43 protein-coding genes and 1 pseudogene (2 of these 44 cut by a window edge) are annotated in these 57,671 nt (G+C 61.0%); 31 read left to right on the top strand and 13 right to left on the bottom strand.

Annotation, left to right across the window (positions count from 1 at the left end):
• The 4 genes from ACT6Q8_RS16060 to ACT6Q8_RS16045 form a co-directional block, all read left to right on the top strand.
• On the top strand, positions 1-2,751 hold the 3' portion of the coding sequence (locus ACT6Q8_RS16060) for an nSTAND1 domain-containing NTPase (protein WP_444732973.1). The gene continues 534 nt to the left of window position 1, outside the view; only the last 2,751 of its 3,285 coding nucleotides appear in the window; its start codon lies off the left edge, out of view; the stop codon is at positions 2,749-2,751.
• On the top strand, positions 2,748-3,194 hold the full coding sequence (locus ACT6Q8_RS16055) for a hypothetical protein (protein ID WP_444732972.1): 447 nt from the start codon (positions 2,748-2,750) through the stop codon (positions 3,192-3,194). The genes ACT6Q8_RS16060 and ACT6Q8_RS16055 overlap by 4 nt, the downstream gene beginning before the upstream one ends.
• Before the next feature lie 216 nt (positions 3,195-3,410).
• Positions 3,411-3,842: a response regulator transcription factor gene (locus tag ACT6Q8_RS16050; RefSeq protein WP_444732971.1), complete on the top strand. Its 432-nt coding sequence runs from the start codon at positions 3,411-3,413 to the stop codon at positions 3,840-3,842.
• A gap of 104 nt (positions 3,843-3,946) precedes the next feature.
• Positions 3,947-5,368: a helix-turn-helix domain-containing protein gene (locus tag ACT6Q8_RS16045; RefSeq protein WP_054169910.1), complete on the top strand. Its 1,422-nt coding sequence runs from the start codon at positions 3,947-3,949 to the stop codon at positions 5,366-5,368.
• 12 nt (positions 5,369-5,380) lie between these two features.
• Here ACT6Q8_RS16045 and ACT6Q8_RS16040 read toward each other — a convergent pair whose 3' ends face one another.
• From ACT6Q8_RS16040 to ACT6Q8_RS16030, 3 genes are read right to left on the bottom strand one after another with little or no spacing between them, the layout of a single operon-like run.
• Positions 5,381-5,818: a YbjN domain-containing protein gene (locus ACT6Q8_RS16040; RefSeq protein WP_444732970.1), complete on the bottom strand. Its 438-nt coding sequence runs from the start codon at positions 5,816-5,818 to the stop codon at positions 5,381-5,383.
• A 60-nt stretch (positions 5,819-5,878) separates the two neighbouring features.
• Entirely contained in the window at positions 5,879-6,712 is an 834-nt protein-coding gene (locus ACT6Q8_RS16035) for a bestrophin-like domain (RefSeq protein ID WP_444732969.1), read from the bottom strand.
• Between the two features lie 26 nt (positions 6,713-6,738).
• Positions 6,739-7,452, bottom strand: a complete 714-nt coding sequence (locus ACT6Q8_RS16030) for a hypothetical protein (RefSeq protein ID WP_444732968.1) — start codon at positions 7,450-7,452, stop codon at positions 6,739-6,741.
• Between the two features lie 484 nt (positions 7,453-7,936).
• On the opposite strand from ACT6Q8_RS16030, the gene ACT6Q8_RS16025 reads away from it, so the two are divergent.
• Together ACT6Q8_RS16025 and ACT6Q8_RS16020 are read left to right on the top strand one after the other, a co-directional pair.
• Complete coding sequence (locus ACT6Q8_RS16025; protein WP_444739399.1) at positions 7,937-8,953, top strand: SH3 domain-containing protein; 1,017 nt, start codon at positions 7,937-7,939, stop codon at positions 8,951-8,953.
• 384 nt (positions 8,954-9,337) lie between these two features.
• Positions 9,338-11,485, top strand: coding sequence for a TonB-dependent receptor (locus ACT6Q8_RS16020; RefSeq protein ID WP_444732966.1), 2,148 nt, complete (start codon positions 9,338-9,340; stop codon positions 11,483-11,485).
• A 30-nt stretch (positions 11,486-11,515) separates the two neighbouring features.
• On the opposite strand, the gene ACT6Q8_RS16015 is transcribed toward ACT6Q8_RS16020, so the two are convergent.
• Complete coding sequence (locus ACT6Q8_RS16015; RefSeq protein ID WP_054170281.1) at positions 11,516-12,286, bottom strand: helix-turn-helix transcriptional regulator; 771 nt, start codon at positions 12,284-12,286, stop codon at positions 11,516-11,518.
• A gap of 323 nt (positions 12,287-12,609) precedes the next feature.
• Here ACT6Q8_RS16015 and ACT6Q8_RS16010 point away from each other — a divergent pair, with 323 nt between their 5' ends.
• From ACT6Q8_RS16010 to ACT6Q8_RS15995, 4 genes are all read left to right on the top strand, one after another.
• Positions 12,610-12,999 (top strand): hypothetical protein, encoded by a 390-nt coding sequence (locus ACT6Q8_RS16010; RefSeq protein ID WP_156344872.1) that lies wholly within the window; start codon positions 12,610-12,612, stop codon positions 12,997-12,999.
• 559 nt (positions 13,000-13,558) lie between these two features.
• Positions 13,559-14,344 (top strand): hypothetical protein, encoded by a 786-nt coding sequence (locus ACT6Q8_RS16005; protein ID WP_444732965.1) that lies wholly within the window; start codon positions 13,559-13,561, stop codon positions 14,342-14,344.
• Between the two features lie 5 nt (positions 14,345-14,349).
• On the top strand, positions 14,350-16,110 hold the full coding sequence (locus ACT6Q8_RS16000; RefSeq protein WP_444732964.1) for a hypothetical protein: 1,761 nt from the start codon (positions 14,350-14,352) through the stop codon (positions 16,108-16,110).
• The gene (locus tag ACT6Q8_RS15995; RefSeq protein WP_082372697.1) at positions 16,107-17,081 is read left to right on the top strand and encodes a glycerophosphodiester phosphodiesterase family protein; all 975 of its coding nucleotides are present in this window, start codon (positions 16,107-16,109) and stop codon (positions 17,079-17,081) included. The genes ACT6Q8_RS16000 and ACT6Q8_RS15995 overlap by 4 nt, the downstream gene beginning before the upstream one ends.
• Before the next feature lie 21 nt (positions 17,082-17,102).
• On the opposite strand, the pseudogene ACT6Q8_RS15990 reads toward ACT6Q8_RS15995, so the two are convergent.
• Positions 17,103-17,554: pseudogene (locus ACT6Q8_RS15990) on the bottom strand (IS5 family transposase); the annotation flags it as partial.
• 197 nt (positions 17,555-17,751) lie between these two features.
• Between ACT6Q8_RS15990 and ACT6Q8_RS15985 the strand changes: the two are divergent.
• The 4 genes from ACT6Q8_RS15985 to ACT6Q8_RS15970 all read left to right on the top strand — a co-directional run bounded on the left by ACT6Q8_RS15985 (position 17,752) and on the right by ACT6Q8_RS15970 (position 21,105).
• Complete coding sequence (locus ACT6Q8_RS15985) at positions 17,752-18,477, top strand: hypothetical protein (protein WP_156344874.1); 726 nt, start codon at positions 17,752-17,754, stop codon at positions 18,475-18,477.
• Between the two features lie 5 nt (positions 18,478-18,482).
• Positions 18,483-19,232, top strand: a complete 750-nt coding sequence (locus ACT6Q8_RS15980; protein ID WP_444732963.1) for a hypothetical protein — start codon at positions 18,483-18,485, stop codon at positions 19,230-19,232.
• A 268-nt stretch (positions 19,233-19,500) separates the two neighbouring features.
• Positions 19,501-19,785 (top strand): transposase, encoded by a 285-nt coding sequence (locus ACT6Q8_RS15975; RefSeq protein WP_444732962.1) that lies wholly within the window; start codon positions 19,501-19,503, stop codon positions 19,783-19,785.
• 405 nt (positions 19,786-20,190) lie between these two features.
• A complete protein-coding gene (locus ACT6Q8_RS15970; protein WP_054170288.1) occupies positions 20,191-21,105 on the top strand; it encodes a LysR family transcriptional regulator in 915 nt (304 codons plus the stop codon).
• A 64-nt stretch (positions 21,106-21,169) separates the two neighbouring features.
• Here the strand turns inward: ACT6Q8_RS15970 and ACT6Q8_RS15965 are convergent, their stop codons facing one another.
• Positions 21,170-21,739, bottom strand: a complete 570-nt coding sequence (locus tag ACT6Q8_RS15965) for a DUF3237 domain-containing protein (protein WP_444732961.1) — start codon at positions 21,737-21,739, stop codon at positions 21,170-21,172.
• Positions 21,740-22,179: 440 nt separating this feature from the next.
• On the opposite strand from ACT6Q8_RS15965, the gene ACT6Q8_RS15960 reads away from it, so the two are divergent.
• From ACT6Q8_RS15960 to ACT6Q8_RS15950, 3 genes are all read left to right on the top strand, one after another.
• Positions 22,180-22,944 (top strand): alpha/beta hydrolase, encoded by a 765-nt coding sequence (locus ACT6Q8_RS15960; protein ID WP_444732960.1) that lies wholly within the window; start codon positions 22,180-22,182, stop codon positions 22,942-22,944.
• A 381-nt stretch (positions 22,945-23,325) separates the two neighbouring features.
• Complete coding sequence (locus tag ACT6Q8_RS15955; protein ID WP_444732959.1) at positions 23,326-25,656, top strand: TonB-dependent receptor; 2,331 nt, start codon at positions 23,326-23,328, stop codon at positions 25,654-25,656.
• Between the two features lie 104 nt (positions 25,657-25,760).
• On the top strand, positions 25,761-27,167 hold the full coding sequence (locus tag ACT6Q8_RS15950; RefSeq protein WP_444732958.1) for a hypothetical protein: 1,407 nt from the start codon (positions 25,761-25,763) through the stop codon (positions 27,165-27,167).
• Positions 27,168-27,281: 114 nt separating this feature from the next.
• Here the strand turns inward: ACT6Q8_RS15950 and ACT6Q8_RS15945 are convergent, their stop codons facing one another.
• Positions 27,282-27,944, bottom strand: a complete 663-nt coding sequence (locus tag ACT6Q8_RS15945) for a TetR/AcrR family transcriptional regulator (RefSeq protein WP_054170292.1) — start codon at positions 27,942-27,944, stop codon at positions 27,282-27,284.
• 217 nt (positions 27,945-28,161) lie between these two features.
• Between ACT6Q8_RS15945 and ACT6Q8_RS15940 the strand changes: the two genes are divergently transcribed.
• The 7 genes from ACT6Q8_RS15940 (at position 28,162) to ACT6Q8_RS15910 (ending at position 40,782) form a co-directional block, all read left to right on the top strand.
• Positions 28,162-29,157, top strand: a complete 996-nt coding sequence (locus ACT6Q8_RS15940; RefSeq protein ID WP_444732957.1) for a poly(ethylene terephthalate) hydrolase family protein — start codon at positions 28,162-28,164, stop codon at positions 29,155-29,157.
• A 71-nt stretch (positions 29,158-29,228) separates the two neighbouring features.
• Positions 29,229-31,169 (top strand): glycoside hydrolase family 3 N-terminal domain-containing protein, encoded by a 1,941-nt coding sequence (locus ACT6Q8_RS15935; protein ID WP_444732956.1) that lies wholly within the window; start codon positions 29,229-29,231, stop codon positions 31,167-31,169.
• Between the two features lie 193 nt (positions 31,170-31,362).
• Entirely contained in the window at positions 31,363-33,198 is a 1,836-nt protein-coding gene (locus ACT6Q8_RS15930) for a hypothetical protein (protein WP_444732955.1), read from the top strand.
• A gap of 663 nt (positions 33,199-33,861) precedes the next feature.
• Complete coding sequence (locus ACT6Q8_RS15925) at positions 33,862-34,530, top strand: hypothetical protein (RefSeq protein ID WP_444732954.1); 669 nt, start codon at positions 33,862-33,864, stop codon at positions 34,528-34,530.
• Between the two features lie 557 nt (positions 34,531-35,087).
• Entirely contained in the window at positions 35,088-38,195 is a 3,108-nt protein-coding gene (locus ACT6Q8_RS15920; RefSeq protein ID WP_054169902.1) for an efflux RND transporter permease subunit, read from the top strand.
• Between the two features lie 196 nt (positions 38,196-38,391).
• On the top strand, positions 38,392-39,477 hold the full coding sequence (locus tag ACT6Q8_RS15915) for an efflux RND transporter periplasmic adaptor subunit (protein ID WP_054169757.1): 1,086 nt from the start codon (positions 38,392-38,394) through the stop codon (positions 39,475-39,477).
• 93 nt (positions 39,478-39,570) lie between these two features.
• On the top strand, positions 39,571-40,782 hold the full coding sequence (locus ACT6Q8_RS15910) for a DUF3667 domain-containing protein (RefSeq protein ID WP_444732953.1): 1,212 nt from the start codon (positions 39,571-39,573) through the stop codon (positions 40,780-40,782).
• Positions 40,783-41,102: 320 nt separating this feature from the next.
• On the opposite strand, the gene ACT6Q8_RS15905 is transcribed toward ACT6Q8_RS15910, so the two are convergent.
• The 3 genes from ACT6Q8_RS15905 to ACT6Q8_RS15895 form a co-directional block, all read right to left on the bottom strand.
• Entirely contained in the window at positions 41,103-42,074 is a 972-nt protein-coding gene (locus ACT6Q8_RS15905; protein WP_054169755.1) for a glucokinase, read from the bottom strand.
• A 45-nt stretch (positions 42,075-42,119) separates the two neighbouring features.
• The gene (locus ACT6Q8_RS15900) at positions 42,120-43,199 is read right to left on the bottom strand and encodes a LacI family DNA-binding transcriptional regulator (protein WP_054169754.1); all 1,080 of its coding nucleotides are present in this window, start codon (positions 43,197-43,199) and stop codon (positions 42,120-42,122) included.
• Between the two features lie 125 nt (positions 43,200-43,324).
• Positions 43,325-44,539 (bottom strand): sugar MFS transporter, encoded by a 1,215-nt coding sequence (locus ACT6Q8_RS15895; protein ID WP_054169753.1) that lies wholly within the window; start codon positions 44,537-44,539, stop codon positions 43,325-43,327.
• Between the two features lie 314 nt (positions 44,540-44,853).
• On the opposite strand from ACT6Q8_RS15895, the gene ACT6Q8_RS15890 reads away from it, so the two are divergent.
• The 6 genes from ACT6Q8_RS15890 to ACT6Q8_RS15865 all read left to right on the top strand — a co-directional run bounded on the left by ACT6Q8_RS15890 (position 44,854) and on the right by ACT6Q8_RS15865 (position 52,470).
• Positions 44,854-46,206 (top strand): MFS transporter, encoded by a 1,353-nt coding sequence (locus ACT6Q8_RS15890; protein ID WP_082372586.1) that lies wholly within the window; start codon positions 44,854-44,856, stop codon positions 46,204-46,206.
• Positions 46,207-46,487: 281 nt separating this feature from the next.
• On the top strand, positions 46,488-47,606 hold the full coding sequence (locus ACT6Q8_RS15885; protein ID WP_054169751.1) for a hypothetical protein: 1,119 nt from the start codon (positions 46,488-46,490) through the stop codon (positions 47,604-47,606).
• 170 nt (positions 47,607-47,776) lie between these two features.
• Positions 47,777-50,173: a glucan 1,4-alpha-glucosidase gene (locus ACT6Q8_RS15880; RefSeq protein ID WP_054169750.1), complete on the top strand. Its 2,397-nt coding sequence runs from the start codon at positions 47,777-47,779 to the stop codon at positions 50,171-50,173.
• A gap of 203 nt (positions 50,174-50,376) precedes the next feature.
• Positions 50,377-51,210 (top strand): tryptophan 2,3-dioxygenase, encoded by an 834-nt coding sequence (kynA, locus tag ACT6Q8_RS15875; RefSeq protein WP_054169749.1) that lies wholly within the window; start codon positions 50,377-50,379, stop codon positions 51,208-51,210.
• Positions 51,207-51,833 carry an arylformamidase gene (gene kynB, locus ACT6Q8_RS15870; protein WP_444732952.1) on the top strand — a complete coding sequence of 209 codons (627 nt, stop codon included), beginning with the start codon at positions 51,207-51,209 and terminating at the stop codon, positions 51,831-51,833. Before kynA ends, kynB begins: the two co-directional genes overlap by 4 nt.
• Before the next feature lie 7 nt (positions 51,834-51,840).
• On the top strand, positions 51,841-52,470 hold the full coding sequence (locus ACT6Q8_RS15865; protein WP_156344805.1) for a hypothetical protein: 630 nt from the start codon (positions 51,841-51,843) through the stop codon (positions 52,468-52,470).
• Here the strand turns inward: ACT6Q8_RS15865 and ACT6Q8_RS15860 are convergent.
• The 3 genes from ACT6Q8_RS15860 to ACT6Q8_RS15850 all read right to left on the bottom strand — a co-directional run bounded on the left by ACT6Q8_RS15860 (position 52,467) and on the right by ACT6Q8_RS15850 (position 56,536).
• Positions 52,467-53,924, bottom strand: a complete 1,458-nt coding sequence (locus tag ACT6Q8_RS15860; protein WP_444732951.1) for an NCS1 family nucleobase:cation symporter-1 — start codon at positions 53,922-53,924, stop codon at positions 52,467-52,469. The two genes, ACT6Q8_RS15865 and ACT6Q8_RS15860, sit on opposite strands and share 4 nt — an antisense overlap.
• A 94-nt stretch (positions 53,925-54,018) precedes the next feature.
• Positions 54,019-55,101, bottom strand: coding sequence for an exostosin domain-containing protein (locus ACT6Q8_RS15855; protein ID WP_444732950.1), 1,083 nt, complete (start codon positions 55,099-55,101; stop codon positions 54,019-54,021).
• Positions 55,102-55,207: 106 nt separating this feature from the next.
• Complete coding sequence (locus tag ACT6Q8_RS15850; protein ID WP_444732949.1) at positions 55,208-56,536, bottom strand: aspartate aminotransferase family protein; 1,329 nt, start codon at positions 56,534-56,536, stop codon at positions 55,208-55,210.
• 132 nt (positions 56,537-56,668) lie between these two features.
• Here ACT6Q8_RS15850 and mprF point away from each other — a divergent pair, with 132 nt between their 5' ends.
• Positions 56,669-57,671, top strand: the beginning of a protein-coding gene (gene mprF / locus ACT6Q8_RS15845; protein WP_444732948.1) for a bifunctional lysylphosphatidylglycerol flippase/synthetase MprF. The gene runs 1,574 nt beyond the window's last position; only the first 1,003 of its 2,577 coding nucleotides appear in the window; its start codon is at positions 56,669-56,671; the stop codon falls past the right edge of the window.

The following is a 57,671-nucleotide window of genomic DNA, read 5'->3' as shown; positions in this document are numbered from 1 at the left end:
ATCCAGGCGGGGCTGCTGCCGGCCCTGATCGCCGGAAGCGGTGGATTCCGGGTGGAGGGCATTGCCAGCCTGGATCTGGGCGATGTCGCCAATCTGCCGCTGCCCACGGCGCTGGGGGGCGCGCTGCTTGACCTGGAGCGCGATGGCGAGCCGCTATTTGCGGGCCACAGCGCCGAGAGCGTCGGTACCGCCCTGACTGGCGAGGGGGAAAGCCTGCCGCCCGGTGCCCGGCATCCCAACGAGCCGGGCCGTAATCCCGCGCGCTTCATCCTGTTCATCGACCGGATGGAGGCCCTGTTCAACACGCCCATGGCGGGCATTCTGCAGCGCTCACAATTCCTGACAGCCTTGGACCGGCTGGCCCGGCTGGGGCCGTTTGCCGTGATCGGCGCCTGTCGCAACGATTTCTACCCCGATCTGGCGCGCGAGCCGCTGTTGATGGCCGGCAAGGAAACGGGCGCGCATTTCGATCTGGAACCGCCGACCCGCGCCGAGATTGCCCAGATGATCCGCCGGCCGGCGGAGATGGCCGGCCTCAGTTTCGGTATCGATCTGAACAGCAACGAACATCTGGATGATCTTCTGTGCGAGGGGGTTGCCAACAACACCGATGCATTGCCGCTTCTGCAATATACGCTGCAACAGCTCTACCTTCAGCGCAGCCCGACGCGCGAGCTGACCATTGAGGCGTACCGCAAGCTGGGCGGCATTGACGGGGCCATCGGAAGGCGGGCGGAAGCCATCCTGGAAGGGTTGCCGCCACAGGCCCAGGCGGCCCTTCCCCGCATCTTCTCCCTGATCGTGGCGGCGGGCGGGGCCGATGGCAATGCCCGCAGCCTGCGTGCGCCCTGGTCCGTTCTGGCCACGGCGGAAGAACGGCAACTGGTCACGAATTTTGTCGATCAGCGGCTGTTCGTCAGCCTTTCGCATGGGCGGGAGCCTGTGTTCGGGGTCGCGCATGAGGCATTGCTGCGGCAATGGCCGCGCGCCGTCGCCTGGATCGCCGAACACCGCCAGGCCCTGCGCATCCGGGCGCGGTTGGAGGCCGAAGCGCAGCAATGGATCGCGGATGGGCGCCGGACCGACCGCCTGCTGCGACAGGGCCGGCCATTGGAAGAGGCCCGCGAGCTGCTGAAAACCCGTGCGGTACCGCTGTCACCCGATATATCGGCGCTGATCACGGCATCGGCCCGGCAGGCGCGGCGGGCCGACCGCCTGCGCCTGGGCGCGGTGGTCGGCTTTGCCGTGATCGCCATGGTGGCGGTTGTGCAGGGCTATCAGGCCCGTCAGGCCGAGGCGTTGGCCGCGCAACGCCGACAGGAGGCGGAGGGGCTGGTCGATTTCATGCTGGGCGACCTGACCCAGAAATTGCAGCCGCTGGCCCGTCTCGACCTGCTGGGCGGGGTGGCGGAAAAGGCGCTCGCCTATCTGACGGAGGAGGATGCCGGGCGGGTGCCGGGGCCGCTGCGTCTGCGCCAAGCCAAGGCGCTTTTGACGCTGGCGGATGTGAACCGGTCACGCGGCAATGTCGATGCCGCCCTGACCGCCCTGGGCCGGGCGGAAACATTGCTGCGGGTCAATCTGGCCGAGGGGCCGGTGGATGGGGCATTGCTGAAAACGGCGGGGGCCGTTGCCTTCTGGTTCGGGCAGATCGCGCTGGATCGCCGCAATCTGGATGAGGCCGAACGGCATTTCATCCGCTATCGCGATCTGGCCCAGAGCATGGTGGCGCTGAACGCCGCGGACGAGGATGCGAGCCTGGAGCTGTCCTATGCCCTGGCCAGCCTGGGCAGTTTGCGGTTGCGCCGGGATCAGGTCAGCGAGGCCGCCCAGGATTTTGAGGAATCCAACCGGCTGAAGCGCGCGGTCATGGCCAAGCGCCCGGATGACCGCGCCCTGGCCGTCAGCATGGCCAATGGCCTGTCCTGGCTGGCCAATGCCCGCGCGCAGGACGGCCGCCTGGACGATGCCGTCACGCTGTATGGCCAGCAGAAGGACATGCTGGAAGGGCTGCGCAAGGCCGAGCCGGACGCGCTTGAATGGTCCAACCGGCTGGCCCTGGCCTATAAGCTGGAAGCCATCCTGCTGGCGGCGCGCGGCAGGACCGAGGCGGCCCTGGCCTCCTTGCAGATGTCATCCGACCTGATCGGCTATCTGCTGGACAAGGAGCCGGAAAACAGCCTGTGGCAGCGGCAGAAGACAGAGAATGACGTGCTGGGCGCGCGGTTCCATCTGTTTGCAAATGACCTGACGGGGGCGTCGTCCCGATTGTCCGGCTCGCTGGTCTGGCTTGAGCAGGCATTGGCCGCAAAGCCGGGCGACGGCTATGTCCGCCGCCTGTTGGGGCAGGCCCTGGCCAACCGCGCGGAATTGCTGCTGCTGACCGGCGATGTGAAGGGGGCGGGCGCCAGTGCCGCCAAAGCCGAAGCGATTGTTCGCGAGGGTCCGCAGGATGCCAGCCGTACGGTTCTGACCGCCAATATCCTGCTGGTTCAGGCCGCCGTCGAACGGGCGCGGCGCAACGTGGACGCCGCCGCCGCCTTCTGCGGAGAGGCGGTCCGGCTGCTGGGTCCCATCGCGGCAACCACCCATGACTACAAGATCCTCGATCCCTGGGTCCGGGCCAATATCTGCGCCGGCACCCTTTCCGCTGCCGTGGGAGGCATGAGCAGGTTGGAGAAAATCGGCTACGCCGATGTCCAATACCAACGCTTGATCAGTTCAACCCTCAAACAAGGAGACGTAAAATGAGCAGCCAGGACGTCGTCAATCATGTTCTGACCATTCCGGTGACGTGTAAAATGCAGGGAACGAGCGGTGGGTTGCCGCAGCCGACCCTTTTCTATGAGAAGAATGTCTCTACCAATGATGTGATCACGGCGAATGCGAATATCAGCCAGATTGTTTTCACGAAAGATCCGACCACCCAGATCGATTTCATCTTCACCGGCGTGAATGTGACGCCGGCGGTTGATGGGTCGAAGATACTCAAAGACCTCAAGATCGTGAGTGTCAGCGAAACGGAGGTCAAGATATCCGACGGCCAGGAGAATCAGAACAAGCAGGCGGTCGGCAATATAACCCTGTTCTTCCTGGTCGAAGACCCCGAGACGCAGGCATCCCTGATTTCGGCGGGCAGTAAGGTGGTTTACAGCTCCGACCCGGAAGTGGTGAATGATGGCAGCATTGTTTGACGGGTTGCTGTAACCGCGCTCCCGATTCCAAGGGGCGGACTGGTGGCCGGATCAGGCCCCGGTCCGCCCCTTTTCCATTCCGGCTTCCTTCCTGTTTTCTTCCGATTAAAACTCAATAAAATCAATGCATTGATTTTCGGAAGGATAACAGAAGAGAGAATTCTTCCGATCCCTGGCAGGGTCTGGTCATCGCCAACCAGCCAGGGATTTTCCGCCATGTCGCCGATGCTGACCCCCCGAGAACGCCAGGTTCTGACGCTGACCGGGCGTGGGCTGAAGAATGGCGAGATCGCCGCACAGCTGGGTGTTTCCGAACTGACCATCCGCAAGCATCGCTCCTCCATCATGCAGAAGGCGGGGCTGCGGTCCACGGCACAGCTGATCGCCTTTGCCGGGGGCAGCACCCCGTCGTTGGCCGACGAGCAGGCACCGGTGGAGCCAGCGCCCCTGTCCTGGGACCAGCTGCGCCCGCGCGAGGCGGAAGTGGTGCGGCATATCGTGTCGGGCTGTACCAGCAAGGAGATCGCCCGGCTGTTGAAGATCAGCCCCCTGACGGTGCAAAAACACCGCGAGCGGGCGCGGGAAAAGCTGGGCGTGCATACGGTGGGGGAGATGATCACGCGGGGGCGTGTGGCGCTGCCTGCGTGAAACGCTGTCGCCCTGTCCGCGTGAAACCCTATGGCGCTGTGCCCGAGACCGGGTAACATCCCCGCCCGAGAGGGAAGCGTACGGGGAACGGAGAGCGCCGCAGCATGACCGCCAAAATCTATGCCGGTGAACGCATCCGCCGCCTGCGGGAAACACGCGGCATCAGTCAGGCGCAACTGGCGACCGAGGTGGGGCTGTCCACGTCGTACCTGAACCAGATCGAGAATAACCAGCGGCCCCTGTCCGCCGCCGCTGTCATCCGCCTGTCCACCTTCTTCCAGGTGGAGCCCAGCCATTTTGCCGATGACAGCGACACAAGGCTGGCGTCCGAACTGCGCGAGGTGCTGGGCGATCCGCTGTTTGGTGACGCGTCGGTGACGTTTGCCGGCATCCGCGATGCGGTGCGGGCCGCCCCCGCCATAATGGGATCGCTGCTGAAGCTGTATCGCGCCTATCAGGGCCTGGACGAGGAATATAAGGCGCTGGTCGACAAGGTGGGGGGCGGGGATGCCGTGGCGGGGCCGGCTGCCTTCCCCTATGACGAGGTCCGCGATTACGTGCAGGCGCAGCGCAACCATTTCGAGACGCTGGACCGTTCGGCCGAGGATCTGTTTGAGGGCGGGCATTTCTCCAAGGATCGGCTGCTGGAACATCTGGCCCAGCATCTGGCCGACCGGCATGGGGTGACCATCCGGGTGTCACCGATGCTGGCCCGCCATGACGTGCTGTGGCGGTACGATCCGGACGACAAGGAACTGCTGGTTTCGGAAGGCACGCCGCGCGAAAGCCGCACCTTCTTTGCTGCGCACCAGATCGCGCTGCTGGATTTCGGGGTGGAGATCGAGCGGCTGGTGGCCGATGCCGGACTTTCCAGCATCGAGGCGCGGTCGATCCTGCGTGTGGGGCTGGCGAACTATTTCGCGGGCGCCCTGATCCTGCCCTATAAGCGCTTCCTGACCGAGGCGCAACGGATGCGGTACGACATTGACCGGCTGTCGGCACATTTTAACGTCAGCTTCGAACAGGTCTGCCACCGCCTGTCCACCATGCAGCGGCCCGGCATGCCGGGCGTGCCCTTTTATTTCGTGAAGGTGGACATGGCCGGCAATATCGCCAAACGGTCCAGCGCCACACGGTTCCAGTTCGCGCGGTTCGGGGGGGCCTGCCCGCTCTGGAATGTGCATCAGGCCTTTGCCCAGCCGGGGCGCATCCTGGTGCAGCAGGCGCGCATGCCGGATGGGGCCACCTATCTGTGCATCGCGCGGACCGTGGTGGCGAAGGGGAACTCCTATCTGTCCAGGCCGCGCGAGGCGGCGGTGGGGCTGGGCTGTGAGATCGCCTATGCCGACCAGCTGGTTTATTCCGCCGGGCTGGATTTGCGCAATGTCGATGCCGCGGTGCCCATCGGGTCCAACTGCAAGGTCTGCGACCGCGAGGATTGCCGCCACCGCGCCTTCCCACCCATCGGCAAGGCATTGCGCGTGGATGCGCATGAGCGGCGGGTGGTGCCGTATTCGGTCAGTTGAGGGTGTAACCGGTTACGAATGACCGGCTTCGGCCCCATGGGCGGTGCGCAGGAAGGTCAGTGCTTCCACCACCAGCCGGCCCCAGAGTTCGAGGCTGGCCAATATCTGATCACCGGTGATGCCGACAGCCAGATTGTCCATTTCCAGGACCAGGAAATCATCGCGCAGGGAGAAGCGGGCAAAGCGCTTGTGCCGGTTCCATTGGTTCAGGATGGCGGCGTCGAAACTGTCCTGCACCTGGAACATCAGGTTGAAGTTGTAATCGCCGAAGCGGGCGGCCTCGGGGGCCAGCTGCGCGCCAGGGCGGATATTGAAGGTCAGGCCGCCAATGGCGGAACGCAGGACGGGGGCGCCGCTGGGCGTCAGATCCTGGGTGGCGGGCAGGCCCAGCTGTTCCAGGGCCGCTTCCAGATCCGTCAGCGTCACGCCGCGCAACAGCTTGTCCAACATCGCATCCTTCCCAAATCGTCGTCGCGGGCGACCATGCATGAGGGGCGGGGTGGGTGGCAATCATTTCAACGCTGCGTCGATGCTGTCCTTCAAGGTCAGCATGGGGGTGGGATCGACCGTAATGAAACCGCGACGCGGGCGGTCGACATCAATGATTATCATGGCCACCAGCACGATCAGCAGGCCGAACATGTGCGCCACGGTCGAAGGGCGGTGGCCATTCAGGCCACAGGTGTAGCCGGTCACGGCACCGGTGAGCAGGATGGTGCCATAAAGCAGCAGCAGCACGAGCTCCGGCACATGCCGGGCCAGCAGCGCATCACGCGCGCCGAAGGCATCGATCATGCCGTTCAGGGCCTGGATGTAAAGCCCGCTGGTCACGGGGCTTTTGTCCAGTTCCGCGGCTTGTCGGGCCTGTTGCCAGAGCTGATCCTGCACCGCGATGGCACGTGCGTTGACGGCGGCGCGGTCGCCGGCCTGGTCCAGGCTGATGGAACCCGCCTCCACCCGCAGATGGGTATAATCGCGTAGCAGCGCCTTGGTTTGCGCGGCCAAAGGTTCGGGGAGAAGCCCGGCGCGCAGCCAGGTGGTGCCGATGGCGTTCGCCTCCTCCACCAGTGCCTGCGACCGCGCGTCATAGCGCTGCAACGACATGGAGAAGGTGAAACCCATCAGCAGGGCCAGCAGACCCAGCAGGGAGCCCTGCGCAGCCGACACATGGGCACGATAAGCCTCGGTCCCCGTGCCGGCCCGCCGCCGGCCCAGGCGCAACCCGCCCCAGGTGATGCCGGCCAGCGAGACCAGCAGAAGCAGGGCGATCAGCGGGGCGGGCAGTGCATAGAGCAATTCACGCATGATGGGCCTGTCGCAACCGGGGATGGCTGATTTCACCATGGGTTGCGGGCCGGCGCCAGCCCTGATCAGAAGCTGGTGCGGATGCCGACAAAGCCCGTCAAGGTGAGGCCGGGGCGGCCCGGCTGTCCCGTGAAGCCCGCCACCTGCGTATAGAAACGCAGCACGCGCCGCCAGCGGGGGCCTTTGGTGCGCCAGGGTTGATAGGTTGCCTCCACCCAGGGGTTCAGTCCTGAAAAACTGTCAGCGGCGGGACCGTCGCCTTTGCGCGTCCAATAGGCCATGGCGACGACATCGATGACCAGCCGGCCTTCATCCAGGCGCAGCTTCTGTTCGGCTGCGATGTGCAGGCTGTCATAGGCGCGGGTGAAACCCTTGAAGAAGCGCACCCCCTCATAGCCCGCGAAGAAGCGCAGGTCGTCGGACGCGTAATGGATGAAGTCATGGTAGAGGGCGGCGGCCGGGTGCCCATCCTCGATCCGGAAGCCGTAATCGGTGAAGGCGGCGATGTCGTCGGAGAGGCGGTAGAAAGTGCCGGCGGTCAGGTTGATCACCCGCCCCGCCGCCTCGTCCGGCTTTGACCGGTCCAGGGAATGGAAGATGCCCAGATGCAGGCGGCCCAGGTCGGGGACATGCTGACTGTAGACGCCGCCGCAGACGGGGGACGCGGTCAGGATGATGCCGGGACGATAGAGATCGGGGCCGCAGCGCAGGTCGGTGGTTTGCGCGGCGGCGGGGAGGGGGAGGAGGGCCAGGAGCAGGAACAGGAGCAGGGTGCGCAAGGGCTGGGTCCCGATGGGGGCGGACCGTGGGATATTCGCATGGGATGGGGGAAAGGTTACGGGGGATTTGAGGGATGATGGCGAACGGCTGGTTTGCGCCCCGTTGTGGTCGTTCAATGGAGCGGTAACAGTTCCTCAAAGCAGACGTTTCCCAATGCAGGTCACCGCCGATCATGGAAATGCCCGCTTCCATTGTGCTCCATCCGAAGCGGCATCTTTCAGAAAAAGGTGGTGCTGATCGTCAGTATCTTTTCAGGATGATTATATCCGTAAAAATACGGATTGAAGCCAAACGGACAAACGCTTCAAATTGAGCGAAACAACGGCTGGCGTCAGTGCGCCATAAAGAGGAATAAATCATTACTCAGGCTAAATAACCTGGGCATTGATTGAATGCCTCCTGTTCAAATTACGGCGCTGATCATGGCGTCTTTCGAGAGGGATGCTGATAATGCGGGATTTATTGGTAAAATTTGGAGCCCTTATGATGGCTGCCAGCGCCCTGTCGGGTTGCGTGTCATCTGGTACCAAACTTGGTTCCGGTGGTTCGATGGTGTCAGGCGCCGGCGGAGCGGCAGGTAATTCACAGGCAGCTGCCCAACTGACAAAGTGCGACCGTCCGTTGGGTACCGCTGCCTTGGTGGAGGAGGATATTCCAGGCTTGGCGCAGGCTGGGCTGACCTCACCTGTGCCTTTGCTGCGCTTGATGATGACACAGTCCGGCTGCTTCCGGGTGGTTGACCGGGGCCAGGCCATGCAGCGCATGCAGCAGGAGCGCGCCTTGGCGGCGGGCGGCACCTTGCAGGGCGGGTCGAATATCGGCGGCGGGCAGATGGTGGCCGCCGACTTTATGATTACACCCAATGTCATCTTCCAGGACACCAATGCGGGGGGGGGCGGCGCTGGTCTGGGTGCATTTTTACCCGGCATTGCCGGGGTGGTGGCCGGCGCTATCAAGACCACCAACCTGCAGGCGCAGACAATGCTGACCCTGACCGATGTCCGCACGGGTGTGCAAGAGGCGGTCGCCGAGGGGTCGGCACAGCATAAAGATGTTGGTTTTGCCTTTGGCGCAGGCGGACTAGGCGCGCTGCCCATTGGCGGCGTCGGCGGTTCTTACGCTTCCACCGATATCGGTAAGGTGGTTGCCGCTGCCTTCATGGACGCCCATAACAAATTGGTGGATCAGGTCCGCGCCATGCCAGCCATCCAGGCTAAACTGGCAGCCCCTCCGGCCACCCAGACCGCAGCGTCGCCGTCCAGTTCCGCTCCCCCCATTCCCGCGACGGCGCCGTCACTGGTGGCCGGCAGCAGCTACAAGACGGTGACAAACCTGAATCTGCGAGGCGGTCCGTCTACCAACGACCCTGTCATTGGTAAGCTGGCTGCTGGTGAGACTGTCACGGCCGTAGGCGAACAGAATGCCGGTTGGTGGAAAGTGACCAATAGCGCTGGCCAACAGGGCTGGGTGTCTGCCCGTAATCTTCGGCAAGGCGGCTGAACTCGCACAGTGAAAAAATTGGAAGCAGCGGTGTGATGCCGCTGCTTCTACACATTTAACCTCTGCAATCTGTGCGACCCGGTTAGCCGCCACATCAATCGGTGGGTGAACGGAAGTGTGACAGATATTCAGCATCCAAAGCGTTATCCAGCCCTTATCTCGGCATATGGTCGGTGTGAACCTGGTCGTTTTCTGTTCCAGAGGTGATGGACCCCACTGGCCAGCAAGCTTCCACCTCATACTCTCTGGCGGGTAGCATGGCATGCAGCCTAAAAACCGCCTTGGAAGAGGACCCCGGATATGCGACATCACCGCCGCGCCAATATCCTGGCAAACCCAGGGGGCACCCTGACTTCTATGGGTATGCGTAATTGGGACCTGACAATGCGCAATAAAATCAGTTTCGCTGGCATGGCTTTCCTACTTTGTGCTGCGGTTATTCAGGATGCGGCGGCAGAAGGGACGATGCTGGATGAGATCATTGTCACGGCACGCAAAATTCCCGAGAACCTGCTGCGCGCGCCGGTGTCTGTATCGGTCTTGACCGAACGGGACCTGTCGGGTGCTGGCGTACGTTCGATTTTTGATGGCCTGCCTCTTTTGCCCAATCTGTCGGTACCCGGAGGGATTGCACAATCGCTCCAGGGACAGATCGGCATCCGGGGAATATCCACGCTTCAGCGCAATATCGGGGTTGAGTCCGGGATTGGCATCTTTATTGACGGTGTCTATCAGGGGCGCTCTGACACCTATCTCCAGCCGTTCCTAGATGTGTCGTCGCTGGAGGTTATCAGGGGTCCTCAGGGGACGATGTTCGGTAAGAACACCATCGCAGGGGCAGTGAACATCACCACGCTGATGCCTGAGGATAGGCCGCAGCGCCAGGTCCTTGCCGAGGTTGGAAATTATGGCTTGGCCCGTGTGCAGGCCTCTGCCAGGGGACCACTGACCACCGATATCGGCGCAAAACTATCGGTCGGTTACGTGGGGCGGGGCGGGACCTACAGCCATCTGTCGGGCGGACCGGATGGGGATAAGATTGACCTGCTGTCGGCCCGGACCGCCTTTGTCTATGACGGCGGCTCCGGAACCAGGGTCGTTCTGGCTGGTGATGCCTTGAGGGATCGGGGTCGCCCCGCCTATTTCCAGTCTGTCGAGGTCGCTGGTTACGCCAACAACCCGATGGCATCGCGACCCCATGTCATCGACCCCGACGGCGACAATTATCTTCACCGCGACAATCACGGCCTGTCTCTGACCGTCAGTCACGAGATGGACAAGGCTGCTCTTGTCGCGATCACGGCCTATCGACGGGCAGAATATCAGGCATCGCTGGATGACGATCAGTCACCGCGCCGTTTCCTGTCAAAGGATGCCTGGTCGGACAGGACCGATTTCATCACGCAGGAACTCCGGGTCGATGGGACGATCGGCACCCGTTTCACTTATATCGGTGGGCTTTTTTACCTGAACCAGAGCGTGGACACCGATCGGGTTTTGGCTCTGGGACCGGATTTTGGTCTGCCCGTCCTGCCGGCCCTGAAAACCGTTGGCGGGATGGACACGCAGACTGTCGCCATGTTTGGCAATGCGGACTACGCGTTGACCGACCGCATCATGCTTTCCCTGGGCGTCCGGTACGACTGGGAGCGCAAGAATGTGGATTTTGACCAGATCGACGAGAGCGGTATCCTTGCCGCCATTGGTTTTCCCTCGCTGTCTTATGGCAACAGGGTCAATGACCGAAGCCTGTCGCCCACGATCGCCGCCCGCTACGATATCGACCAGGATATTCACGCCTATGGCCGCATTGCCCGTGGGTTCAAAGGATCGGCTTTCAATGTCGATCTGGCGTCCAAGGGTGCCGATCTTGCCGCCGGGCCTGAGCGGGCTACAACCTATGAAGCCGGGCTGAAGGCGCTGTGGCTCGACCAGAGGGTGCGGGTGAGTGCTGCGCTGTTTCAGACCGACTATGATGATATCCAGGTATCGCAGCTGCTGGGCTCCGGGCCGTCGCTGGATAATGCCGCCAAGGCAGCCATCCGCGGTGCTGAACTGGAGTTAACCGCGCGGATCACGACCGGATTGACGGCCAGCGCATCGCTTGGGCTGTTGGACCCGACCTATGACCGGTACACAAACTGTTCTGTTCCCCTGTCGCTGGGAGGTGGCAGCGCCGAATGTTCGGGAAACCGGATCGTTGCCGCACCAACATCAAACTACGCGGCGATAGTTGATTATGTCTATCCGGTGAACGGGTATACGGTAACCACACGTGCCCAATATATGGGCGCGTCGGGTGCCTATATGGACGCAACAAATGCGGCCCGGTTCAAAACAACCGGGTATGATGTCGTTAATGCCAGCCTGTCGCTTTCCCGTGATGACTGGGAAATCCGTCTATGGGCGAAGAACATTTTCGATCAGGTCTACACCACCTATCATGACGACCGCTCCACAGTGGGGGTTGGCAAGACCACAGCCTATGGTGACCCGCGCACCTATGGCTTGACCCTGTCAACGCGGCTGTGAAGCCGGTGACAGAACCGCGCCTGAACAGGATCAGACGTAAATGACACCCAGCAGGATTGCCTTGGCCACGGCCTGTACGCGGTTGGCTGCATTCAACTTGGTGACCACACTTTGGCAATAATGCTCCGCTGTGCGTTCACTGATATTCATCAGGGTCGCAAGATCGGACGCATTCTTGCCCATGGCCAGCCAGACCAAGCACTGTTTCTCCCGGTCCGTCAGGGGTACCGTCGCCACGGTGCGAAAACTGATCCCGCTTAGGGAAATATACTTTTCGTGGAAGAGTTGCACCAGATAGCGAAACCATAGTGGTGATTCCAGGACTGGCCGGATAATCCGCCCCTCCGGCCAGAAGAACGTCACAAAACCTGGCACCGTCAAACCATCGACGATTGTACTGCAGGGGACCACATGGCCCTCCTGATATCCAAAATCAGAGGCGTGATCCAGGACGGTCAGCGCCCTTGGGCGGCGACCGCGGCGCGGCTTGTCGAAGCCGGTGAATTCCGGGCAATCCATCCAGCTGAACGGGAGCGGGCTGCGAACGGCGCGCGCCACCACCGGGTCGCAGGTAATAAAATCCTCCTGCTTGTAGGTCTCGATAAAGCTGGTCGGGGATGAACTATCGAACAGGATGGCGCCCGGCTGGCCCTGAAGCGGAGGGCGCATCGCCGCATAGCTCACAGCGGCGAAGCCCGCATCCTTTGCATGCTGATCCAATTCCTTGAACAGTTCGATACAGGTTGACGCTGACAGTATGTCGGTTGTGTCAGAAAAGAAGTCCCGATAACGCCCAGTCAATTCCCCACTCCGCACATGATCCAACTGCAAGGCTGCCAAATTGATGGCTTTTTATTAAAATTGCACCGCCGGTTGTGCCCCCACCCGACATGACCCCATCTGTATAACCCGGTACTTCCCCCAATTGAAAGCGGTCCGATCACGTGGGATGCCTACAGGCGGCGCACACATGAATAACAGCCGTGGGGCGCCACAGCACCGGAAAGCAGAGAATTGAAAGAGGAGTGGTGAAATGGCAAGACGGAAAAGCCTAGTTCTCGGCGGTAGCGCTGTTTTATCGACTGCAGAAAATTAATAATCACCAACTTAGATGGAAATAAAAAATGATTGTCACAGGAAAAATTACGCTTATTGGTGCGGGCAGCTGGAAGAACGGCGAAAACACCGCATCAATAATTGAAATTGGTGGTAAGAAATTTCGCGGAATAAAATATGGTGACGAAATGTCAACATATTTAAATAAGGCGTATTCTAATGGATCTGAAGCTACACTTATTATTGTTGGTGTATATCTTACATATCTTTATGCTGACGGAGATGAGTGTGACGCCACGGGAAGTTCTATAATTTACTGGTTTTTAATATTAATTGGCCTACCCCTATTATTCGTCGTTTTCATTGGTAGCTTCCCTATTGCATATGGTATTATTGGGCTAAAATCTCGATCTGATTATAAAAAGGTAAAGGCTATGATTGCAGAAAGAGGTAAATAAAATTTCTTATACACATCAAAGTAGCCTTAGTCGTCTAAATATGCCGATAGCATTTGAGGCCGTCGTGAGCCGTGTCGGATTTTTCGGTGTCACAAGCTTGTACCGGTGAGCCTCGGCAAGTTGGATGCGGGTATCCGCATGTTAACGTTCAAGGCGATGGTGCAAATTCACTGATCGGACTTTGGTGGGGCGCGCCCGCCAAAGTCCGGCGGGTGCTGTAAGGGGTGGTCCTTGGCCGTCTCGGCTAGAGGGGAGTTGCGACACATTATCTCGCATGCGTGTGCAGCCTCATAGGATCGGACGGATTTGTGTTGGCCACTGAATCTTAACCCCAATCATTGGCATGTTCTACAACAGCCTATCAGAGTTGCCACCGCGGCGCTCAATCCGGACTAGAAAAATCCTCAAATGAAAACCAGCTTGTCATCTACTAATCTTTTTTGCCTGACCACCTTCATATTCTTAAAAATGTTTTAAATAATATAGGTGATAGCCAATTGTAGTGATACAATAATATCTCTAAGAAGACAAGATTGATAAATAATCAGAGGGGTGAGTTATGGGAAAATTTAACTTATTATTGACATGTATTTGCAGCATTATTCTGTCAGGCTGCGTCAGTACGCAAGTGGTGGGTAATAATCCCGTATCGCAGATCGTTGATAATCTTCTGAGTGTTTATGAACCTGTCGCCAGAGTTGAAACACATCTGGGGGACGGCAGAGGGCTGATCCGACGTGTTTATGGGTTGGGCTCCAAAAAAGGATTCGATCTCGCGCCAGCGACGGGTTGGCGCGGCAGTACGATTCCCGACCTAACTGAGATTACTGGTGTTCAGCATTCACGTGTGGGGAAGACTACGGCGATTTTGATAACAGGCGTGTCGCCGAACTGCGCTGTTGATAATATCCTGTTATTCATCGAAGACTTGAGTGCCAGTACCTTCAATGTGGGCGATTGCACGCGTCCGGTCGAGATTGAATACAGGAAAAATCACAAAGACTTCTTTTTGAACGAAACCGGCACTGACGACCCCAGACTGTGGACCTTCTCGGCAGCCCAGGGCCTGCTGGGCGGCAAACGCTTCAGCGAATTGCAGGCCATGCAGGAGGCCGAACGCGCCCAGGCCCGTGAACGCGAACGTCAGAAAGTGGAACAGGCCAACCAGTCCGCCGGCAAACGCGCGCCGACCGTATCGGGCGCAGCCTCCGGCGCCACCCGCCCGGCCCAGCCAAAGCCGAAGCCCGTATTCACCGACATGCAGATTCCCTCCACGATCAAGACACCTGACGCAAAGCCCGTGGGTGTCGAAAATCTTTCCACCGAACCGTCGCAGCGGAACTAACAGCCATGAACACGCATGCCATTGCCTCCGCCACTGGGCGGATGCGATCCCTGCTTGTGTCACCCCTGCTCTGGTTGACGCTGGCGTATCTATTGTTCGAGCTGTCCTTCTCCGCCCGACTGCTGGATGCTGCGGGCGGCACAGCGACCATCCAGGAGATCCACTCCCTGGAGAATTTTGGGCGTGTCCTTTCGGGTGTCGCGCTGGGGCTGGTTGGCGCCGGCTTCCTGCTGCGGCGGCGGCCGCTGACGGGCGGCGGCCGCGTGTTCATCGGGGCCAGCCTGATCCTCATGATTGCAGGGCTGCTACTGGACCTGAACAGCGATCCTTTACATGCGGGGTTGAGCGTAGCCGGCGTTATCGCCGGGCTTTGCGCGTTGCTTCTCCTGCGCCACGTTGGGGATTGGGTTGTTCTGCGCAGCGTTTTGGCCACAGGACTTTTCATACTGACCAGCGTCGCTACCATGTTCGTCGCCCAGACCCGTCTGGTGAACAACATGGTCGCCCGCCTTGACGATACGGACCGGCGCAATGCCGTCATCCTTGCCGACGCGGCGGCAAGGTTATCCGGCTGTCGTCTGCGCGTCGACGATATCTTCCTCTGCGATGGTGAACAGTCACCGTCGGGTAAGGCCTTTACGGCGGTGTTCCCGATGTTGGCGCTGGGCCTGCCCGATCTGGAAAGCAAAGGTCTCGCGGTGATCCGCCGTCAGGCGGCCAACCGTTTCACCGTGGAATGTGACGCGGGCACCGAAGGCTGCATCGGCACGCTTAATCATTTTTCCAATAATGTCTGGCTGCCCATCATGAAGGAGGTCAGAGACAGTTGGGAACAATACAAGAGCGGTATCAAGAAACACCATAACACGGTGGAGGGTGTCGCCACCGAACAGGAGCGCGCATGGAGCAACTATGTCAGCGACCTGAAAAAGCGTAATTGGACACCGGAAACGGTGCCGGAGCGCTGGCATGACGATGTTCGCAAGAAGCTCGGTCAGAAGGGTTTGATCCTTCATGACACATGGCAGTTGGACGACCGCGAATCCTTCTATCGTGCTGTCGAACTGAAGGTTTTGCGAGAGGCGGATAGTCGCCTGAGCAAGGAACTGAAGCGCTTCGACATGGATGCTACTATCGACAGTTTCCAGAAATTCTTCGCGCAAAGACATGTCCAGCAGAAGATCCGCGCGACGCTTGGATTCAATGGAGAAAGCCGAACCTTCCCGCCCACGATCGACGCGGCACAGATCGAGACGGCGGTTTACCGTCCGTTGGTGATGCAGGCTGTGAACCGCTACTTGGAACAGATCGGTGCTCCTGCCAGCACCTTTGGTCCCGGAGGCACAAGCGAACAACTGGGCAGTGATGCTGCCCAACGCCTGATCGTGCCGCCAATCGCTCTGTTCTTCTCCCTGGTCGGCGGTGCTGGCCATCTTCTGAAACTGTTGATCTTGCTGACTGGCATCCTGACGACCAACTGGCCGTTTCGTGCCACCATCAGCATCGGCGTTGTCGCCTATCTTATTTATATGCCTATGACCGCGCCGAATACCGTCACGCAAAGTCAGGCCTATGCCAACCTAGACCGCTATGTCGCCGCCCATGTGGGGGCACGGCTTGGCAAGTTTGCCGGCGGCCTGACGGCGGGCCTGCTGGAATGGACCATCCGGGCCCAGCAATATGCCTATCCAATCAACGAGAAAATCCGAACCTCCATCATGGGTAGTGTTGAGTTCGGCTATACCGACCGCCGGAGAGTGTCATGAGACGTAAATGGTGTGTACTCGTCGCCACCTTGCTGGCCAGCACGGTCAGTCCCGCCGCCGATCTGCCGATGGGAAGTGTGGCTTGTGGCGGCCTCTCGGTACAGGCGCACCGCGGGGGGGATGACCATGCGGAGAACAGTCTTGCCGCCATCCGGCAAGCCGCCGCACAAGGCGTTGGGGCGGCTGAAATTGATATCCAGCAATTGAGCGACGGCGAATGGGTCCTCCATCATGATGCCGTTACCGGTCGCGTGGTGAAGACGCGGGGCCGTGTGCCGGTAGGAAACCTGACCGCGCAGGATTGGCGCGCCGCGACGATCGTCGGCGCCGACGGCAAGGTAGAGGGTTCACCCTCCTTTCTCGCCGATGCCCTGTTCATCGCAAAGGTTGAGCGAATCGCACTGAATATCGAGATTAAGCAGCCTGTGGGCGGGTGTGCCAGCCTGACGCCCGCTTTGTCCATGGCCGCATCATCTGGCGCCACGGTAATCTGGTCGACGGTGTTCAACAGTGTGGCCCAGTGCCTGGCCGAGGCCGGTGCGGACTATGTCGGCATCGTCGTCGGTCCACCATCGGGAAAGGTGGTTCCTTCCGGTGGAACGGCTTCCCGGCTTCTGTCCGGTCTGCCCGCCAACATGCGGGCCAAGGTCGAGGATCGGCTGCAAAGCGGCTACGATGACCAGGCAAACCGGGCTCTCCTGACGGAAGTGGGAATATCCGGCGCCGCCCGCCGCCTTGTTGGAGCAGGCAGTTTGGGTCTGCATGTGGCCGCCGCCGACTTCATGAACGATCCGCAGCTGCTCCGCCACGCGTCCAACCATGGCTTCTCCGTCGGTGTCTATACGGAGGAGGACCCGACATCGTTCGCACGCTGGCTGTCTCGTCAGCCCCGTGCCGCCTGGCCCGCCAGCGTCATTATCGACGGGTCGCCACAATTATTCTGCTCAATAGTTCAGTCACATATAAAATAACTATCCAATTTTTCGCAAAGATCAGCTTATTGGTCGTTTGTCACATCGGGTGGCGGTACCTCTGAACTGTTTGATTTTGTTGAAGAACATTTCGACAAGGTTCCGCTGCCGATAGACCCAGGACGAGAAGACGAAGCTGCCCTTGCGGTTGGCCTTGGGTGGAATGTTGGCCCAGGCCTTCCGCTCGGCAGCTTTGGCGCGGATAGCCTTGCTGTCATAGCCCTTGTCGGCCAGCAGAATGGCACCCTCGCCAAGGTCCTCTGTCAGTGCGTCAGCCTCGGTGCAGTCGGCAACCCGCCTGGCCGTTAAGCGGAGATGGACGGGGCGACCTTCGGCATCGACGAGTGCGTGGATCTTGCTGGTGAGGCCCCCACGGGAACGTCCCATGCCGCCATCGTCTCCAGCCCCTTTTTTCCCGTGGCCGCCTGCTGGTTCACACGAACACAGGTGCTGTCAATCATCACGATGTCGCCGCCCTAAGCGGCGGATACCGCCTCCAGAAGCCAAAAGCTAAAAACCCCGTATTTCCCTCAATTGAATGCGGTTAGCGGGCAAGGCATGAATTCCAAAATAAACTAGAAAAGAGGATACGATGGTAAGGAGTAGAGTTCTCCGAGATACAAATGCCGGTCCCGGCATTGTTTCTGTAAACGGATTACAGAAGGCATTTATGCTGGAGCAACATTGGCGCTCTAGCACACCTCCAAAGGTCGGTGGCATTGTTGATGTGGAGTTGAACGAGCTTGGCGAGATCGTAAGTGTTACAGCTGTGGACGATGCTGCCCTTGCCAAGGAACAGGCACAAAAGGCTCTCGATACAGCAAGCACGGAAGGGCGCAAATATGCCGGCATGCTGATCAGCAAGGTCGGCGTTCCCACCTTGGTTGCCGTCGCCCTGATGGCGCTCGGCTGGCTGATCCTACCCACTTTCTCGATCCAGGTGTCATCGGCCTATCGGGAAAGCATCAGTTTCTACGAGGTCCTCAAGGTCATCAACAATTCGGCAGGCTTGGATTCCCTGGGTAATCTCGATGCCTTGTCAGCGGGAGTGTGGGGCTGGTTGATGTTTGCTGCCCTGCTGGCACCGCTGCTGCCGCATTTCCATTCAAACAAGTATCTGCCGCTTGGCTATGCCGCGCCGCTGATGCTGATCCTGGTCGTGGTCCTTCAGACCTATATCTCCATCCGCGACAGCGTCTCCCAGGCCCGGGACTTGGCGGGCGGATTTGGCGGCGCGAAGGGCGCGGCCATGGCCGAAAGAATGATGTCGGAAATGATGAATATGGCTCTCAAGGCCGTCACGCTTGGAGCGGGCTTTTATATCGCCGCCGCGGTCTCGCTCTACCTGGCCTTCCTAGGCATCCGCAAATTCCTCGCCTCTAGCGCAAAGGTCTGACCAGAATGATCAAGATGAAAAAAGCCGCCATTCTTTTGATGTGCGCAGCCACCATCCTGCCGGGATGTTCGAAGACGGAAGAAAAGACCCCGCAAGCGCAGGAGGACTCGCCAGTCAGTCTTTCGGACGCAACATCGACCAGCAAAGCGAAGGAAGCGATTGAAGAAAAACAAGCCGCAGCCGTGCCGATGGCTGACAAGTCTGTTCCCCTGAGCAGCTATAAAGCAATGGAAAGCGGTCGAGCGTTAATGTTCGCCCATCTGGCGGCCGATACGCTACCATTGGATTATGAAAAAATTGCTGCCCGTATCTCTGATGACTACCGAAGCGAAGAGGATGTATTTAAGAAAAATGATCTGCTTCAGGCGCTTAAACCCGCCATTGATGCCGAGGTAACAAAGTCAAAATCCAATATGTATTATTACATGATGGATGATGATGGGGTAAGCAGTTATGATTTTGCAACGAAATCATTTCAAATACCCAGATTGTCCACAAGTGGAAATTATACCTATTTCTACGACAATTCTTCATTTAAGCTGGAGTACTCGAATCCAGTTGAATTCAGCCGGGTCGAAGTGACTGACGAGACCCGGGCGCGGCTGATCGAGAAGCTGCGCTCGCAGGCCAGGGGCCTGATGACGAAAGTCTATTTCTTCGCCTCCAGCACTGAACTGGGCAGCCCCATAGTCAAGGCTGAAATTACCAAGGTTCAAATTCTTGACCGCCAGGGGAATGTTCTGGCTGAAAGATAGCGAATGGCACCTGGATTCCTCCGGAAACCGCCAATTTCTGCAATGATATAGCATACAGCCTTTAGCTAGGTTGGTCATGTTGGGACAGGGCGGTTTCTGGGATTTTGAGGATAGTCTGCGTGAGTTGTCGGCAGGGGGTGATCCGCTGGAGCGGCTGTCGGCGACGGTTGATTTTGAGTAGTTCCGGTCGGTTCTGGCCAGGGCCCTGCGCCGCAGCAACCCGTGCAAGGGCGGGCATCCACCCTTTGATGCGGTTCTGAGATTCAAGATGCTGGTGTTGCAGGCGCTGCACGGGCTGTCGCTGCAACAGACCTTGTATCTGGTGCGTGACCGGCTGAGCTGGATGCGGTTCTGCGGGTTGGGTCCGGGAGACGGGACGCCGGATGCGAATATGCTGTGGGATTTCGGCGAGGCGTTGATCGCCGCCCGGGCGCCGGACGCGCTGTTCACGCGACTGGCCCCGTGCGATCGTTGCGGCGGGTTACCTGCCGATGTCGGGCCAGATCGTGGATGCCACGCTGGTGCTGGAACGGCGTGGTGGGTCGCTGACTGATTGTGTCTTTCCCAGCCGGTCGATCATGCAAAACCCATCAGCACCCGCCAGTATGCGCGCCTCGTCGAGGAATGGGTGATCGGGGTCGGCCTGCGCCGGGAGGATTATGGAACCCACTCCCTTCGGCGAACCAAGGCCGCCCTTATTTACAAACAGACCGGCAACGTAAACAGGTGACAAGCGCAAAGTGCGCAGCGTAGATACAAGAACGAAAGATGCGATTCCGTTAACCGACCTTTACCCGCGTCCGGGACCAAATTCGCCTGCAAATAAGTAGCGTAACTCGCAACCCGCAGGTTTTGTGTTTTTATTGGTAAAGTGGAACATTTTCGGGAAACGCAGGCCGGTCCAAATCAGTTTCGTTGTCTTATGCGCCATGCATTGGCGCGCTGTGGGAGAGCGCGAGTGCGGTATAAAGGGCTTGATCTCAATTTACTGCATGCTCTCGACGTGTTGTTGGAGGAGCGCAATGTGAGCCGTGCCGCCGACCGGTTGGGACTAAGCCAATCCGCATTGAGCGCGGCGCTGTCGAGGATGCGCGACTTTTTCGGGGACGAACTGCTAATGCTTGAGGGGCGGCGGATGCATCCCACCGCGTTCGCTGAACAACTCGCGAGCCAGTTGCGCGTCGCCCTCGCCGGCATCGACACATTGCTCCTGACTTCACGCAACTTTACGCCCGAAACGGCCGAGCGGACATTCAGGGTGATTGCCTCGGACTATATCGTAACCGCGATCCTCAGCAGACTGGCGGAGCGCTTCACGGTTACGGCACCGGGCATTCGCCTCAACTATATCGCACTGGACGAAGCCGCTCTGGATCGCCTGATGCAAGGCGATATGGACATCATGATAGCACCTCGGGAATATTTGTCCCCGGCCCTGCCGGTCGAAGAGCTGTATAAGGAGCGCTTCGTCGTCGCGGGCTGGAGCGAGAATCCGTTGTTTCGCCGCACGATAACGACGGAAGATATCCTCGCCTCAGGCCATATTTCCGTTGAGATCGGCAGTCGTCGCTCCAGCACATTCGCCGACTATCACATGCGATTACTGTTTGGTGAGAGGCGCATTGAGGCGACGGTTTCGTCATTTGCCGTCGTGCCTTGGATGCTGCGCGGCACGAACCGCCTCACCCTGATGCACGAACGCTTGGCCCGAGTGCTGGCGACTGAACTCCCTCTCGCCTTCGCACCCTTGCCGTTCGAGTTTCCCGAGATGCAGGAGATGGTCCAGTATCACCGCACCAAGTCCGGCGATGCCGGTGTGCGCTGGCTGATCGAACAGATCCGGGTGGCCGCCGAAGGAGCGTCTTTCAGTTAGACCATCGCGTACCCGGTCCACCTGCCGTCAACCGGCAACCGGCTTCATCGCATCGTGCTCAAGGTCATCGTATCTCGTAGGTTCGGATGATAGCGCGGCCCGGTTTGCGGGCACCCACGCACAGGAACATCGTCTCATTCAACCAACTATGCGATGCCTCGCCCGTTTCGAAGAAGGGGACGGTGCGGAAATAATACTCGGACGGCAATACGTCCTCACCATCCAAAAGCCGCCGCATGACCTCGGCCGGGGCCCGACGCAGTCCAGAATTCTCGACTCCGATGACCGTACCGTCCTCCACCTTGATCCAGTATCGGGCGTGGACCCGTGTCAGACCGTCGCCTGGGCGCACGCCTTGCCAATCGGCCCCTCCCGGCATCACTAAGCCGCGCAACTTGGGCCCATGGACCTTGCCTCCGACAATCGGGATGATCCTGCGGCGCATACCGTCGATCTCGCCAAGCTCCTGGATTGGACCTAGATCGACATCGAGCTGAAATGCGAATTGCAGTTTGGGCTCAGGGTAGCCGCCTTCGTTCGCGTCCACACGCGCCGCCGCCGCCACCGTAGCCGCCGAGCCCGCAACGAGAAGGCTGCGCCGGTTCAGCAGGGCATGTCTGTCGTATCGCTCCATCTCGCTCTCCATTCGTGAGTCGCGCATACAGGGTACCTGGATAGCTCAAGGCGCGCGCCACGTGAAATCCATTGGCTGAGTTGGAAACGATCGAATTCGGTGATGCATTATGGCAGCCCGGTCGTCGACCGCGTGTCCGATGTATCTACTGGATCGATCATATTTAATCTAATAAATCGATTTCTCGGATGGCCGCAGGTAATTTACATTCTCTGGTGAATGTAAATTAAGAAACGGGGGGAACTATGCGGCTGCCACGCTTACTATGTGCGGGATTGATCGGCTTGACTGGTGTCTGGGCCGCGACCGCTCAAGAGGGGGCCTTTCGTCTTCCACCGATCGTTCCGGTTGAGGCACCCGCTCAGACCGGCGCATTGCCACTCTATCCTGCTGGAGCACCGACTATTCCGGGCGCTGCGGCCGCGGAGCGGTGGGGCAAAATGCTGGACGAGATGATCGTCCGCAACGTGACGCAGCCAACCATCACCCCCTATTTGCCCGACCCTGCAAAGGCGAACGGGGCTGCCGTCATTGTGGCGCCCGGTGGTGGCTTCATGCAGTTGTCAATGCGCTACGAAGGGGCCAAGGTCGCGGAATTCCTGGCCAGCCAGGGCGTCGCCGCGTTCGTTCTGAAATACCGGCTTGAGCCGACGCCGCCGGAAGAGGCTGCCTATGTGCGCCTGATGGGTGACCGAATGGCGGCGGCTGCACGGTCCGACGTGGATCGCGGGCCTCCGCCTTCATTCAAGCCGGCCATTGACGATGGGATAGCCGCGATGCGGTTCGTTCGGGAGCGTGCGGCACAATTCAAGGTCGATCCCAAGCGGGTCGGAATGATCGGGTTCTCTGCCGGTGCTATGACCGCGCTGGGCGTCACCCTGGCCAATCAGCCGGAATCGCGCCCTGACTTTGTCGGGCTGATCTACGGGCCTATGAATGCCGTCGAAGTGCCTGCCGAGGCGCCCCCGATGTTCGCTGCCATCGCCGCTGACGATCCGCTGTTCGGAAAGGCCGGCTTCGCCATCGTAGAGTCGTGGCGCAGCGCGCGCAAACCGGTAGAGCTGCACGTCTATCAAACCGGCGGGCACGGCTTTGGCATCCACAACACCCACACAAGTACGGTCCTGTGGCCCGGCCAACTTGTCGAGTGGATGCGGACCAATCGCCTGTTGGGAGGAGAGGCGCCCAAGGCATGGGATCAGTGAGACAGGACGCGTTCGCTGGCGCTCGCGGCATGTTGAGGAAATGTTGAATGGGCGCCGTAAGTGCGCCACCGAGATTTGGCTGAACGATGCGCGGTGCGTGTGGATCGCCCCTGGTCGTACTGGCAATCCCGGTCCGTAGACCCTGCCCAAAACGGCTGGCCTTCAGCGCCGCGTAGCCGACAACGATGATCCGCGATATCCGCCCGCGCGCAGCCATCAGAGATAAATCCGAACTACTCGATCTGCTCGCAAGGCCGCAGTGAAGAAAAGCAGTCTTCGACCGACCGGAGCCGCCGCACTCCGATCTGAAATTCAACCAGCGACTGCGGGAAACGCCGCATCAATCTCAACTCAAGAAAGCAACCCGGGGGAGGAAACAGGATGACGAATTTTCGTACCATGCTGCTGATGGCATCGGTCAGTACTGCCGCGCTCGCATTGCCGGCAATGGCAATTGAGGCTGCATCGGCAGCGCCGCAGGCTGGCGATCTGGTGCTTGAGGAGATTATCGTCACGGCGCAGCGCCGTGAGGAAAGCATTCAGGATGTGCCTGTGGCGGTGACGGTGATCACCGCCGACGCGCTTGCCAGCCGGCAGATCGACAGCGCGGCAGAAATCTATCTTGCTGCACCCAGTGTCCAGTTTGGCGGCGAGGGCGATTTTTCGATCCGCGGTGTAGGCACTCTGTCTTTCGCGCCGTCACTGGAATCCAGCGTCGCGATCGCGGTCGACGACGTTAACCTCGGCCGACCCGGACTGGGCGTCGGCACCTTCGATGACGTCGCCCGCATCGAAGCGTTGAGTGGCCCGCAGGGCCTACTATTCGGTAAGAACGCCTCGTCCGGCCTGATCAATATTGTCACGCAGCGACCGGAACTCGGCACGTTCGGCGGGTCGCTCGACCTCGAAACGACGGTGCGTGACACGACACCCGGTAACGGCACAGGCGTTGTTGCCCGCGGCACGCTGAATATCCCGGTTGGCGAAAACTCGGCGCTACGCGTCAATACACGCTACTCCTACCAGAACCCGATCGCCAAGAATATCGGACCGGGTCCCGTTGACGAGAATACCCGCGACAAGGGCGTTCGCTTCAAGTTCCTCAGCCAGCCGGCGGACAGTCTCGAAATCTACCTGATCGGCGAATATGGTGAACGCACGGGCCGTCCGGGACAAGCCTTCCGCGAAGTCAGGTCGAACAGTGAACTTTATGGTGCGATCATCGCCGACGGCATCACGCCCGGTCCCGACAATCTCTATTATTCCAGCGACGGTCGCACCTTCTCCGACGGGGAACAGGGCGGCCTTCAGGGCACGATCGCCTACTGGTTCGAAAACGACTGGCAGCTGAGTAACATTGCCGCCTGGAAATACTCGAAACTGAACTCCAATCTGGACACCGACTATGTGAGCCGGGATTTCCTGAACACCAACCACGCCAGCGGTGTCTATTCGCAGTTCTCGAACGAGTTGCGCCTCTCGATTCCTGCGAGTAGCCGGATCAATGGCCAAGTCGGACTCTATTACTTCCAGATCAAGGACCAGGCTGCACAGCAACTCGGCGGTATGCTCGGCCTCCCGCCGTTCGTACTCGCCGGGTTCCCCTTCTGCGTCAACCCGCCCGCGACCGTACCTGGACCGCCGCCCAACTGTCCGGTCGACAACGACTTCGCGCTCGGTCGCGATTCTTCGGTCGATTTGAACTCGAAGAGCTACGCTGCGTTCGGCCAGCTCAACTTCGAAGTCACGGACCAGCTGACGCTCCTGGGGGGCGCCCGCGTCACCCGCGACGAGGTGCGCCAGACAGTCGCACAGATGCAGCTCGGTAGTTACGGCATCGCACTCGGCGCGCCGGGCACATTCCGTGGGGAAGTGGGAAACACCAACTTCACCTGGAAGCTGGGTGGCCAGTACGACGTCACGTCGGAGGTGATGCTCTACGGCTTCTACGCGCGCGGCTACAAGGGGCCGGCGCTCGCGGACGTCGCATCGGCGCCCGGCGGTTCGTTGCGGGTGGTCGAACCGGAGACGAACAACAATGTGGAGGCTGGCATGAAAGCCACCTTCCTCGACCGCAAGCTGATGCTCAACCTTGCAGCTTTCCAGTCGAACTACAGTAATTACCAGTCCCAAACCTTCAATCTGGAACTGCAGACCTTCGTTCTGCAGAATGCAGGTTCGCTGCGCTCAAGGGGGCTTGAGGCCCAGTTGATTGCGCGTCCGGTTCGGGGACTGACGCTCAACGCGGGCGCGACGGTCGTTGATGCAATCTTCCGTGACTTCCCCGGTGCTGAATGCTACCCCGGACAGCCCGACTGCCCGACCGGCAGCTTCAATGCGGCCGGCCAGCGGCTACCTGCGTCGGCGAAGTTTACGTCCACCGTTCAGGGCATGTATGAATTCCCGGTAAGCAACGGGTATGACATGTTCCTGGAAGCAAACTGGTATCACCGGTCGTCGATCAACTTCACAGTGAACGGTGCGCCCTCGGCTTTGATCGGACCGGCGGACTTCTTCGGCGCAAGCGTCGGCTTCAACACTGACAACATCCGCGTCTCGCTTTTCTGCAAGAACTGCTTCGATGAGCGCGTTCCCACCGGCCTCATCCTCTGGGCAGGCGACGCTGCGAATACTGGTTTGCAAACAACATCACAGGCTTTCGGCGAAAGCTCGGTGCGCAACATCGGCCTGTCTATCAGCTACCGCTTCTAAGTGACAGCCGTGGCCGGGCGACTGGCGCCCGGCCTATGAGCACGGTGAGAGGCGGCGCCGTCGTTGCGCCGCCACGATACATCGGACTTGAGAGGAACGAAGAGATGAGTCAGCGTTTCATCGTTGCGGCCACGCTTGCCAGCGCGGCGGTCCTATGGCCGACGGGGTACGCCGCGTCCGCGACGCCGGACGAGAAGCCTGGGTTGACGGTCGGCGTGGGGAAGTCCGACATTACCCCGCCCAAGGCCGAACTGCCGCCCGGGATGATGATCCGCGATCCGCTCGGCGCACGAGCTATCCTGGTGCGCAGCGGCATGACCTGCGCGGTGCTGGTGGGGGTCGATCAAGGTGGCACTACCAATGCGGTCATGGACCTGGCCCTGCCGGAGGTTCGCAAGATCACCGGATGTCCAGAAAGCAGCATCATTGTGTCCGCCACCCACACGCACAGCGGCAGCGCGATGGGGCCAGACGGTGACCCCAAGCGCGTCGCGACAGGAATTATCGCAGCTGTAACTCAGGCGGCTGCCAGCCAGCAGCCTGTCCGGATTGGGTTTGGCAAGGTTGACGTCGACCTCAACTCGAACCGCGACTTCTACGACCATAAACAACGTTGGGTGCAAGCCAACAACCCGGAAGGGCCATCGGACAAGGAAATGTCGGTTGTTGGCTTCATTGCGTCCGATGGACGTCCCATCGCGCTCTACCTCAACTACGCAATGCACCCGGTGAACTTTTTCATGAGCGGCGTCATCAGTGCCGATTTTGCGGGCGGCGCTTCGCGCTTCCTTGAGGGTCGCTACGGCGCGGACACCGTGGCGATCTTTGCCGAAGGTGCGGCGGGTGACCAGAACCCCCGGCTTCTGGGCCTGCCCAATCAACTGATAATGGCGGCCCTCAACGCCCCGCCGATCGACGAGCGTGTCGGGGCGCCGCCGCCCTGGGAAAGCGGTCCTGGGAGCGGCGCGCCGCCTCAGCCCGGAACCCGAGACCCTCAGCGCTACAACGCCGCCTATGCCGAGGTCAGCGCCGGGGTCGATGCGATGTCGTGGGTGATCGGACAGTCGGCAGCGCGATTGCTGAGCAGCCCGGAGTTCCAGCTCATGGAATCCGCTGATATCCACAGCGTACAGACGCGCATCACCTGCCCTGGGCGCGTCCCGAAAGGCCACCCCATCATGCCGGGCGGGATCAATGAGACCCCGGAATATGCCGATGCTGACCCAATCGAGATCAAGCTGGGCATGTTGCGGATCGGCGACGTGCATTTCGGAAGCGTGAATGCCGAAGTCTACAATGAGATCGGAATGCGGCTCAAGCGACAGGCACCGGTGTCGAAGCTGATGATAGTGACCTTGGCCAACGGCCTTGCCGCATCCGGCTATATCTACTCGGATGCGGCATCGGAGCGGCGAACTTTTCAGGTGCTTTCCTCGCGGCTCAAGCCTGGGTGCGCCGAGGACAAGATCGTCGAGGCGAACCTGAAGATGATTTCAGACATCCAGCGTTGATTGCGGATGTTGGGGCCAAAGAAGACTGTCGTCAGCTTTTGGGCCGGCGACAGTCTCTGCCGTGACCCAAATCCCGATCAGCCGAACTCATCGAAATTTGGTGCCAGTCGATGGTCAGTCGATGACAGGAGTCGGATTAATGGAAAACCGGTCGAGCGTATCCGCCAGTTCAACCAAATTGCCACCAGGTGCGGCGTGGCGCAGCAGTGCTGACAGGCAGTCAATCGCACCGTCGCTTGCACGGCGGTTCGGAAGGAATTTCTCGGCGATTGAAAGCCCACGGACAGCCCAGACCATCAACCGCATGACCGCCAGGGCGGACTCCTCGTTGCCGCCAAAAGCGCGCTGCATCGCTGCCAGCGCGTTGCGTTCGACCTCTACCTGCATTGGCACCACGACCGCCGCCAGTTCAGCATCGCTGCTCGTCGCCTGCAATATCTCCAGGACCGCTAGGCCGGAGGGTTTGCCGAGCACCGCCCACAACAATTTGGGCCAGTCGTGCAGATTCAGACCCAGGCCGGTATCTCTGCGCGCCTGCTCATATTCGTGCATTTCACGCTCAAACACATGGCGTACAACCTCGGCCATCAGCGCGGCGCGGGTGCCGAAATGGTGGAGCAGCGGACCGCGCGTCACGCCGGCACGCTCGGCGATCAGCGCCGTGGTGGCACCGCCATAACCTGTGGCGCTGATCGTCGCGATGGTCGCCTCGATCAGCGCTAGGCGTGTTTGCGTCGATCGCTCTTCTTGGGTCCGACGGACCCGTACACCGCGCATATCGCCACCCTGAACTTACTTCTGCTCAACATCGTCAAGAACCCGGCTTCTTCGCATTGACTCCACTACAGATCAAGGAAATTCACATACATTCAAGAATGATTGTATGTGGCGACTGGTGATCGGGCCATGAACGGTTGGACACATGGTCGCGTATCAGAATCCCCGATGTCATCAGCGGCAGGAGAGAAATATGCCTCTTAGGAAGATGATGTGCATGGTACTCGCCCTGTCGACGGCGACGGCGGTGTTGGCGCAACAGGGATCGTCGTCGAGTCCGATCCCCGGCTCCCGCCCGAATATTCCGCCCGAAATCCTCGCTCAAATGCAGCGTGAGGAGGCCGCCTATCAGGCGATGCCGGACACGCCTGGGTCTGGACCCTATCCGGCGCTGAAAGAAGAAGACCGATCGCTGCCAGAGCATACGGTCTATCGGCCGGCGGACGTCGCCAGTCTCGGCAAGGTACGACTGCCGATCGTGGTCTGGGGCAATGGCGGGTGCGCTGGCGACGGCGCCGGCCAGCGTCTCCATCTGGCTGAGATAGCTTCGCACGGCTATCTTGTGATCGCGAATGGCGGGATAAAGAGCGGCCCCGGCACAACCCCGATACCGCGTCCTCGAACGCCGCCGCCGGAGCAGGCCGCCGGGTTCGTGCCACCACCGCCGGAGAGCAGCGCCGAGCAACTTACGCAGGCGATCAACTGGGCGATTGCCGAGAATGCGCGCCAGGGCAGTGCCTATTTCGGCAAGCTCGACACCAACGCCGTGGCGGTCTCCGGGTGGAGTTGCGGCGGCGTTCAGGCGTTGACCATCGCCACGCGGGATCCACGCGTGAAGACCGCAGTGATCCACAATAGCGGGCTGTTCCCTGACGGGCAGGCCAGGATGCGCGGGATGGAGCTTACCAAGTCGGAACTGGCTAAGCTCGGCTCCCCGGTTATCTACATCCTCGGCGGCCCGACCGACATCGCCTATGCCAACGGCATGGACGATTTCGTCCGCATCGGCGGTGTACCAGCCGCAGTGGCGAACCTTGCGGTTGGCCACACCGGTACCTTCTTCCAACCGAACGGTGGCAAGGCCGCCCAGGTTGCGCTTGCCTGGCTCGACTGGCGCTTGAAGGGGCGCAGGGAAGGCGCGGCATGGTTCGTCGGAACGAAATGCAAGCTCTGCACCGACGCCGAGTGGAAGATCGAAGTTAAGGGTCTGTGATCCGCGAGACCACCCCTGTCGCCAACGGCCCGGCGCAATGCCGTTGCGAGCCATCAGAATGGATAGGTCGAATGTTCCGGCTATTTTTGTTGCTAACCGCTATGTCCGTGACCTTGAGCGGGGGAAGTGTCGCGCAGGCGAAGCACTCTCCCACGTCCGGCGTGACACCCGATTTTCGTGACCTCAACCGCAACTTGCAACTTGATCCCTATGAGGACCGTCGGCTTACGCCAGATCAACGCGCCGACGATCTTGTGCAGCGCATGACGCTGGAGGAAAAGGTCGGTGCGATGATGCATGGCACGCTACCCGGCCGGAGCGGGTTCGCGGGCATCTCGCGCGAGGGCTATGACCATGGGCTCGCAGCCCAGTTGATCCGTCAGGGCAACATTACGAGCTTCCTGACCCGCGTGGAACTGACGCCGGCGCGGATGGCGGAGGAGAACAACGCCATTCAGCGCATCGCGGCGGAAGGACGCTTGGGCATCCCCGTTACGATCAGCACCGATCCGCGCAACCACTTCCAGGCAATGGCTGGCGCGAGTGTGGCAGCAAAAGGGTTTTCGCAATGGCCCGAGCCCCTTGGCTTCGGGGCGATTGGTGATGCCGAACTGGTCCGCCGCTTCGGTGGGTTGGTCGCGGTTGAATATCGTGCGGTCGGCATCCATATGGCGCTGTCGCCTCAGGCCGATCTTGCGACCGAGCCGCGTTGGTCACGCGCTACCGGCACTTTCGGATCCGATCCCCGGTCGGTGTCACGTCTCGCAGGTGCCTACGTCGAAGGATTTCAGGGGAGCCGCAAAGGTGTCACCTCCAAAGGCGTGGCCACCGTGGTCAAGCATTGGGTGGGCTACGGCGCCCAGCCTGAAGGGTTCGATGCGCACAACTACTATGGACGGGTTGCGAAGCTCGACCGTCAAAGTTTCACGCAGCATATCGCGGCATTCCGCGGTGCCTTCGCGGCGCGTTCAGCCGGAATCATGCCTGGTTATCCCATTATTGAGGGCGTCAAATTCGGTGAAGCACATTCCGAGCCGGTGGGAGCCGGGTACAACCGGAACCTCATCCAGGGCCTGCTCCGCGATACGCAGCGTTATCGCGGCCTGATTGTGTCTGATTGGGCGATCACCAACGATTGCCTTGAGGTGTGCCGAAACCCAACTGCGGAGTCCCCGCAGTCGCCGATGGCTATCGCCATGCCTTGGGGGGTCGAAGCGCTCAGCCGTGAAGAGCGCTTCGCCAAGGCTGTTGCGGCGGGCATCGACCAGTTCGGTGGTGTGGACGATCCGGCGCCGCTGCTTGCGGCAGTTCGCACCGGCCGGGTGTCCGAAAGTCGGCTAGACGCATCGGTTCGGCGGATCATGGTCCTCAAATTCCAACTTGGACTCTTCGATCATCCGTATGTCGATCCTGCCCACGCCGCTACTATGGTCGGTGCCGAAGCCACACAGGCCGAAGCTGATGCTGCGCAACGGGCGGCGGCGGTACTGCTCCGCAACGACGCGGGACTGCTGCCGTTGAATGCTCCTGGTACTCGCGTTTGGCTTTACGGGGTCAACGAGGCGGCGGCGCGGGCCGTAGGGCTGACCGTGGTAACTGCTCCGCAGGACGCCGATCTGGCTATCGTAAGGGCGGGAACGCCATTCGAGACTTTGAATCCGCACCACTTCTTTGGATCGCGCCAGCATGAAGGGCGACTGGATTACCGTGACGGAGATGCGGCCTATGAAGCGCTTAAGCAGGCTTCAAGGCACGCGCCGACGCTCTTCGCCGTCGATATGGATCGTCCTGCGATCCTATCCAATATTCAGGACAAGGCACGCGGCATCATTGCCCTGTTCGGCGCCAGCGATGCGGCCCTGCTCGATCTGGTGGTTGGGAAGGCCGAACCGCGGGGTAGGCTACCCTTCGAACTGCCCGGCAGTATGGCAGCTGTGGAGGGGCAGGACCCAGCTCGCCCCGACGATAGCGAGGCACCTCTTTACGGGCGCGGAGCCGGACTGACCTACTGAAAGCCCCGCCAACTGCTCCCATCGACATCCCGAGGAATCTGGGCGCCCCGGCGCAACCAGATTGAGCTGAATCCCACCATTCAGGAGAGCTTGTATGACCGACAATTGCCGGAAACCAGCCGCAGCGGTCCGATCAGGTCGCCGTGGAGGCCGCTGGGGGCGATCACTTTGGACAACCGGAGTAGCCTGTTTGATGCTGACGAACACCGCTAGTCACGCGCAATCCGTCATCGTGCCCGACGCGCCGGATTTCGGCCCGAACGTTGTTGTCGTCACCCCCATGATGACCGTTGAACAAATCAACGCCGCAATCGCCCCGCTACCGAACGACCCAAGGCGGCAGATATTCTTTATGCCGGGAACCTACGGCAGCGCTGAAGGAGCCGCCAATCCCGATACCGCGCGAAATATCATCGCTGCGCACCTTAATGCGAACACGGCGATGGCGGGGCTGGGCAAATCGCCCGAGGGTGTCCGCATCAACGGCGCGCTTCACATCGATGTTGCCGGCTTCGCGGCCTTGGTGACTTTCGCACGTAGCCTGTCCAATCTCACCATCAATCCGATCCAGAGGGGCCTGCCCCCCAACACAATGCGCTGGCAGACGTCGCAGACAGCGCACTGGCGCCGCGTGAATCTCCTTGGCAGCCTCGACGTGGTCGGCAATCCGCCTACCTATGCGTTCGGCAGCGTGATCGCGAACTCGCGGATCACCGGCATAGTGGACGTGGGGGACTCTCGGAACACAACTTCCGGTCCAGGCGGCAAGGCTAATGCGATGTACTATGTCCGCGATAGCGCCATTGGCGGATGGAAGGGCTTCGCGTCCCAGATGGTGTTCTCTGGCGTCATGGGGGCTCCCGCCGACAACTTTGGGCCGGGCGGCCCGGACCGTTCCAATGCAGGCGACAAGGTTACGCTCCCGACGACGCCGCTCTCTCGCGAAGCCCCATTCCTTTACGTTGAGGAGGGCCAATACAAGGTTTTTGTCCCAAAGGCGCGGCGCGACAGCGCAGGTGTGAACTGGTCCGTGAAGAAGGATGTCGGCACCTCGATGCCGATCGACCGCTTCCTGATCGCACAGCCGAGGGACCCGGTAGAGAAGCTCAACGAAGCACTCGCATCGGGCAAAGACATCATCTTGACGCCGGGCGACTATCAACTGACGGCTCCACTTCGCGTTGCGCGGGCAGACGCGGTTATCCTAGGCCTGGGCTTTGCGCAGCTGAACGCCGTAAACGGAACTGAGGCGTTGATTGTCGCTGACGTGCCCGGCGTCGTACTTTCAGGATTCGGCATCGGCACCGGCCACAAAACCTCCGACGTGCTGGTGAGGATTGGCACGCCTGGCGTCCGCAGTGGAGACGCCTCAAATCCGACGACGCTATCCGACGTACACATCGCCGGCAATGCTGTCACCACAGAAATTATCGATCAGGATCACGTCTTGGTGGATGGCGCATGGATCAGGACTTGGCGTGACGGGAAGATCGAATGGGCCGACGCGGCCAATTCGTTCGGGGTCGTCGTGAATGGGAATAATGTCAGCTGGACCGGGCTGTGGGTCGAGCATTTCAAGAAGACACAGATCACTTGGAACGGGGACGGTGGGCGCGTAGTCTTCCTCCAGAACGAACCGCCTTACGAACCCCCGAGCCAAGCGGTGTGGATGAACGGGGACAAGCCAGGGTATCCCAGTCTCAAGATTGCAGATCATGTGAAGTCGTTCCGCCTGGACGGGTTCAGTACCTACACGCGTTTCTCGAACGGTTGTGAATGCTTCGTATGGAGCGCGATCGAGACGCCAGTATCGCCGACAATTCGCTTCCACGGCTTGACGGCCGCGTCGATCCTTTACCCAATCCCAGGCGGCGGTTTCACGAAGGGTGGGTACAAGCACATCATCAACGACCTCGGCCCGGCCGTGGATGCTGGCGTGGATTCAGGCCACTCCCGACTGCCACATTCGGACGTCTTCGGTTTCACAGCAAATCATCGCATCGCTAACTTCCCCGACAAACTGCCTTGAGGACGGTGGCTTAGCTAAGAACGCTCTCAGTTGGTCGCGGCGGCAAAAGCGGCGTGAACCGCGTCAAACTAGCCTGTGCCTGTCTTCGGCGGATTCCAAAGCGAAGGTTACAGCAGCGGCGACCTACGGGGATCCGACGCTGGCGAAAGCCTTAGTAGGCAGGTAGTGCCGGGTGGGCGGTATCGTTCTAGACCAAGTCCCCGCCGAGCAAAAAGCGGTGCCTTGCCAATTGGTGCAATCCCCCCGGGTCGTCTAGCACGGCAGCGTCTCAATCCGGCGCTCAGAGTGTCTGGCTGGCGTGGGTCGTACGGAACAGATAAAGACCTTCACTAGGGACTGTTGAGATTCACTGGAGCTTGAGAAAATCTGCTTCTCCGGCGAAGGCCGGGGCCCAGTGGTTACAGGCTCAAACCTCGAAGCTGCGTTGTTCGACACTGTTGATAGGTCGGACGCTTCGTCCCTGTACCACGGCCTTCGCTGATGGATAATCTATGAGTTTCAATGGGTTAGAAGAATTACACCCTGAATCTCAACACACCCTCGTGTTTAACTAACCTCGTCACCCAGTTCCTTGATCTCCCAGAATCGTATAGCATCTCTGAAGGGCTATGTTAGTTGGCAGTTTTTATCTTAGAATGAAAGGCCTCTACAATGAAAACATTCATGTTGGCATTGTTCGCTGTTCTTGTGACATCATATTCGGCTATGGCGCAGTATACGATCGATCAATTTGAGATCTCTGGTGTCAGCATCAGAAATTCCAATTACAACGGTGACGCAGCTGTTGAAATCACTATGCCGTCATCCTCATACCAAGATCCCTTACGTGAGAAACTTACCGATCGAAATTTCATGGCTTGGCTGCCGCTGGACTTCGGGGACGGAACAATTGAAGTTGAGTTAGCAAGTGATCTAGCACCAGATGCTCCTGAATATGCTAGGGGTTTTATCGGACTTGCCTTCAGGATTGATGCACAGGGTCGGTTCGAAAACATATACCTGCGCCCTCTCAACAGCACGTCGTCCGACCAGATCCGACGAAATCATACGATCCAATATGCAGCTTATCCTGATTTCCGGTTCGACACATTACGAGCGCAATTTCCGGAAAAGTACGAAACCTATGCAGATATCGAGATAGGCCGCTGGATTCATCTCCGACTTGTAGTGAATGGTGTATCTGCCAAACTGTATCTCAATCATTCAAATCGTCCTGCATTCGTTGTAAATGACATGAAATTGCCGGCCGACCAAAGGGGAGGTGTAGGGATCTGGATTGAGTCGGGAACAGTAGGGCATTTCCGCAATTTTCGGGTCATTTCCAACAAGTAAATGACCTCAATTGGATTCAGGACACAAAAGTAGCCATATGCGCCGGGCTTCACATAGCAGCAGCCCCCGCCCAAACCGGGGGCCAACTCCGCCACTTCGCTCCCCGCACTGGAGGCCCCGGATAAGTCAGGGTTCGCGGTGCTTTTTTCCGCTCACTGAGTTTTCGAAGTTGATAGACCCCGCGCCCAGTTGGCTCTAAGGATTCATCAATGGAGACTACCTCCTGTTCTCGGTCCTGGCGACCTGGGCTGCCGAAAAGTGAACCGTGAACCGCTCCGAGTTTGCCGGAGACGACGGAGATATAGAGGGTATAGAGAAGGTGACGGCCTTAGGGCGGGCGGGAATGTCCGGAATCCATTATCCGAGCTCGAATACCCGCCAGTCCGCAAACGGCCCCAAAGCCCCCCTGTAACACCCCGTTACAAATCCCTACCATCCATTAACCAAGCCCAACGGACAGGTTACACGGTCCCGCCTATGGTGGTCCCATGGGCGGGTCGGTTTCGGACGGCTGTAACCGCCCCTTTGCACAAGTCCCGAACGGACAGGGGTTGGTTATGGATGTCATCAAGCTGGGTCTGCGCAATCCGGCGGCGCTGGCGGTTTCGGTGCTGCTTGTGCTGGGGCTGGGGGTCTGGTCGATCCTGACCTTGCCGGTGCAGCTTTTCCCCGAGGTCAAGCAGCCCACGCTGGGCATTGAGGCGTCGTGGCGCGCCGCGTCCCCGCAGGAGATCGAGAGCGAGATCCTGGAGCCTATCGAGGATGTGATGAAGGGCCTGCCCGGTGTGACCGAGATGCAGGGCTTTGCCAATCCCGGTGGGGCGTTTGTCAGCCTGGAGTTTGATGCCAAGACCGACATGCAGCAGACCATGCTGGATGTCATCAGCCGGTTGAACCGCATCCCCTCGCGCCCCGCCGATGCCGATCCGCCGCGCCTGATCATGGGCGGGGGCGACAATGCCAATGAGACCTTGATCTATTACTTCGTGCAGAAGATGCCGGGCACGCCCGGCGCCCTGACCGACCATTACCATTACCTCATCGAGGATGTGATCCCCCGGATCGAGGCGATCCAGGGCGTGGCGCGCGTGGATTTCGGCGGACAGGCCGAGGCGCCGCAGCAGGAAGTGCAGATCATCTTCGACCCGTTCAAGATGGCGCAGTATGGCATCACCATCCCCACCGTGTCGGGCCTGGTCGGCCGGGCGCAGGATGTGACGGGCGGTTTCGTCGATGATGGACGGCGCATCTATACCGTCCGCTACAAGGGCCGGTTCAAGCCCGAACAGTTCAGCGATCTGGTCCTGGAATGGCGCGATGGCCGCCCGGTGAAGCTGGGCGATGTGGCCGAGGTCAAGGTGCAGCTGGGCCGGCAGTGGCAATATGCCTTCCAGAACGGCAATGAAGCCATCGGGTTGCGCGTTATCCGCCGGGAAGGCGCCAATGTCCTGGCCACCCTGACCGAGGTCAAGGACCTCATGGCGGAGCTGCGCGACGGGGAGATGAAGGCCAAGGGCCTGACCAATAATCAGAGCTTCGACCCGTCCGTCTATATCGAGAGCGCCATCGGCCTGCTGACTGGTAATCTTTTGTCGGGCATCCTGCTGGCCGTGGCCGTGCTGTGGCTGTTCCTGCGGCGCACGCAGCTGACGCTGCTGGTCGCCATGACCATTCCCATCTCGCTGTTGTCCTTGTTCGCGGTGCTTTCCATCACGGGGCGGTCGATCAATGTCATTTCGCTGGCCGGTCTGGCCTTTGCGGTTGGCATGGTGATCGACAGTGCCATCGTGGTGCTGGAAAATATCGTGCGGATGCGCGACCGGGGCATGGGCAATGACGAGGCCAGCCATGAGGGCACGCGGCGTGTCATTTCCGCCCTGTTCGCGTCGGCCGCCACCACCGTGATCACCTTTGTGCCCATCGTGTTCATGCGCGAGGTGGAGGGGCAGATCTTTGCCGATCTGGCGCTGACCATCGCGGTCGGTGTCACGATCAGCCTGATCGTCTGCGCCACGGTGCTGCCGGTCGCGGCGGCCAAGCTGATGAAGGTGACGCCGCGCATGGGCGGCGAGGCGCGCTGGGTCGAGTGGCTGTCCTTGAAGATCATGGACCTGACCAGCAACAATAAAAAGCGGGCTGCGGTGATCGCCGGGCTGGTCACCCTGTCGCTGGGCGGGTCGTACCTGTTGTTCCCGTCCATGTCGTACCTGCCGCCCGTGAAGCGTGACAGTGTCGACGCCTTCCTGAACTTCCCCGTCGGCACCTCGGTCGATCTGGCGAAGGAGGAGGTGGCCAAGGTCGTGGTCGACCGGTTCATGCCCTATTACACGGGCGAGAAGCAGCCCAAGGCCAAGAATTTCTACTTCATCGGCTGGCCGGGCGGCGGGTCCATCGCGGTGCGCCTGGAAGACCCGGAGCGGTTGGATGAGATGATGGGGATCGTCAAGAACGAGATTCTGGCCGGCTTCCCCGATGTGCAGGGCTTCCCCAACCGTGGCAACCTGTTCGGTGGGTTGGGGGCGGAGGGTAATGTCTCTATCCTGCTGCAATCCAGCGATCCGGCGGCCCTGTCGGAAGCGGCGTCCAAGGGTCTGGCGCTGCTGCGCGAAAAGCTGCCGGATGTGCAGTCCTGGTCCAACCCCAACCCGGAAATGGCGCAGCCGCAACTGACCGTCATGCCCAATGACCGCCGCATCTCCGAAGTGGGCTGGACCCGCGTGCAGGTGGGACAGGTGGTCCGGGCGCTGGGCGACGGGTTGTGGCTGGGTGAGCATTTTGACGGGCAGAACCGGCTGGACATCATCCTGCGCTCGCCCGAATGGACGGGGCCGGAGGAACTGGAGCAGGTGCCGGTGGCGACACCGTCGGGAACGGTGGTGCCGCTGGGCCAACTGGTCAATGTTTCCCGTGAAGTCGGACCGTCGGGCATCACCCGCGTTGATGGCCGCCGCACCATCACGCTGAACCTTCAGCCCGGCGAGAATATCGCCCTGGAGGATGTGATGGTCATGCTGAAGCGGGATATCGAACCGCAGCTTCGCGCCTTCCTGCCGGCGGATGGCACCTTGCGCTATGGCGGGTCGGCGGACCGGCTGGACGCCACCGTTGCGGCCATGGGCAAGAACTTCATCATCGCGCTGGGCCTGCTGTTCTTGTTGATGGCGCTGCTGTTCAAGTCGGCCAAGGACAGCGCCATGGTGATGATCTCCATCCCGCTGGCGACCGTGGGCGGGCTGGCGCTGCTGGATGTCACCAACCTGTTCACGTTCCAGCCGCTGGACCTGTTGACCATGATCGGCTTCATCATCCTGCTGGGCATCGTGGTCAATAATGCCATCCTGCTGGTCGATGAGACGCGTATGTGCGAGGCCGAAGGCAAGGGCAGGGCGGAGGCCGTGCATCAGGCCCTGCGGTCGCGCATTCAGCCGATCTTCATGGGCACCCTGACGACCGTGGCCGGCATGGCCCCGATGATCGTGGTGCCGGGGGAGGGCAGTGTCATCTATCGCGGCATCGCCGCCGTGCTGACGGGTGGGTTGGCGGTGTCGACGGTGTTTACGCTTCTGCTGCTGCCGGCCTTGCTGCGGCTGGGCGAAAAGGACAAGGCGGAAGCGGCGCCGGCGCCGGATTATGGGCAGAAGGTGACGCGGCTGGCGGCGGAGTGACATGGGAGGCGTGGATCCCTCACCCTCCCAAGCCTTTGCAGGCTTGGGCCCCTCCCTCTCCCACGTTCGTGGGCGAGGGGTGAAGTTTGGCCCCTTTCCCGCTTGACGGGAGGGTGAGGGAAGGACGGCTTTACATCCCCGTTACAGTTCGAAACCCGCAGGTAACGGGGTTTTGATTACAAGGATGCTGTAAACCATGTTCGAGGACATCGCCATGACCCGCCGCATAGCGCATCAGATCGCCGCCGCCCTGTTGCTGGGTGCTTTTGTGCTGCCGGCAAGCGCGCAGCAGGCGCCGGCACCCGCCGCCAAGGTGAAGGTGGAGGCGGCCAGCCTGCGGCAGATGGCGCCGGTGCTGCAGGTGCCGGGCAGCGTGATGTCGCGCCAGGATGCGGATGTGGCAGCGGAAGTGTCGGGGCGGGTGACCTGGGTGGCCGAAGCCGGCACGAAGCTGGCGGCGGGCGAGGCATTGGCGCGGGTCGATGACCGGCTGCTGCGCCTGGAACTGCGCCAGTATGAGGCGCAGATCAAAAGCCTGCAAAGCCAGTTGACGTTCCAGGAACGCGAGTTGGAGCGGCAGCGGCAGTTGGCCGAGCGCGGTACGGCGACCATCGTCAAGCTGGAGGAGGCCAATAGCCGCCGCGACGTCCTGGTCCAGGATCTGGTCCGCGCCCAGGCCAGCCGCGACCGCACCGCCCTGGAGATCGAACGCACCGTCGTGAAGGCGCCGTTCGGGGGCCAAGTGGCGGCGCGCATGCTGGAGGTCGGTGAATATTCCGCCCCCGGCGTGAAGGTGGCGCGGCTGGTGGCGGTTGATCAGGTGGAGGTGCGGGCGCAGGCGCCGGTGTCCATCGCCCGCCACCTGAGCGAAGGGATCAGCGTTTCCCTGGATGTCGAAGGCCAGCCGGCCCAGGGCAAGGTGACGCGCATCATCGGCATCGGCGAGGCGCAGTCGCGGACCTTCGAGGTGCGGGTGGCCCTGCCGCGCGGGGAGGCGAACTGGATCGTCGGGTCGGCGGTCAAGGTCGGCCTGCCCTCGGCCACCGCCGAACAGGTGGTGGCGGTGCATCGCGACGCCCTGGTCCTGCGCGGGGACGGCACTTGGCTGTTCCGCATCAATGCCCAGAACAAGGCCGAGCGGGTGGCCGTGAAGACCGGGACCAGCATCGGCGACTGGGTACAGGTGACGGGCGATGTCCGCGATGGCGACCGCACCGTGGTGCGTGGGGCGGAAAGGCTGCGCGAGGGGCAGGAGGTTGAGCTGGACCCTAAGGTGAGCTGATCGGTCATGTAGACGGGCGTTGCCCCACGCTTGTCCTTGATCTTCATAGGGTTTCCCTGGCACCCTGCGCCTTGCGTGGGGACGGGGGATTGCATGAGCGACGGGATCGAATCTGTGGGCGCCATGGCCACGGCGGGCATGGCGGCGGCGGCCATTGAGGGCGAAAGCGGCAAGCACGGGCACGGGGCGCATGGTGCTTGTGCCAATTGCGGCACCAGACTGACTGGCAATTTCTGTCACGCCTGTGGTCAGGCGGGTCATCTACACCGGTCCATGCTGCATATCGTGGAGGAATTCTTCCACGGCATCCTGCATTTCGACAGCAAGGCCTGGCGCACCCTGCCGCTGCTGGCGTTCAAGCCCGGCAAACTGACCTATGATTACATCCATGGCCACCGGGCGCGCTATGTCACGCCCATGGCCATGTTCCTGTTCTCGGTCTTCGTGATGTTCATGAGTTTCTCCCTGCTGGGCATCAGCACGAATGTGCCGGTGGCCATACCGGCAGAGGAACAGCGCGAGGCCCTGACTCATGCCCGCCAGGGTCTGGAAGAGGCGCGCGCCGATCTGGCGGAGGCGGAGGCGGAGCTGGCCCAGGCGCTTGGCGCCGGAGAGGATGTGAAGGCCGAGACCAAGCAGCGCGACCGGGCGCAGCGGCGCCTGGAAACGGCGACGAAATCGGTGGAGGCCATCGATGCGGCCCTGGCCGCCGCCGGTGTCGCCATCGTGCCCCCCACCCCGCCCAAGCCGGGGGAGAAGCCGGGTGTGCCTGACCTGCCCAAGGTCGTCACCAATGGCCCCGTCACCACCGAGAACCTGTCGGACATGCTGGTCCGTAATTTCGATGAAGACCTGAACATCAATATCGGTAACCCGGAGCTTGAAACCAAGATCAAGAAGAAGCTGAAGAATCCGGAACTGCTGCTCTATAAGATGCAGAACACGGCCTATAAGTTCTCCTGGCTTCTGATCCCCATCTCGCTGCCGTTCCTATGGCTGCTGTTCTTCTGGAAGCGTGGTGTGGCCATGTATGACCATGCCATCTTCTCGCTCTATTCCCTGTCCTTTATGTCGCTGCTGTTCATCGTCATCTCGCTGGTGATCAAGTTTTTGCCGACATGGGAAGGGACGATTGCGTCACTGATCCTGCTGGCGCCACCGGTGCACATGTTCTTTCAGCTGCGCGGCACCTATCGCCTGTCCAATTTCGGGGCACTGTGGCGCACGGTGGCGCTGCTGTTCATCACGCTGATGACCAGCATTACCTTTGTGGTGTTCATCGTGTCGATGGGGGTGGCGGGGTAGGGCACTGCCCTGGGTAGGGTATAGCCCTCACCCTCCCATTGACTGGCGTCAATGGGCCCCTCCCTCTCCCACCTTCGTGGGCGAGGGGCGAAACTTAGTCCCTCGCCCGCTTGGCGGGAGAGGGAGGGGCCCGAACGCGGTAGCGTTTGGGAGGGTGAGGGATCAACGGTCGAGGGTGTGACGTCACACACCCCCGTCACACAGTTATGTTCAGCGCCTCAAGCGCCGGCGCCAACATCCGTTGGCTTGGCTTCACGCGGCATGGGCCGTGCGGCGGCGGTCGCCGCCGCACCAACGGTCATTCGTTATGACCGTTGGTGTTACCGCCCCACGCGCCGCACATGGGCGGCGAGGCCCAAGAAGGCCGGGTAGGGGTGGGTCACGACATAGGTGGGGATGGGGCCGAGGAAGGCGCGCATGCGGCCCTTTTCCACGAAGCGCTTGCGGAAGCGGCTGTGCTGGAACCATGCCATGAAGCGGGGGATGATGCCGCCGGCGATGAAGACGCCGCCTCTAGAGCCCAGTGACAAGGCGAGGTTGCCGGCCACGGACCCCAGCATGGCGCAGAACATGTCCAGCGCTTCCACGCAAATCGCGTCACGCTTGCCCACGGCCCGGTCGGAGATTTCGGCGGCGGTCAGCTTTTCAGGCTCCACCCCGTCCAGGAAGCAGAGCGTCTCATAAAGGTTCACGAGGCCGGGGCCGCAGACGAGGCGTTCGGCGGAGACATGTTCGAACTGCTTGCGCAACTGTCCCAGGACGGCACTTTCGCGGTCGGTGATGGGGGCCATGGTGACATGCCCGCCCTCTGTCGCGAGCGCCGTGAAATGACCAGCGCTGTCAGGCACCAGGGCGGAAACGCCCAAGCCCGATCCCGGCCCCAGAACCGCGATGGGCGCGCCGCCGATGGGATCGCCCTCACCCACCTGCACGTAATCTTCCGGCTTCAGTTCCGGGATGCCCAGTGCCACGGCGGTGAAGTCGTTGATCAGGTCCAGGCGAGCCAGACCCAGATCATGGGCCACGGCCTTGATGGAGAATTCCCAGGCCAGATTGGTCATGCGGATCAGGTCGCCCGTCACGGGGGAGGCGACGGCAAAGGTGGCAACCTGCACCTTGCCCACCAGATCCTGCATCTTCAGATAGGTGAAGGCTGCATCCTGCAAGGTGGGATAATCGGCGCAGCGCAGCACCTGTTCATTATAGGGGGCGCCGGCCGGCCCGACCAGGGCGAAGCGGGCGTTGGTGCCGCCGATATCGGCGATCAGGAAAGGGGCGGTACCGTCGGTCATGGTGTCGTTCCAGGCAGGCGGAGATAGGTGTGGTTTGACGATGGGTCAGGCACTGCGCACGGGGCGCAAGGCTGCACCGGGCTGACCGGGGGCCGGGCCGGTGGACCCGCGGATGATCAGAGAATGGTCAAGCTGCCGGTGGGGCATGGGGTTCTCCCATACGCCCGCATCCTTACGCTTGATCAGTTCCAGAAGAATGTCGGCGGCGGCCTCTGCCATCTGGATCACGGGCTGGCGGATGGTCACAAGCTGTGGCCAGACCATGGTGGCGATGGGCATGTCATCGAACCCGACCACCGAAAGCTGTTCGGGCACGGTGATGCCCATGCCATGCGCCACCGCCAGGGTGGCGGCGGCCATTTCATCGTTGGATGCCAGGATGGCCGTGGGCCGGTCGGCCCGTTCCAACAGGCGCGTGGCGGCGGGCAGGGCGGAGGCATAGTTGAATTCACCCACCTCGATCAGGTCGGGCATGGGGGCCAGGCCGTGATCGGCCAGCGCCTCGCAGAAGCCGGCATAGCGCAGGCGCGTGGCGGCATGCTGCGCCTTGCCCTTGATGAAGCCGATCCGTCGATGGCCCAGATTGATCAGATGTTCGGTCAGGTCGCGCGTCGCCTTCCATTCGTCGATGCGGACGATGGGCGAGGTGTCGATATCGCGGTCAGGCGCGATGCGGACATAGGGCACGCCGGCCCGTTGCAGCACGCCCAGCACGATGGGATTGTCGGTCACGGGCGGGGTCAGCACCACGCCGGCCATGCGCACCTGATTGACCAGGGCGGCGGCGCGTTCCTCCACATCCGGGGCGTTATAGGCAATTTCCTCGATCAGAAGATGGTAACCCGCGGCACGACAGCGGTTCAGCATGCCCAGCTGAATATCGTGCGTATATTGGCCGCCGGTATCGCCATAGAAATGGCCGATCAGGAAGGAGCGTTCGCCGGCAAGGCTACGCGCCGACAGGGAGGGCTGATAACCCAGCTGCGTGATGGCGGCCTGCACCCGCTGACGTACCACGTCGCGGACGTTCGGTTCCTTGTTCATGACGCGGCTGACGGTCTTGATCGACACTTCGGCCAGGGCCGCCACGTCATTGATCGTTGGCTTGCGATGCGGCTGCGCCATCTTTGAAGATTCCCCCGGTTTGACCGGTGCAATTGTCTGCTTATTCGGTTGCCGGGTCCACTATCAAAAGCCGCAAAGGTGGCGGGGTTGGAAGACCCCGCCACCAGCGTACCGCCCGGACCCGGTCAGCGGATGCGACCGTAGCCGTTTTCCAGCGTCCCGTTGGTGCATTTCAGGCCAAAGGCCACGATCACCAGATAGCAGGCAACCGGCACGATCATGGACAGATGCAGGTTGGTGGCATCGGCGAACAGGCCCGTCAGCACCGGGATGATGGCCCCACCGACGATGGACAGGCAGAGCAGGCCGGACGCGGCGGGCGTCTGGTCGTCCATGTCCTTCACCGAAAGCGAGAAGATGGTGGGGAACATGATGGAGTTGAACAGGCCGATGGCGATGGCGCTGTAGGCCGAGACCGGGCCCGTGGTGAAGCCCGAGATGGCGGCCAGGAGGGCGGTCATGATACCGCAGAAAGCCAGCACGCGGGACGGCGCGATCTTTGACATGGCGGCAGAGCCGATGAAACGGCCGACCATGGCCCCGCCCCAATAGAAGGCGAGATATTTGGTTGCCTGTTCCTCGGTCAGGCCCAGGGTGCTTTCCAGGCCTAAGTAATTGATCATCAGCGAGCCGATGGCCACTTCCGCGCCCACATAGACGAAAATGCAGAGCGCGCCGAAGGCCAGACGCGGATTTTCCTTCAAGGACGGCATGTGCCAGTGGGCCGTCTCCCGACGCACCACCTTTTCCTTGCCGCGCAGCGCCCAGAACAAGGCGGCCACTGCGAACATCATGCCGGCCAGCACGATGCAGGGCGTTTCCAGAACGCGCAGCATGGTGGTGGCCGACCCCTCACCGGCGGGCACAACCTCTGTCACGGCATCAAAGATGATGGCGCCGGCCAGCAGCGGGCCGATGAAGGTGGCGACCGAATTGAAGGCCTGCGCCAGGGTCAGACGCTGCGGCGCCGTTTCCGGCGAGCCCAGGCCCGAGGTCAGCGGGTTCATCACCACCTGGATCATCGTCACGCCGGTGGCGATGATGAACAGGGCCAACAAGAACACCCAATATTGGGCAATCTCAATGGCGGGCACGAACAACAGGATGCCCAGGCCGACCGTGACAAAGCCGACAATGGCGCCGCGCAGATAGCCCAGACGGTCAAGCACGCGGCTGGCCGGCAGGGAGATCAGGAAATAGGCCAGGAAATAGCAGAACTGCGTCAGCATCGCCTCGGCATAGCCCAGGCTGAAGGCCGCCTTGAACTTCGCCACCAGCGGATCGACCAGAACGGTCACGAAACCCACGACGAAGAACAGCATGAAGGTGAAAGGCAGCATCGAACGGGCCACCGGGAACGTGCTGTCCCCCCCGGATGCGGCAATAGGACCGGACTGCGCCAAGGCGACCTCCCATCGTTTTGATTTTGTCCCGACATGTCGCAGAAATTGACAACGCTGTCGACACCGTTTTGCATGAACGGTTTGTTTTCTGCCGAAATCCGTAATGATGCAACAAGAAAAGGGGGAAGATCGGGTAATTTCGTAAACGGTCTTGGCAGAACGATGCCAAGCATGTTCAGTGATGACTAACAAGAAGCCCTGGGGACAGGTGGAAACCACCGCTACCGGGGCGTCCCTGGGAGGACAAGCCGTTGGAGAGTAAGGCTGGCACGTTGAGCCTGGGCCGGAAATTCGGCTATGGGCTGGGGGATTTCGGTCTGAACCTGCATTGGCAGGGGATGGGCCTGTTCCTGACCTTTTTCCAGACAGAGATCATGGGGATTTCGCCCGTCTGGGCGGGCGTCACCTTCTTTGTGGCGGCCCTGTGGGACGGGATCACTGACCCGATCATGGGACTGATCGCCGACCGCACGCGTGGGCGATGGGGCAGCCACCGGCCCTATCTGCTGTTCGGCGCGGTGCCGCTGGCGGCCAGTCTGGCCCTGGCCTTCACGGCCCCCGGCTTCACAGGCCCGGCGGCGGTGATGTACGGGCTGGCCACGCATATGCTGTTGCGCACCACCTATACGGTGGTGGCCATCCCCTATTCCAGCCTGTCGGCCCGCATGACCAGTAACGCCGACGAGCGCACATCGCTGACCGGATGGCGCATGCAGTTCGCGTTTCTGGGCGGGGCGGTGGTCTCCTGGATGATGCCGGTTCTGGCCAAGCAGTTCGCCGATCTGGACGGTGCCCAGGGCTATGCGGTGGCGGCATCCATCATCGGGGCGGTGTCGGCGGTGGCCTTTGTCCTGTGTTTCCTGATCGTGCGGGAACAGCCAGTGGCGGCGTCGCGCATGGCGCGGGATGAGGGTTTTTGGGACGATCTGAAGGGCTTTCTGGCGCTGGTCCGGCGCGGCGGGCCGACGGTGCAGCTTTACCTCTGTATCCTGATTTCCCAGATCATGGTGCCGTTGCAGGCCCGTAACTACCTGTATTTCTTCAAATATGGCATTGGCGACATGAGCCGCGCCGACCAGGCCATGGCGCTGTTCGGGGCCATCAATGTGCTGTGCGTCCCGCTCTGGGTCTGGTTGATCCGGCGGACGGAGAAGCTGACGGGCTTCATGGTGGGGGGCACTTTGTTCGCCATTGGCTCTCTCGGATTCGCAGTCATGCCGGAATGGAGCTATTGGGGCGGGTTCATCCCGCTGGCCGTCGCCTGTGCGGGCCATACCGCCTATGCCGTGTGCATCTGGGCCATGCTGCCCGATACCGTGGATTGGAGCGAATGGCGGTTCCGGCGCCGCGATGAGGGCAAGATTTTCGGACTGGCCGCCTTTCTGCAAAAGGCCGCCCTGGGCCTGTCCGGCCTGCTGATGGCCGCGGTTTTCCACGGGTTTGACGTGACCAAGGGGCAGGGGGAGGCGTCTGAAACGGGTCTGCGCGTGGTGATGGGGGTTATCCCGCTGGCCGGTATCCTGGCCGCCATGTTCATCATGCGCAATTACCGCCTGGACCTGCGCCGCCATGCCGGCATCGTGGAGCGGTTGGGGCGGCGGTAAGAATTGCCAGCGTTGTCAGCATAGTCGGCCAACAGGTGGACATGTATGACAAATCCGTGGTCAGGATCGGCCTGCGGTTCCTGATTTTTGGTGGAAATTATATAAGTAAATTCTCATAGGATTAAAGTATCCAAGGGTGCGCTATTTATGGGAAGAGCCGGTTGGCATGAGTTCGCATCCCGCTGTAGATGATAGCGCTCACATTTTTGATTGATCCAGGTCCAAAGGAACGCTTTACTGCTCCTGTCCAAGAACCCGGGGAACGGGATAAGGGAGGAAACATGTGCGGGAAGCGTTGGGTCCTGCCGGTGGTGGCATTTGCCCTGCTGGCGGGTAGTGGGATTGCTGTGCCCACGCGGGCCATGGCGGATGCGGCGGCCCTGGCGGCCTTGCAGGCGCAACTGCCGGGCAAGCTGATGAATGATCCGACGGTGCTGGACTGGACCGTCTATGGCCAGGGGCAGAAGAACAAGCGCGTGAAGACGCCGGGCATTGGCGGTGGGGCCGCGATGCAGGTGACGTCGCCATCCGCGTCGGATGCGGCCCATAATATCGGTATCAATGTGCCCCTGACGGCGGGCTTCACGCCGGGCCAAGCCATCACGGTGGCCTTCTGGGCACGGACGGTGTCAGCCGACACGCCGGACGGTAATGGCAAGCTGGGCCTGCGGCTGCAGCTGAATGAAGCGCCCTATAGCGGGTTTGGAGACACGATGCTGGCCATCGGTCCGGAATGGAAAATGTATGAGGTTAAGGCCCAGGCCAGCATCAGCGTCGATCCCGGCAAGGCCGTTCTGGGCTTTCAGGTGGCTGCCGCCAAACAAGTGGTGGAGATTGGACAAATCTTCGTCTTGGATATGGGTATGAAAGCCACGGCGGCGGCGCCCACCGGCGGTGGGGCTACATCCATCCGCATGCCGGTGCCGCAGGGTCTTCCGGGCAAGCTGCTGAACGATGCGGCCAGCATCGACTGGCCCGTCTATGGCGCCAACCAGAGCAATGCCAAGGTGGAGACACCGGATGCCGGCGGCGGTTATGCCTTGCGGGTGAGCAGCCCATCGGCGGACGAGAAGCCGTATAATATCGGCGTGTCGGTGCCGCTGGTCGCCGCCATCGCACCCGAGCGGGATATCACCGTGGCCTTCTGGGCCCGCACCATTTCGGCGGAAACCCCGGACGGCAAGGGGCGCATCGGGTTGCGGATGCAGGAGAATGCCGCCCCCTATGCCGGGTTCGGCGACAATATGCTGTCCGTGGGGGCGGATTGGAAACTGCATCAGGTGAAGATGCGGTCCAACATGACCCTTGATGCCGGCAAGGGCGTCCTGGGCTTTCAGATCGCCGCCGCCAAGCAGGTGGTGGAGATCGGGCAGGTCTATGTTCTGGATATGACGAAGTAAGGTGCGGGGCGGGTGGCATGGTGCATGCCCGCCCGCATACGTATTTCAGTACGCTTCGCAGCGCACAACATACGTATTCAGCCGGTAAAACCGGCGTTGATACCCGATCTATGAACGATAAACGCGCCGGCCCTGAAGCCGGGCGGAAATCGGTTGGATTGGGGAGAGACATGTCCAGGACCTTGCGCAGCGCCGCCGCACTCACCGCCGCTGGCACCCTTGCCGCCCTGTTGATGAGCGGCACCGCCCTGGCCGCGACGGCACCGGGCGCGCCGGGGGCCAAGCCCACCTTCTCCTATTCCGGCAAGGACGGGATCGGCACCTCGTACGAGGCCTATGTGAAGGGCCGGTATCAGGATGGCGGCGTGACCGGTCCGGTGTCCAAGGTCTGGTTCTCGCTGGCCCATGGTGTCATTACCGAGACCATGCAGGGCATGATCCATGAGGCGCAGCTGCGCGAGCTGCAATTTGCTGTGAAGGGCGACGGGTTCGTCCATACCGAATATGACGACATGGAAACCCATGTCGATTACCTGCACAAGGATGCAGCCGGGCGACCCTTGTCGCTGGCCTACAGGATCGTGAACCGTGACCGTCAGGGCCGGTATGAGATCGAGAAGCATGTCTTCACCGATCCCGACCGCGACACGCTGTTCGTGCGGACCATTTTCCGCGCCCTGAAGACGGGGATCACGCCCGTCCTGCTGGCCGATCCGCAGATGGCGGGCACGGGCAGCAATGACAAAGCCGACACGGTCGGCGGCACGTTGAACGCCGTGGAGGGCACGCACACGCTGGTCATCAAGGCCGATAAGCCGTTTGTGAAGGCCAGCGTCGGCTTTGTCGGCGCATCGGACGGGTTGAGCCAGTTGCGCCGGGATGGGGCGCTGACCGTTTATGACACCACGGGGTCCAAGGCCGGCAATGTCGCGCTGGCGGGCGAACTGCCGGCCCTGACCGCCGGGCAGGAGGCCACCTATGATGTGGTGGTGGCGTTCGGGGCCGACCGTGCCGCCGCCAATGCCGTCGCCGATGCCAGCCTGAAGGCCGGATATGCCGCCACGCTGGCCAAGTTTAACGGCCAGGGCGAGGCCGTGGGCTGGGAAGATTATATCCAGGGTCTGGCCCCGCTGAAGGATTTGGCGGCCATGGCGACGGACGGCGGCAGTCTGGCCTTCGTGTCGGCCCTGGTGTTGAAGGCGCAGGAAGACAAGAGCTATGCCGGCGCATTGATCGCGTCGCTGTCGGCACCGTGGGGCGATACGGTGTCGACCGAGAAGCTGGCCACCGGGTACAAGGCCGTCTGGCCGCGCGATTTCTATCAATGCGCCATGGCGCTGCTGGCGCTGGGCGACAAGGAGACGCCGCTGGCCGCCTTCAACTATCTGAAGACGGTGCAGGTTTCGGCCCAGACCAAGGGCAATAAGGGCGCCAATGGCTGGTTCCTGCAAAAGACCCATGTGGATGGCACCATCGAATGGGTTGGCGTGCAGTTGGATCAGACGGCCATGCCCATCATGCTGGGCTGGAAGCTGTGGCAGGCGGGCGTGGTGGATGAGGCCACGTTGAAGGCCATGTACCCGACCATGTTGAAGCCGGCGGCGGATTTCCTGGTCAAGGGCGGCAAGATCGGGCTGGATTGGAACGACAAGACCATCACCCCGCCCAACAGCCAGCAGGAACGCTGGGAAGAACAGCCGGGCCATTCGCCCTCCACCACCGCCGCCATCGTGGCGGGCCTGATCAGTGCGGCGGAAATCGCCGACAAGTTGGGCCAGGCCGACGACGCCAAGACCTATCGCGCGACCGCAGATGCCATCAATAGCGCCATCGAGGCGCGGATGTTCACGACGACCGGTATCTATGGCAATGGCCGCTACTTCCTGCGCGTCAACCAGAACGACAATCCCAATGACAAGGGGCCGGTGAATGCTGCCAATGGGCAGCAGGGCCTGACGGAGAATGTCTATCTGGATGGCGGGTTCCTGGAACTGGTGCGCTACGGCGTGCGGGCACCCAATGCCGACAGCATCGTGGACAGTTTGGGTGAGCTGGACGACATGTCCATCCCGGACCATTTCCGCGTGAAGTATGAGTTCAAGTTTGCCGGTGACCCGGCCACATATCCCGGCTGGCGCCGTTATGGCAATGACGGCTATGGCGAGGATATCCGCAATGGCGGCAATTACGGCACGGGCGAGCTGAAAGGCGGCATGGGCGTGGGGCAGCGCGGGCGCGTCTGGCCCATCTTTACCGGTGAGCGCGGGCATTATGAGCTGGCCCGTGCCAGTGCCAAGCCCGGCGGCATGACGGCGGCAGAGCTGGACAGCATCCGCATGACCTATGTCCGCGGCATGGAGAAGTTCGCCAATGAGGGGATGATGATCCCCGAACAGGTGTGGGACGGGGTCGGCGTTATGCCCAAGGGCTATCACCTGGGCGAGGGCACCAACAGTGCCACGCCGCTGGCCTGGAGCCATGCCGAGTATGTGAAGCTGCTGCGGTCGGTGCGCGACCGACAGGTGTGGGACCTGTATGCGCCGGTGGTGGCGCGGTACGGGAAGTGAGGGTGGCGGGGGGGCGGGGTTCCCTCCCTCTCCCACCTTCGTGGGCGAGGGGCTGAAACTTCTTCCCTCGCCCGCTAGGCGGGAGAGGGAGGGGCCTGAACGCGCAAGCGTTTGGGACGGTGAGGGAGCGAGCTTGGTGATTGACGACAATCGTTGCAGATGAAATGGTCGGGCGACACTGATCCCTAGGGGTGCCCGGTTCCATGAAGCCCAATGCCGTCGATCTGTCCCAGGAGGGGGTGCATCAGGCGCCCGACCTGTCCTATGGCGCCTATCTGGGGCTGGAACCGCTGCTGTCGTGTCAGCATGCGCGGTCGGGTGAGCATGATGAGCTGCTGTTCATCATCATCCACCAATCGTCCGAATTGTGGATGAAGCTGTGCCTGCATGAGCTGGCGGCGGCCCGGCAGCAGATCAAACAGGATGATCTGGGGCCGGCCTTTAAGATGATCGCGCGGGTGGCGCGTATCCAGCAGCAGCTGATCCAGGGCTGGGACGTGCTGTCCACCATGACGCCGGCCGATTACAGCCGCATCCGTCCGCATCTGGGCCAGAGTTCGGGCTTTCAGAGCTATCAGTACCGGCTGCTGGAATTCATGCTGGGCAACAAGAATGCCGGGATGATCACGGTCCATCAGGGCATGCCGGAGATCCATGCGCGCCTGACGGCGGCGCTGAATGAACGCTCGCTTTATGATGAATGCCTGGCGCTGCTGGCGCGGCGGGGGTTTGACATGCCGGAAAAGGCGCTAGATCGTGACTGGTCACAGCCTTATCAGGCGGATAAGCGGGTGGAGGCGGCGTGGTCCACCGTCTATCGCGACCCGCATGCGCATTGGGAGCTGTATGAGCTGGCCGAGAAGCTGGTGGATTTGGAATACCGGTTTCAGCAATGGCGGTTCAGCCATATGAAGACCGTGGAACGCATCATCGGGTACAAGATGGGCACGGGCGGGACGGGTGGCGTCTCCTATCTGGTCAAGGCGTTGAGCCTGTCCTTCTTCCCTGAACTGCTGAGTGTGAGGACGGCGATTTGAGCAGGCGTATCTGGGATATCAGCCAGAAGGTGCAGCCGGGCATCCCCGTCTGGCCGGGCGACACCGCCTATCAGGAGGACCGAACCTGGGCCATTGGGCCGGGATGTCCCGTCAATGTCAGCCGCCTGACCCTGTCCACCCATACTGGCACGCATGCCGACGCGCCCCTACATTATGATGCAGATGGTGCGGGGATCGGGGCGCTGAACCTGGAGGTCTATCTGGGGCCGGCGCAGGTGGTGACGGTGCCGCTGGCTGCCGGACTGGTCACGGTTGAGCATGTGGTGCCAGTCTTGCGGGCGGGGATTACGCGGGTGTTGCTGCATACGTTCGCGCGGTTCCCGGACGGTTGGGTCAGTGACTTTACGGCCATCGATGCGGGCCTGATCACGGCACTGGCCGAACGGGGCGTGCGGTTGATCGGCACGGATGCGCCATCGGTGGACCCGCAGGACAGCAAGACCCTGGACGCCCACCATGCCGTGCGTCGGCATGACATGCGCATTTTAGAAGGGCTGGTCCTGGACGGGGTGCCGGACGGGGTTTATGAGCTGATCGCGCTGCCGATCCGGTTGGAGGGTGCGGATGCGGCCCCGGTCAGGGCGGTGCTTCGGGAGATGTGAGGGGCGTATGCGACGCGGGTTCTTCGGGCTGTTGGCAATATCGATGATATGCTGGGCAGGAAATGTCGAGGCCGAGACCTTTCGCCCTTATCCCGGTGACTATGTCTATGCAGATCCCAGCCGGCTCTACATAGAATATTACCGCAACGGCACTCTGACTCTTTCACCATTCGATCCAGCCGCGCGGGGAGACGATCCGTTATTGCGGGATTGTTCGACGGCGGAGTACCGGTGTGTCGCCAGCATGCACAATCTCATGGCGGTACCGCGCGGCGAGCTGTCGACCGGTGCCACCTATCGCGTGGAAAACACCTTCTTCACGGTGCTGGAATGCAAGGAGCGGCTTGATGTTCACATGGCCTATCCGCCCGAGCGCAAGCCGAAATGTGAGTCGGCTTTGATCATGGCTGATTGCCAGTGGCTTGTTTTAGATGAAGATGGACCCCCATATTGCCGTGCAGTTGATGGTGGTCGTCGCAAAAGCCCGAAACCGGGTCCGGTCGTTTATTTCCTGTATCATGAGCTATACGGCGTCACGGCCTCCGGTGGTGCCTGGAACGAGCAACCGAACCCGACCAAGGATCGGACGCTTATGGAAGTGTTCCTAGTGGGTGATCGTGGCTTTCTAGCGCCCTAACCGGATCGCCCCCGCATCAGCCCCAGATACACCAACGCCGAAATGCCCAGCCCCACGAACCAGGCGTAGTTGTAGAGTTCGACGAAGAAGCCCGGCACGCCCGCGAAAGCGCCAGGGAAGGCAGCGTGCAGGAAGCCGGGGAGGTTGGGCAGCACGGCGAGCGTAAAGGCGATCAGGGCGGCAGGGTTCCAGCCAGACCGGAAGCGATATTCGCCTTGCGCATCGAACAGGGCGGGGACGTTCAGCACCTGTCGGCGGATCAGCCAGTAATCGGCCAGCATGATGCCCAGCAGCGGACCCAGCAGTGCGCCATAGCCGATCAGCCAGGTGAAGATATAGCCGTCGGTCGTCTCGATCAGTTTCCAGGGCATCATGGCGATGCCGATGCCCGCCGTGATGTAGCCGCCGGTTGCAAAACTGACATGGCGGGGGAAGATGGCGGAGAAATCATAGGCGGGGCCAACGGTGTTGGCGGCCAGGTTGACGCACAAAGTGTCGATGGTGATGATGATCAGGCCGATGGCAACCGCAATGCCCTCCAGCCGTCCCGCCAGATCGACCGGGTCCCACACCGCTTCGCCATAGATGATGATGGTGGCCGAGGTGACCGCGACGGAGACGAAGGCCAGCAGTGCCATGGGGATCGGTAGGCCCACCGACTGTCCCAGCATCTGATCCTTCTGGCTTTTCGCGAAACGCGTGAAGTCGGGGATATTGATGGCCAGCGTGGACCAGAAGCCGACCATGGCCGTCAGTCCCGGCCAGAACACGGCCCAGAACTGCCCTTCCTTGGCGCCACCGGTCACGAACTGAGAGGGGGCGGAAAGGAGATGGCCGAAGCCGTCGGCCTTGTCCCAGGCCCACCAGAGCAGGGCCAGCATAATGAGGATCTTCAAGGGGGCGGTAACCGTTTCGATCCAGCGGATACTGTCCGGCCCGCGTTTGATGAACCAGAGATGCAGGGCCCAGAAGAACAGGAAACAGGTCAGCTGTCCGCCATCGATGCCGAGCGCCGCGATCTTGTCCCCTGCCAGGGCGCCGCCCGTCATGATGTTGGCGATGGCATAGATGGCGCTGCCGCCCACCCAGCATTGGATGCCGAACCAGCCGCAGGCGATCAGCGCGCGCAGGGCGGCGGGCAGTTTATTGCCGCGTGTCCCGAAACTGGAGCGCACGATGACGGCGAAGGGCAGGCCGTATCGGGCGCCGGAATGGCCGATCAGAACCATGGGCACCAGCACGATCAGGTTGCCGGCCAGCACGGTTGTCACCGCCTGTCCCGCCGACATGCCCTGCTGTATCAGGCCTGAGGCCAGAAGGTAGGAGGGGATGCACATGACCATCCCGATCCACAGCGAGGCGTAATGCACCCAGGTCCAGGTGCGCCGTTCTGCCGGGACCGGGGCGAGATCGGGGTTCCAGATTTCCGAATTGCTGTCGATGGTTCCTGTCACGTGCGCCTGCCCCCGTTCCTGATTGAACCGAAATGCATCTGGCCCGAGACCATCCGGATGATGGCAGGCAGGGCGACCGAGGCCCCTTAGCGGATTACAGCTTCAGCATTTCCGCCGCGATCTTGTCCTTCAGTGACAATTTGTAATTCTTCCACCATGCCGAACAAGTGGATCGCAAACCTTCGACAGCAGACGGATCCAGGCCGGCGATGAATCCCGGCACTTGATCCCAGCAGTCGAAGGTTGGCAGGGGATGGTTTCCCAACGCAAGGGAGAAATAATCGTACCCTTCCCGCCGCTCCACCAGGGGAATGCATCCGGCCTCCAGAGCCTCCCATACCCGGTAGGATTCAAGATTGCTCCATCCCGCGGGGCATGGGACGAAGACGCTATTATCCATGACCTTCCTGTAATCCCGGGGGCCCAAGGCATCTTCCGTCATCCAGCCCATGGTCAGATGGTGGGCGCCGTTGGGGACTGCTTGCATAGAATCAAACATTTGCTTGCGGCTGGATTTATTGATGCCGCCCATGAACGACCATGTGTAGGGTCGGGCGCTTGCAGGCCTATCATATTTCTCACTCTGTTCATCAGAGGGAGGCAGAAAGCCATTCATGAGGAACATCAGGGGAATATAAATGCACTTTTTGTATTTGGCTATCTCAGCAGAGAAATAGCTATAAATAACAACGTCAACATATTTGATGAATTCGTCGATATTGTTTTCAGCAGTATACCACTCGTCAGATTTTATCATGACTGTGGAGAAGCCACGATAGAACGAGGTTTTTACATATTCCAGTTCCTGCGCTTCGTCGCTAAAGCTATAGAATACGTGCCGGTACGGAAAATGGATACGATTGGGATCGGCGATCTTGTCCACCTTGACGCCGCTCAAGGCAAAGTCCTCGAAACGGTTATAATATTTCCGGCTGCTTTCCTGGTGCTCTGCCGATTGATCGTCGAAATGCCGTGTCAGAATCCATTCGGCAGGGCAATCCCGGCGGGCAAGAATGCGGGCCGTCTGTCTTAATCCATAACGGGCAGACTCCCGTTCCGCCTCTGTAGCGCAGGTGGCAAGTGCAAGTCCGTAAAGGGTATGGCTATCCCGTAACAGGCCAAGTGCCTGACGCTGTCTTGCCGCTTTCAGCGGTTCAACATTGTGATCGAAAATCATGCGCCTATTTTTCCTTGTCTACCCGTATCTTCCCACCAGGATACGCATGTTCTGACCGAAATTTTCATATTGGATTCTGCGTATCCTGGCCAAAGGGAACGGTCTATCAGTCGATACCTGCCAACGCGTCGCGGATGGTTTCCACGATCTGATCGATCTGGGATTTCTCCACGATCAGCGGTGGGGAGAGCGCGATGATGTCGCCCGTGGTGCGGATCAGGACGCCCTTTTCGAAGCATTTCAGGAAGGTGGAGAAGGCGCGCTTGGTCGGCTGACCGGGCAGGGGTTCCAGTTCGATGGCGCCGATCAGGCCCAGATTGCGGATGTCGATGACATGGCGCGCATCCCGCAGCGAATGGATTGCGTCGGCCCAGTAATCATTGAGGTCCGCCGCGCGGGTCAGCAGGCTTTCATCCTTATAGACCTTCAGCGTCGCCAGACCGGCGGCGGCGGCCAAGGGGTGGCCGGAATAGGTGTAGCCGTGGAACAGCTCAATCATATGTTCCGCCCCTGTCATGAAGGCGTCGTAGATCTTCTTCTGGAAGAAAACAGCGCCCATGGGGACGGTGGCGTTGGTCAGGCCCTTGGCCGCGGTAATGATGTCGGGCACCACGCCGAAATAATCGGTGGCGAACGGCGTGCCCAGGCGACCGAAACCGGTAATCACCTCATCAAAGATCAGCAGCAGGCCATGCTTGTCGCAAATCGCGCGCAATCGTTCCAGATAACCCTTGGGCGGGACCAGCACGCCCGTGGAGCAGGCCACCGGTTCGACGATCACGGCGGCTATGGTGCTGGCGTCGTGCAGGGCGACGATGCGTTCCAGCTCATCCGCCAGATGAGCGCCCCATTCCGGTTGGCTGCGCGAGAAGGCCTGGTGTGACCGGTCATGGGTGTGGGGCAGGTGATCGACGCCGGGCAGCATGGTGCCAAACGCTTTGCGGTTTGTGACGATGCCGCCGACGGAAATGCCGCCGAAACCCACGCCATGATAACCGCGTTCGCGCCCGATGAAGCGGGTGCGCTGCCCCTCTCCGCGCGCGCGGTGATAGGCCAGCGCCACCTTGAGCGCGGTATCCACCGATTCTGAGCCGGAATTGGTGAAAAACACATGGTCCAGGCCGGCGGGCAGCAGGGCCGTGAGCTGTGACGCGAATTCAAACGCACCAGGATGGCCCATCTGAAAAGCGGGCGCATAGTCCATTTCGGCGGCCTGTGCCTGAATGGCCTTCACAATCTCCGGCCGGCAATGGCCTGCATTCACACACCAGAGGCCGGCGGTACCATCCAGAATGGGGCGGCCATCATCGGTGCGGTAATACATGCCGCTGGCCGAAACCAGCATGCGCGGCGTCTGCTTGAACTGCCGGTTTGCCGTGAACGGCATCCAGAAAGCATCGAGATTGTTGGTGGACGGGTGCGCGGTTCCGGTCACGACACGGTGGCTCCATCTTGTTAACGATGGGCATAGGATGACATAGAAGTAATTTGCCGTGTGCAGGAAGTTGGCCGATGACAACCGGAAAGGACCCGCAGGCAGCAAGGTCCAGAGGGGTGATCGCGGATCATGGCGGATGTGGCGGGTGAGGCGGGGCGTGTTCCCTGGCGCGGCTGGGTCAAGGGTGGGCTGACGGGGCTGGTCATCCTGGCTGTCGGCGCGCTGGCCTGGACGGCCTTGTCGCACCTGGCGGCGGAGATTTCGTATCAGGAGGTGGTTGACGCCCTGCGTGCCACGCCGGGATGGGCGCTGGGGGTGGCGCTGGCCGCCACTTGCGTCAGTTTCCTGGCCCTGACCTTCTATGACTGGACGGCGCTGCGCTATGTCGGGCGGCGGGTCCCTTATCCGGTGATCGGCCTCACCTCCTTCTGTGCCTATGCGGTGGGCAACACGGTCGGGTTCGGGCCGCTGACGGCGGGCGCCATCCGCTATCGGTTTTACACCCCGCACGGGCTGGAACCGGAGGAGGTGGCGCGGATCGTCGGGTTCGTTACCGCCACCTTCGGGCTGGGCGTGGCGGGGGTGACGGCGCTGGGCCTGTTTATTGCCGGCGATGTCACGGGCATGGGGATGCCCGGCTGGATCGGGCATGGGGTTGGGGCGGTCGGCCTCTGCCTGCTGGCGGCTCTGGTCGTGGCGTCGGGGCGGCATCAGGCGGTGACGATCGGCCGCTGGTCGGTGGAGCCGCCGGCGCCGCGCCTGCTGATCATCCAGTTTCTGGCGACCATCGTGGATATTGCGGCGGCGGGGACCGTGCTGTGGGTGCTGCTGCCGGCCAGTGCCGTTATCGACCTGCCATCCTTCATCGCCATCTATGCGGTCGCCATCGGGCTGGGCGTGTTGAGCCATGTGCCCGCCGGGCTGGGCGTGTTCGAGACGGTGGTGATGGCGGCGGTGGCGGGACGGGCCGATACCGAACAGGTGCTGGGCGCGCTGCTGCTGTACCGGGTGGTCTATCACGTCGTGCCGCTGTTGCTGGCGGGTGTTGCCGTGGCCTTGCTGGAGACGCGGCGGGTAGCGGTCATGCTGGCCGATACGCGCGTGGTGCGGGCCGGTCGCCGGCTGGCTCCGC

The organism is Niveispirillum sp., assembly GCF_052437035.1.
GTDB lineage: Bacteria > Pseudomonadota > Alphaproteobacteria > Azospirillales > Azospirillaceae > Niveispirillum.
The sequence above is the reverse complement of the archived record's forward strand: the minus strand, read 5'-3'. Positions and strand labels throughout refer to the sequence as shown.

Bases quoted from the DNA above. Each gene is read 5' to 3' on its own strand.
- ACT6Q8_RS16055 (WP_444732972.1), top strand. From the start codon at position 2,748: ATGAGCAGCCAGGACGTCGTCAATCATGTTCTGACCATTCCGGTGACG.
- ACT6Q8_RS16050 (WP_444732971.1), top strand. From the start codon at position 3,411: ATGTCGCCGATGCTGACCCCCCGAGAACGCCAGGTTCTGACGCTGACC.
- ACT6Q8_RS16045 (WP_054169910.1), top strand. From the start codon at position 3,947: ATGACCGCCAAAATCTATGCCGGTGAACGCATCCGCCGCCTGCGGGAA.
- ACT6Q8_RS16040 (WP_444732970.1), bottom strand. From the start codon at position 5,818: ATGTTGGACAAGCTGTTGCGCGGCGTGACGCTGACGGATCTGGAAGCG.
- ACT6Q8_RS16035 (WP_444732969.1), bottom strand. From the start codon at position 6,712: ATGGTGAAATCAGCCATCCCCGGTTGCGACAGGCCCATCATGCGTGAA.
- ACT6Q8_RS16025 (WP_444739399.1), top strand. From the start codon at position 7,937: ATGATGGCTGCCAGCGCCCTGTCGGGTTGCGTGTCATCTGGTACCAAA.
- ACT6Q8_RS16020 (WP_444732966.1), top strand. From the start codon at position 9,338: ATGCGCAATAAAATCAGTTTCGCTGGCATGGCTTTCCTACTTTGTGCT.
- ACT6Q8_RS16010 (WP_156344872.1), top strand. From the start codon at position 12,610: ATGATTGTCACAGGAAAAATTACGCTTATTGGTGCGGGCAGCTGGAAG.
- ACT6Q8_RS16005 (WP_444732965.1), top strand. From the start codon at position 13,559: ATGGGAAAATTTAACTTATTATTGACATGTATTTGCAGCATTATTCTG.
- ACT6Q8_RS16000 (WP_444732964.1), top strand. From the start codon at position 14,350: ATGAACACGCATGCCATTGCCTCCGCCACTGGGCGGATGCGATCCCTG.
- ACT6Q8_RS15995 (WP_082372697.1), top strand. From the start codon at position 16,107: ATGAGACGTAAATGGTGTGTACTCGTCGCCACCTTGCTGGCCAGCACG.
- ACT6Q8_RS15985 (WP_156344874.1), top strand. From the start codon at position 17,752: ATGCTGGAGCAACATTGGCGCTCTAGCACACCTCCAAAGGTCGGTGGC.
- ACT6Q8_RS15980 (WP_444732963.1), top strand. From the start codon at position 18,483: ATGATCAAGATGAAAAAAGCCGCCATTCTTTTGATGTGCGCAGCCACC.
- ACT6Q8_RS15975 (WP_444732962.1), top strand. From the start codon at position 19,501: ATGCTGGTGTTGCAGGCGCTGCACGGGCTGTCGCTGCAACAGACCTTG.
- ACT6Q8_RS15965 (WP_444732961.1), bottom strand. From the start codon at position 21,739: ATGGAGCGATACGACAGACATGCCCTGCTGAACCGGCGCAGCCTTCTC.
- ACT6Q8_RS15960 (WP_444732960.1), top strand. From the start codon at position 22,180: ATGCTGGACGAGATGATCGTCCGCAACGTGACGCAGCCAACCATCACC.
- ACT6Q8_RS15955 (WP_444732959.1), top strand. From the start codon at position 23,326: ATGACGAATTTTCGTACCATGCTGCTGATGGCATCGGTCAGTACTGCC.
- ACT6Q8_RS15950 (WP_444732958.1), top strand. From the start codon at position 25,761: ATGAGTCAGCGTTTCATCGTTGCGGCCACGCTTGCCAGCGCGGCGGTC.
- ACT6Q8_RS15945 (WP_054170292.1), bottom strand. From the start codon at position 27,944: ATGCGCGGTGTACGGGTCCGTCGGACCCAAGAAGAGCGATCGACGCAA.
- ACT6Q8_RS15940 (WP_444732957.1), top strand. From the start codon at position 28,162: ATGGTACTCGCCCTGTCGACGGCGACGGCGGTGTTGGCGCAACAGGGA.
- ACT6Q8_RS15935 (WP_444732956.1), top strand. From the start codon at position 29,229: ATGTTCCGGCTATTTTTGTTGCTAACCGCTATGTCCGTGACCTTGAGC.
- ACT6Q8_RS15930 (WP_444732955.1), top strand. From the start codon at position 31,363: ATGCTGACGAACACCGCTAGTCACGCGCAATCCGTCATCGTGCCCGAC.
- ACT6Q8_RS15925 (WP_444732954.1), top strand. From the start codon at position 33,862: ATGTTGGCATTGTTCGCTGTTCTTGTGACATCATATTCGGCTATGGCG.
- ACT6Q8_RS15920 (WP_054169902.1), top strand. From the start codon at position 35,088: ATGGATGTCATCAAGCTGGGTCTGCGCAATCCGGCGGCGCTGGCGGTT.
- ACT6Q8_RS15915 (WP_054169757.1), top strand. From the start codon at position 38,392: ATGTTCGAGGACATCGCCATGACCCGCCGCATAGCGCATCAGATCGCC.
- ACT6Q8_RS15910 (WP_444732953.1), top strand. From the start codon at position 39,571: ATGAGCGACGGGATCGAATCTGTGGGCGCCATGGCCACGGCGGGCATG.
- ACT6Q8_RS15905 (WP_054169755.1), bottom strand. From the start codon at position 42,074: ATGACCGACGGTACCGCCCCTTTCCTGATCGCCGATATCGGCGGCACC.
- ACT6Q8_RS15900 (WP_054169754.1), bottom strand. From the start codon at position 43,199: ATGGCGCAGCCGCATCGCAAGCCAACGATCAATGACGTGGCGGCCCTG.
- ACT6Q8_RS15895 (WP_054169753.1), bottom strand. From the start codon at position 44,539: ATGCTGCCTTTCACCTTCATGCTGTTCTTCGTCGTGGGTTTCGTGACC.
- ACT6Q8_RS15885 (WP_054169751.1), top strand. From the start codon at position 46,488: ATGTGCGGGAAGCGTTGGGTCCTGCCGGTGGTGGCATTTGCCCTGCTG.
- ACT6Q8_RS15880 (WP_054169750.1), top strand. From the start codon at position 47,777: ATGTCCAGGACCTTGCGCAGCGCCGCCGCACTCACCGCCGCTGGCACC.
- kynA (WP_054169749.1), top strand. From the start codon at position 50,377: ATGAAGCCCAATGCCGTCGATCTGTCCCAGGAGGGGGTGCATCAGGCG.
- ACT6Q8_RS15865 (WP_156344805.1), top strand. From the start codon at position 51,841: ATGCGACGCGGGTTCTTCGGGCTGTTGGCAATATCGATGATATGCTGG.
- ACT6Q8_RS15855 (WP_444732950.1), bottom strand. From the start codon at position 55,101: ATGATTTTCGATCACAATGTTGAACCGCTGAAAGCGGCAAGACAGCGT.